Here is a 53,556-nt window from a genome sequence, read left to right as displayed (position 1 = left end):
ATGCCGAGCCGGTCGGCGATCCCCGCGCCCGAGAACCGCTTCGTGCTCTGGCTGCGCGGCCTCGACCTGCCCCGCCGTCCCGGCTGGATCGGCGGCGTCTGCGCGGGGATCGCCGACCGGCTCGGCATCGACCCGCTGATCGTGCGCGGGATCGTGCTCGTCGTCGCGGTGCTGGGCGGGCCCGCGCTCCTCCTCTACGCCGCGGCCTGGCTGCTGCTGCCCGACCAGGACGGCGCCCTGCCGGTGGAGCGGCTGCTCCGCGGCTCGCTCGACCGGGTGCACGCCGGGATCGGCGTCCTCGTGCTCGCCTCGATGCTGCCGGTGGCGCAGGGCTTCTGGTCGCTCGGCGGCGCGTACACCGGGGCGATGCCCTGGGCGCCCGCGACCGGGCGGACGCTGTGGTCGCTCGTGGTGCTCGGGCTGATCGTGGCCTTCGTGGTCTGGATCGTGCGGCGGAGCCGGCGATCGGACGACGCGGCCGCTCACCCGGCCCCGGGCTCCCCATCCGCACACCCCTCCGCGACGCTCCCCTACCCCGCGCCCTCCGCTCCCGCCTACCCCGCACCCGACCCCGGGCTGCAGGACGAGCGCCCCTCGTCCCCCGAGGCCGTCGCCGAGTGGCGCGAGCGCCAGGAGGCCTGGCGGGCCGAGCGGGAGGCCTTCCGCGCCCAGCAGAGCGCGTCGGCCCGCGAGACGGCCCGCGCCCGGGCGGAGGAGGCGCGAGTCGCCGCCGCCGCCGTCACCGCCGCGCGCCTGCAGCGCCAGCGCCTCCGACGCGCCGCGAACCCCCGGCTGCGGGCGAGCCTCACGCTGCTCGCCCTGGGCGCCGCCGCACTGACCGGCGCACTGGTCTCGCTCACCGCCTCCGGGCCGACGGCCCTCGTCGTCGGAGCCGCCTCGGCCGCGCTCGTGCTCGCCGTGGTGATCGTGCTCGCCGGCCTGTTCCGGAGGCGCGCGATCGCGCTGATCGCCCTCGCGACGGTCGCGCTGGTCACGGCCGCCTGCGCCGCCGTGCTGCCGACCGACCGCGAGCTGCTCCCCGTGCTGGGCACCTACGGCTTCTCGAGCGCCGCTCCCGGCCGCTACGCGACGCTCGCGGCGAGCGACCTGCGCGTCACGGTCGCACCCGGCTACGAGACCTCCGGCGAGCCGCTGGACCTCTGGATCGGCTACGGGCACGTGTCCGTCGCCACGACGGCGGGAACGGCGGTCCGCCTCGAGGCGACCACGGAGGACACCGAGCTCCTCGTTCTGGACGCCGACGGAGGCGCGATCGACGCGCCCCGCGAGGTCCGCACCGCCGACGGCCGTCAGCTGTGGACGCAGACCTTCGGCGATCCCGAGGCCGAGCCGTTCGTGGTCCGCATCGCCCAGGAGGGCGGGTCGATCCGCGTCCAGGACTCCACACCGGGCGCCGACTCCGGCACCACCGCGCCGGACGCCGACGCCACCCCGACACCCACCCCGAGCCCCACCCCCGAGACCGGAGCCGCACGATGACCACCACGCCCACCCCCGCCACCGCCCGCCCGCGGATCCGCGTCGGCGCCGTCCTCTACGGACTCGTCCTCGCCGCCGCCTCGATCGGCCTGCTCGTCGTCTCGGCCGACCCGGTGCTGCGCGCGCAGGTCGTCGAGCGCGGGATCACGCTCGAGCCCGGCGCCGCGCTCGCCCTGGCCGTCGCGGCGCTCGGCGCCATGGCGCTCCTCCTCGCGCTCGCCCGCCTGCTCGACCGCCGCGCCGCTCGCGACGACGGCTGACCCCGGCGCGGGACGCCGGGTGCTCGCAACCCCCTGCCCCGCATCCGCCGAGAGGCGCAGACTCGTCCCGGGCGATCGCCCGCCACCCCCTGGAGACGAGACCATGCCCTTCTGCGCCCTCGAGAGCCTCCGCTGATGGAGCTGGGCATCGCCGCGATCGTCGGCGTCTCGGTCCTCGTCGCGGTCGCCGTCTTCTCGCGGCGCCTCGGCGTCGCCGCCCCGATCGTCCTCGTGCTCGCCGGCGTCGGACTCTCGTACATCCCCGGGGTGCCGGAGGTGGTCGTCCCGCACGAGTGGGTGCTCGACGGCGTGCTGCCGCCGCTGCTCTACGCGGCGGCGCTCAGCGTCCCGTTCATCGACTTCCGCCGGAATCTGACCACCATCACCGGCCTGTCGGTCGTGCTGGTGCTGATCTCGGCGGCCGGCGTCGGCGCGCTCCTCTTCCTCCTCCTCCCCGAGCTCGGGCTGGGCCTGGCGATCGCCGTGGGCGCGATCATCAGCCCGCCCGACGCCGTCGCCGCGACCTCGGTCGGCCGGCGGCTCGGCCTCCCGCCGCGTCTGCTCACCCTGCTCGAGGGCGAGGGGCTGATCAACGACGCGACCGCGCTGGTGCTCCTCCGCTCGGCCCTCGCCGCCGCCGCCGGGACGCTCGCGACGCCGTGGGCCGCGATCGGCGACTTCCTCTACGCGGTCGTCGTGGCCGTCGTGGTCGGGTTCGTGGCCAGCGTCGTCACCGTCTTCGTCCGCTCGCGGCTCGAGGACCCGGTGCTCAACACCGTCCTCTCCTTCATCGTCCCCTTCGTCGCGTTCATCCCCGCCGAGGGCCTGGGCGCCTCGGGCGTGCTCGCCGTGGTCGTCGCCGGCCTGCACACCGGGCACGCCTCCTCCCGCGCCTTCACCGCCCAGTCGCGGGTGAACGACCGGATCAACTGGCGGACCGTGCAGTTCCTGCTCGAGAACGGCGTGTTCCTGCTGATCGGTCTCGAGATCCGCTCGCTGATCCACGACGCCGACAGCGCGCGCCTCTCGGTGCCCGGAGCGGTCGGGATCGGGCTGATCGCGGTGGTCGGGCTGATCGTCGTGCGCTTCCTCTGGGTCGGCCCGGTCCTCCTCGGCGAGCGCTGGCAGACCCGCCGGGCCGAGCGCCGGGCTCGCGAGCAGAAGGAGCTGCTCGAGTCGCCCGAGGCGCAGGAGCTGCCGAAGGAGGAGCGCGGCCGGGCGAAGCGGCGCTACCTGCTGCGGCGCAGCGACTACCGGCACTTCAGCCGCAACGGCATCGGCTGGCGCGGCGGTCTGGTGCTCGGCTGGTCCGGGATGCGCGGAGTGGTGACCCTCGCGGCCGCGCAGTCGCTGCCCGAGGACATCCCCTACCGCCCGCAGCTCGTGCTGATCGCCTTCACCGTGGCCGTCGCGACCCTGCTGATCCAGGGCAGCACGCTGCCGCTGCTGATCCGGGCGCTGGGCATCCGCGGGATCGACGTGCCCGAGGACCAGCGCGCGCTCGCGGGCCTGCTCGACGAGATCACCGAGAAGGGCCTCTCGGTGCTCGAGCGCCCGGGCGACGCCGTCGAGGGCGCCGACGGCGTCGCTCCGGACGTCCTGGAGCGGGTGCGCCAGACGTCGTTCCTCCGCTCCGAGGCCGCCTGGGAGCGCTCGCGCGGCACGGAGCGGTCGGTCGCGGACACTCCGCACCGCCTCTACCGGGCGCTGCGCCTCGCCGTGGTCGCGGCCGAGCGGGAGGCGCTGCTGGACGCGCGCTCGCGCCGCGCCTACCCGCAGCGCATCCTCCGCGATGCCCAGTCGCTGCTCGACCTCGAGGAGACGCGGCTCCGCGTGCGGCGGGGCTCCGAGTCCTGAGGGCTCGGGATCGTGACGATCGTTCCCGGGGATGCCCGCGCTGATCCGCGCCCTGTGGAGGAGCGCCGAGCTCCTCGAGTGCGCCATCCGGATCGACCCCTCGGACCACGGCCGTCCGGCCTCCCCGGCAATAGCCCGCCGATGCGTCACCCCCCGTTAAGCCCGCGCGCCCCGCTTCCTCTGGCACTGCCGTCGCCCCGCCCGTAACCTGCGGATCGCCTGAGAACCGGAAGCTCGATTCGCCCGCACTCGAAGAGGGGTGGCGGGCCGGGGCGGATCCCCTCGGGGGATATCACGAGGGCCGATCCGCGCGCCAGCCCTCGCAGAGAGGGCAGACGGGGCGCTGAGAGGAACGCTATCCCGTGCGGCGCCGGAGCGCACGCCTCACTTCGTTCGAGTGCTCTCAGGTCCAGTCGAGAGCGGAGCGCTCGGCCCAGTAGCGGGCCGGATCCACGGCGAGCGCCGGGAGGTCCGGGAGCTCCCGGGGCTGCGCGCGCAGGTTGGCCCGCAGCTGCTCCGGAGTCGCCGCGCCGCTCAGCACGACGTCGGCCCAGGGCTGCGCGAGGACGGCCCCCAGGGCGACGGCGTCCGGCGCGGCGCCGGCGTGCTCGATCGGGTGCGCCACGAGCCTCCCGTTGGCGAGGGCCTCCTTGACCACCACCAGCCAGCCGTCGTCGTGCGCGGCGGCGAGCGCCCGGCCCGTGGACTGCTCGAGCGGGTTCCAGGTGCTCTGGACCGCGCTGAACGGCGACTCCGGGATCGCGCGGGCGAGCTCGATCACGCGCGCCTGCTCGGGTCCGCTGGTGGAGAGGCCGACGCGCACTCCGGAGCCGGCGAGGCCGCGCAGTCGGTCCAGCAGCGGGCGGTCGGTGAGGGCCGGGCTCTCGGGAGTGATCGAGTGGACGAGGTAGGAGTCGGGCGCCGAGCCGAGCGCGTCGAGCGTGAGCGGCCACTGGCGGTCGAGCATCGCGACCGAGTGCTCCTTGCGCTCGTGCACCGGCGCATCCATCGCCCACCCGCCGACGTACTCGTAGCCCCACTTCGACTCGATCGTGAGCGCCGCCCGCCGCTCCGGATGCCGGGCGAGCCAGCCGCCGAGGAACTCCTCCGCCCGCCCGTAGGAGCGCGCGGCGTCGAGGAAGCGGACGCCGGCGTCCCACGCCGCGTCGAGCAGCAGGTGCGTGCGCTCGCGCAGCGCGTCGACGCTCCGCTCGGCCGCGGGGCCGAGGTCGTCGTCGCGCCCTGCCGTGATGTACGCCGGCCGGCCCACGGCCGCCAGCCCGATCCCGAAGCGCTGCATCCCGCCCACGGTACGCCCGTCCCGGAGCTGCGGCAGCCGCTAGCGTCGAGCGGTGACCTCCGCCCTCGACCGCAGCATCCTCCGGCTCGCCGTCCCGGCGCTGGGCTCGCTGGTCGCCGAGCCGCTGTTCCTGCTCACCGACTCCGCCCTGGTCGGCCATCTCGGCGCCGTCCCGCTCGCCGGGCTCGCGCTGGGCGGCACGGTGCTGCAGACGATCGTCGGCCTGATGGTCTTCCTCGCGTACAGCACCACTCCGCGGGTCGGCCGGGCCCTCGGCGAGGGCGACGAGCGGAGGGCCGTGGCGGCCGGGATCGACGGCGGCTGGCTGGCCCTGCTCCTCGGCGCCGGCATCGCCGTGGTGGGCGCGCTCACCGCTCCGGCCGTCGTGGCGCTCTTCGGCGCGGAACCGGCGGTGGCGGAGGCGGGCGTGCGGTACCTCGCGGTGAGCATGGCCGGGATCCCCGCCATGCTCGGCGTCTTCGCGCTCACCGGGCTCCTCCGCGGCTTCCAGGACACCCGCACTCCGCTGGTGATCGCCGCCGGCGGATTCGCCCTCAACGCCGCTCTCAACGCCGTGCTGATCTACCCGGCCGGCCTGGGGATAACCGGCTCCGCACTGGGGACGGTGATCGCGCAGTGGGCCATGCTCGCGGCCTACGCGGGAGTCGCGCTGCGGCTCGCCCGGAGGGTCGGCGCGCCGCTGCGGCCGCACCTCGCGGGCCTGGCCTCCTCCGCGGGATCCGGCGGCTGGATGCTGCTGCGCACAGCGAGCCTCCGCGCGGCGATCCTGCTCGCGGTCGCGACCGCCACCTCGCTCGGGGCGGAGGAGCTGGGCGCCTTCCAGGTGGCGATGACGCTGTTCTCGACGGTCGCCTTCGCCCTCGACGCGGTGGCGATCGCCGCGCAGGCGCTGCTGGGCCGCCTCCTCGGCGCGGGCGACGCCGAGCAGGCCCGAGCCGTCACGAAACGCTGTGTGACCTGGGGAATCGGTGCAGGAGTAGTGCTCGGAGCGCTGGTCACCGGTCTGAGCGGTGTCCTGCCGTACGTCTTCTCGAGCGACCCGGAGGTGCTGCGGCTGCTGCCCGCGGCGATCGCCGTCGTGGGCCTCACCGCTCCGCTCGGCGGCTACGTCTTCGTGCTCGACGGCGTGCTGATCGGCGCCGGCGACGGCCGCTACCTGGCGCTCAGCGGCCTCGCGAACCTCGCCGTCTTCGTCCCGCTCGCCCTGCTCGCCCCCGCCGCGCCCGCCGAATGGCGCCTCCTCGCGCTCTGGCTCGCCTTCGCCGTCGGCTTCCTCGGCGCCCGCGCGGTCACCCTCGGGCTCCGGGTCCGCAGCGACGTCTGGCTCCGCTGATCGCGCTCCTCCCCTGTGGAGAAGCCTGTGGACAACTCCGGTCAGCGCGGCGGAGCGCTGGTGTTCCCGCGGTGGAAGACGGCGTGGAAGCAGACCGCCTCCGCCTCCTCGTCGGCCAGGAGCGCGACCGCGGCCCGTCCCGCCGCACGGCCCTTCTCGACCGCGGGCTGGGCCATCGTCGTGAGGTCGTACTCGGCCGCGAGACCGGGCACCTGCACGCCGTCGAAGCCGACCACCGAGAGGTCCTCGGGCACGCGCAGCCCGCGCTCCTCCGCCGCGAGGATCACGCCCGCGGCCAGCAGATCGCTCTGCGCGACGACCGCGGTCGGCGGCTCCGCCCCCTCGAGCAGCGTGCGGCCCGCGGCGACGCCCTCGTCGACGGAGCTCGCCGCGGCGGCGACGACCGACGCCTCCGGGAAGACGTCCTGCACGCCGAGGAGGCGGTCGACCGGAGTGATGCTGGGGCTCGAGCGCCAGCCGGCCGGGATCGCGCCGCGGCGGCGGTCCTTCGCGAACGGGAGCGCGACCACCGCGACCCGCTCGTGGCCGAGCTCGCGCAGGTGCTCCGCGAGGGTCCGGCTGGCCTCGCGGTTGTCGAGCGAGATCACGGCGCCGCCCAGCTCCGAGAGGCCCTCGACCACGACGACCGGCACCCCCCGGCGGCGCAGCACGGCGACGGAGTCGTCGACCGACGGGCTGCAGCCGACCAGGATCATCGCGTCGACCGGGGCCGTCGCCAGCAGGCCCGCGCCGTCGCCGGTCTCGGTGAGCAGCAGGATCCCGGCGTCGACCCCGCCGAGCACGTCGGCGATCCCGTCGAGCATGGCGATCTTGATCGGGTCGCGGAACGCGTGCAGCATCCGCTCGTCCACGACGACCCCCACGATCCCCGAGCGGCCGCGGCGGAGCGAGCGCGCCCGCGGGTCGGGGCCGGCGTAGTCGAGCTCGGACGCCGCGCGCAGCACCCGCTCCTTCGTGGCCTCCGAGACGGGGCCGGAGCCGCTGAAGACCAGCGAGGCGGTGGAGGGGGACACTCCGGCCCGGCTCGCGACGCGGGCGAGCGTCGGCCGGGGGCTCTTGCGGGGTTCCACGTTCCTCCTCGTGGGGGCGGCGCACTCGTCGTCGGTTGACCGGCCCTGGGGTTCCGGATAGCTTAGACCGGCTCGCTTCGAATCGATTCGACCGTGCCTCTCGATCCGGTGTCCGGATCCCGCCCGCACCAGGAGAACCGCGATGACCTCGACGTCCGCGCTCACGCGCCCGCAGCTGGTCGCCTGGCGCAACGCCGTCTTCACGATCTTCGTCCTCAGCGGGATCTCGATCGCCACCTGGGTCTCGCGCACCCCCGCCATCCGCGACGAGCTCCAGCTCTCGACCGCCGGAGTGGGCCTGCTGATCCTCTCGATGTCGATCGGCGCGATCGTCGGACTCGCGTTCTCGACGCCGGTCATGGGCGCGATCGGCGCCCGGCGCGGCATGGCGCTCGGCCTCACCGTCTCGGCGGCGGGCCTCGCGGTGCTGGGCGTCTCGGCCGACGTCATCGGCGTCCTCCCCGCGGCCTTCGCCGGCATGGCGATGCTCGGCTTCGGCAACGGAGCGGTCGACGTGATGATGAACGTCGAGGGAGCGGCCAACGAGAAGGCCTTCGGCAAGACGCTCCTGCCGCTGTTCCACGCCTTCTTCAGCCTCGGCACCGTGGCCGGCGCGCTGATCGGCGCGGGCGCCTCCGCTCTGGCCGTGCCCGTCGCCGTCCACCTCGGCGCGATCGCCGTGGTGATCGTTGTGACCGCGGTGATCGCGATCCGCTTCGTCCCGGTCCGCGAGGAGCTCGACACCTCCGGCGCGGCGACCACGGTGAAGCCGCCGGTCCGCGAGCGCGTCGCCGCCTCCGTCGGCGTCTGGCGCGACGGCCGCCTCGTCCTCATCGGCCTGATCATGCTGGGCATGGCCTTCGCCGAGGGCTCCGCGAACGACTGGCTGACCCTGGCGATGGTCGACGGCCACGGCACCGACAAGACGACCGCCGCCGTCGTGTTCGGCGTGTTCGTCGCCGCCATGACGGTCGGACGCGTGATCGGCGGACCCGTGCTCGACCGCTTCGGCCGCGTCCCGGTGCTGCGCGCCTCCGCCGGGCTCGCGATCGTCGGCATCCTGCTGTTCATCCTCGCTCCGGTCGACGCGCTCGTCGTCGTCGGCGCGGTCGCCTGGGGTCTGGGCTGCTCGCTCGGCTTCCCGGTGGGCATGTCGGCCGCGGCGGAGGGGCCGCACTCGGCCGCCCGCGTCAGCGCGGTGGCGATGCTCGGCTACGTCGCGTTCCTGGTCGGACCGCCGGCGATCGGCTTCCTCGGCGAGCACTACGGCCTGCTGAACGCCCTCTTCCTGGTTCTGGCCCTGGTGGTCGTGGCGGGGCTCGCCTCCCCCGCCGCCCGCAGCCGGCGGAGCTGACCGCCGCCGCCGCAAGCCCCCGTGGGGCCCGGGCGCCCCGGCGCGCCTCCCCCTAGGCTTCCCAGGACGGCGGTGGAGGGGGAGCGGATGCGGTACCGAGCGCGCGACGGCGCCCTGCTCCACGTCGACGAGCACGGAGCCGGTCAGGGGCGGCCCCTGGTCGTCGTCCCCGGTGAGCCGGAGCGCCACCCCTCCTACCTCGGCTCGTTCGCCTCGATCGCCTGCACGCGCCGCGTCCTCGTGCTGCACCCGCGCGGAGTGGGCGGCTCCGCGGAGCTGCCTCCCGCTCCCCCGGCCACGACGGCCGCCGACGTGGAGGACCTGCGCCGCCATCTCGGCGTCGACGAGCTCGATCTCGCCGCGCACGACTCCGGCTGCCGCGCCGTCCTGCTCGCCGCCGTGGACGCGCCCGAGCGCGTCGCCCACCTGCTCCTGATCGCCCCCGGCACCGCCTGGCTCGGGATCGACGACCGGGCTGCCGGTCACACGACTCCCGCCGGCTCCGACGACACCGCGGCGATCCGCGACGCTCTGCAGCGCCTCGACTGCCCCGCGGTCGTCCTCGGCGGCGAGGACGATCCGGTGACGGGCGTCGCCGCTCTGGAGGCGCTCACCGCGCTGCTGCCGCAGGCGAGCCTGGCCGTCATCGAGTCGAGCGGCCACCACCCGTGGGCGGAGGCGCCGGCCGAGTTCGCGGTCGCGCTGCGCGCCTCGCTCTCGGTGCCGCCGCCCGCTCCTCCGCTCGGCCGCCGGCCTCCCGTCGCCGCGCGCTGAGCCGGGAGCCCGCCGGAGCCGCGCCGTCTATCCTCGACGGGTGCGTCTCGTCATCGCGCGCTGCTCCGTCGACTACACCGGCCGTCTCAGCGCCCACCTCCCGCTCGCCACCCGCCTCCTGCTCGTCAAGGCCGACGGGAGCGTCCTCATCCACTCCGACGGCGGCTCCTACAAGCCGCTGAACTGGATGAGCCCGCCCTGCACGCTGATCACGGGCGAGCCCGACGGGGAGGCGCGCGCCGCGGGAGTGACGCAGCAGTGGACCGTCGCGCACCGCAAGACCGGCGACGCTCTCGTCGTCTCGATCCACGAGGTGCTGCACGATTCGGCGCACGAGCTCGGCGTCGATCCGGGACTCGTCAAGGACGGAGTGGAGTCGCATCTCCAGCGCCTTCTCGCCGAGCAGATCGGCCTCCTCGGAGAGGGGCACACTCTCGTCCGGCGCGAGTACATGACCGCGATCGGCCCGGTCGACATCCTCGCCCGCGATTCCTCGGGAGCCGCCGTCGCCGTCGAGATCAAGCGCCGCGGCGAGATCGACGGAGTCGAGCAGCTCACCCGCTATCTCGAGCTGATGAATCGCGATCCGCACCTCTTCCCGGTGACGGGAGTCTTCGCCGCTCAGGAGATCAAGCCGCAGGCGCGGACTCTCGCCGAGGACCGCGGAATCCGCTGCGTGGTGCTCGACTACGAGGCCATGCGCGGCACCGACGACTCCCACACGCGCCTGTTCTGACAGGCACGGCGACAGGCACAGCGAAGACGCGGCGACAGGCACGGCGAAGGCCCCCGCGATCGGATCACGGGGGCCTTCCGCTCACCGGGCGCGAGGCCCGGGAATGCTGCGTCTCACCGCGCGCGAGACCCGGGAATGCTGCGTCTCACCGGGCCGAGAGCCCGGCGGCCGCTACTTGTGGGCGGCCTGGTAGGCGGCCTGGACCTCGGAGGGGATGCGTCCGCGGTCGGAGACGGGGTGGCCGTTGGCGTTCGCCCACTCGCGGATGGCCTTGAGCTGCTTGGGGTCGCTCTTGGAGGCGGTCGCGACGCTCGTGGCGGCCGCGGGGCGCGAGCCGACGCGGCGGGCGCTCGAGACGAACTTCTCGAGCGCCGAGTGGAGCTCGGCGATGTTGTCGGGGCCGAGATCGATCTCGTAGTTGGCGCCCTCGATGCTGAAGCGGACGGTACCGCCGTCACCGGAATCGATAAGGGTTCCGTCGATATCGTCGACAAGCGTGATCTTCTGGGCCACTTTTCCTCCTGGAGTTCGCGGGACCGGACTGTCTCGACCCGGACCGGGAGAGACATTACCCCCTTTCACAATCGAGTGCGCCATGAATGGCGCCATTCGTCCCTTTCTCGCGCCATGTCGAGGGGAATGTTCAGGATAAGCGGAGGAAATCAGGGCGGAATCGAGCTGTTCGCCACCAGCCGTCGAATGGAGGACACCGTGTCCGCAGACGGCCGTAACGATTCCGGACACCGATCGCGCGCATTCCCGGGAACCGGTCCCGGCGATTCCGATCACGCCCCGGTCTTCGTTAGCGTGGAGTCATGGCACGACGAGGCGGACCCCCTGCACGCCCGGCGCGACCCGGTCGGTACCGCAATGCGGAGGCTCGGGAAGCACTGGAGGCGCTCGTCGCCGCTCCCACCGCCGAGGCCGTCGACCGGCTGCTCGAGGCCTGCCTCGACGGCTCCCTCGTGGTCGACGTCACGGGCTCCCAGCCCGGAGGCGTGCCGCACGTCCGCACCGTCGCGACGACCACCGGGGAGCAGGTCCTGCCGCTGTTCACCTCCACGGACGAGGTGCGCACCGCGGTCCCCCGGCAGCAGCATCCGCGGGTGCAGATGCTGGTCCTCCCCGGACGCGAGGCCTTCGCGCTGATCCGCACCGCCGACTTCGTCGCCGTGCAGCTCGACCCCGGCTCGATCGCCCAGGTCGTCACCCGTTCGTTCGTCGAACGGGCTCTGGACGCCGAACGGCCGTAGAGTGTGGCCCCCGGCGGGGCAGCGCCGGCGTCACCCCGTCCTCCGAGGTCAGGAGCCCGCCATGTCCGACACGACCCTCGCCGCCACCGGCCTCGACGCGCGAGCCGGCACCTGGTCCTGCATCCTGTTCGACCTCGACGGCACGATCACCGACTCCGCCCCCGGCATCACCGGCACCCTCGTCGAGACCTTCGTCGAGCTGGGCCGCCCCGTGCCCGCTCCGGCCGAGCTGCTGGCCTACGTCGGCCCTCCGCTGCTCGAGGCGTTCCGCGAGCTCGGCGGGATGACCGTCGAGGAGGCGCAGGCCGCGCTCGTGGTCTACCGCCGCCGCTACAACGCGGGCGGGCTGTTCGACTCCTCGGTCTACCCGGGGCTGCCCGAGGTGCTGGCGCGCATCGCCGAGGCCGGCGTGCCGCTCTCGCTCGCGACCTCCAAGCCGGAGTCGGCGGCCACGCGCATCCTCGAGCACTACGGACTGGCGCAGTACTTCACGGTGATCTGCGGCGCCTCCGAGGACGAGGTCCGCAGCGCCAAGGCCGACGTCGTGGAGGAGGCGCTGCGCCGGCTCCGCGAGCTCGGCGTCGACCTCTCGGCGCCGGTGATGGTGGGCGACCGCGAGCACGACGTGCAGGGCGCCGCCGCCCACGGCGTGCCGACGATCATGGTCGAGTGGGGCTACGGATCGCCGCTCGAGGCGGTCGGGACGATCGCGCTGGTGTCCGGCGCCGAGGAGCTCGCGGACCTCCTGCTCCCGTGACCTGCGTACGATGAGGGCATGACTGGTCTGGGCGTCGTCCTCTCGTTCGTGCTGTTCCTCGGCGGGATCCTCGTTCTCGGCAACTCGTTCCTGCTGCCCGACATCGCCGGATTCCTCTTCGTCGGCGGAATCCTGATGATCTCGGGATCGCTCGCCGTCGCGTTCCACGTCCTGCCGAAGTCGCAGTAGCCGGGTCGCTCCGGGCGACCGCCTCCGCGGCTCGCCGCTCCGCTCAGCCCAGCGTGCTCGCGTCGAGGTTGATGACTGCATTGATGTAGACCGCCTCGCCGGCTCCGGCGATCGTCGGGTTCATCCGGAGCAGCTGCTGCACCGGGATCCCGAAGCGCTGCGCGATGTCGAAGAACGTGTCGCCCTGCACCACGGTGTAGCTCACGATGTCCCCCTCCCCATCGCGGGTCGGCTCGCCGTTCGCCCCGGGAACCGCGCCGTTGTCGACCGCGAAGGCGGTCTCGGGGATGTCCGGCGTCGCGTTCGGCGTGAACGTGACCGTCGCCTCGGGGACCGGTGCGAAGACCGTGGCCGTCGCCTGCGGGAGCGCCGCCGTGACGGTCGGGTCCGGCACCGGAGTCGGCGTCGCCGTGGCGAACACGGTGACCGTGACCGTGGGAGCCGGAGCGGGCGCCGAGCACCCCGCAAGCGCGAGCACCCCGGCCAGTGCCGTCGCTCCGATGACCGTCCTGCGCATGTCCCCCGCCCTCCGCGCGCCCCGCGGCGCCCGCTCCACCCTAGGAGACGGGGCGGCCGGGGGCACGTGCGCTGTCGCAGGAGGCCGGTGCTGCGGATCCACCGTCGTGCAGGGAGCTCCGCGGTCGTCCGGGCCGGGTCGGCCTCGCCGGGACCGGGTCAGGACGGGGGCTCGGGGAGCAGCCGCAGCCCGCCGCCGCTGTTCGCCGCGTCCATCAGGAGCTCGACCCAGGTCGGGTTGATCGTCGGCTGCCGGCTCCCCGCGAAGTGGAACTGCAGGGCGATGTTCGGGTTCATCCAGAAGGAGTGGCGGCCGCGCGCGCCCTCGGGCATCGAGTCGAGGGTGAGGCTGAAGCGCTCGTCGCGGCGGAACTTCGCGTAGATCACGATCTGGAGGTGGGCCAGGGTCCGGTCCTCGATCTCGATGACGGCGGGAGGAGTGCCGTAGAGGAATTGACCCATGCCGCCAGACTATAGGCCCCTCGGCTTATTACTAGTCCGTCTAGCTATTTGGCTGCGGAGGGTTCCGCGCCGTCCACTTCGTCCGTATCGTGCCCGTCGCCGTGCTCCGCGTCGATCTCGTCGACGGCCGCGCTCATCCGGCGGAGGAAGTTGACGACGACCTCGGCCTCGGGGGCGTCCAGGTCCTCGGCGATCTCGAGCATCCGGCGGTGCATCTCCTGGAGCGTGGCGCGCACCTCGTCGTCGCTGTCGACGGTCGCCTCCACGACGATCCCGCGCCGGTCGGTCGGGTTGGGCTTGCGCACGAGGTGGCCGCTGCGGACCAGGCGGTCGATGAGGACCGTGGTCGACGCGGACGAGATGGAGAGGTGCGAGGCCAGATCCTTGCCGGTCACCAGCTCGCCCTTGCGCTGCTGGCGGAGCAGGTACTGGATGGCGATCAGGTCCGTCTCGCCCATCGCCATCCGCTCGCGCGTGCGGCGGCGCATCGAGACCTCGGAGACGCGGTACGTGCGCATGGCGCTCAGCACCTCGACCGCACGGCGGGTGGACGACTCGTCCGGGTACCAGTACCCGGCGCCGCTCCGCAGGCTCGTGTCGCTCATCCGCACATCCTAGACCGGCTGATCACCAGGCCGTCTAGCGAGTCGCCCGCGCCTACGCTGGACCGGTGACCGCCACCCTCGTCGCCAAGGGCCTCTCCGGAGGCTATGCGCACCGCACCCTGTTCGACGGACTCGACCTGACGGTCGCCCCCGGGGACGTGGTGGGCGTCGTCGGGGCGAACGGAGCCGGCAAGTCGACGCTCCTGCGCATCCTCGCGGGCGAGACGGCTCCGCTCGAGGGCTCCGTCGTGCTCTCGCCGGGCGACGCCTTCGTCGGCTGGCTGCCGCAGGAGCACGAGCGCCGCGAGGGCGAGACCGTCGCCGGCTACATCGCGCGCCGCACCGGCTGCGCCGAGGCCTCCGCCGAGCTCGACGCCGCCGCCGCCGCCCTGGCCGACCCCGATCCCGACGGCTCGATCGCGGACCGGTACGCCCTCGCTCTCGATCGCTGGCTCGCGAGCGGCGCGGCCGACCTCGACGAGCGCACCCCGGTCGTCCTGGCCGACCTGGGCCTGTCGCTCGGCGCCGCGGCCGCCTCCTCGACGATGACCTCCCTCTCCGGCGGGCAGGCGGCGCGGGTCGGCCTCGCGGCACTGCTGCTCTCGCGCTTCGACGTGGTGCTGCTCGACGAGCCGACCAACGACCTCGACCTCGACGGCCTCGAGCGCCTGGAGGCCTTCGTCCGCGGGCTCCGCGGCGGCGCGGTCCTCGTGAGCCACGATCGCGAGTTCCTCGCCCGCAGCGTCACCCGCGTGCTGGAGCTCGATCTCGCGCAGGGCACCAACCGGGTCTACGGAGGCGGCTACGACGCGTTCCTGGAGGAGCGCGAGACCGCGCGCCGCCAGCGCCGCGAGAAGTACGAGGACTTCGCCGAGCAGAAGGCAGACCTGGTCTCCCGCGCCCGCACCCAGCGGGAGTGGTCGAGCCAGGGCGTGCGCAACGCGATGAAGAAGGCCCCCGACAACGACAAGATCCGTCGCAAGGCCTCGGCGGAGTCGAGCGAGAAGCAGGCGCAGAAGGTGCGCCAGATGGAGAGCCGGATCGCGCGGCTCGAGGAGGTCGAGGAGCCGCGCAAGGAGTGGCAGCTCGCCTTCACGATCGGCAGCGCCCCGCGCTCGAGCTCGGTCGTCTCGACGCTGAACGGCGCGGTCGCCCGCCGCGGCGCCTTCACGCTCGGGCCGGTGTCGCTCCAGGTCGACGCGGGCGACCGGATCGGCATCACCGGGCCCAACGGCGCCGGCAAGTCGACGCTGCTGTCGCTCCTCCTCGGCCGGGCCGAGCCGGAGGAGGGCGGCGCCTCCCTCGGAGCGAGCGTGGCGATCGGCGAGATCGATCAGGCCCGCGGGATGCTCGCCGCCGAGGTGCCGCTCGCGGACGCGTTCGAGGCGCTGGTGCCCGAGTGGCCGACCGCCGAGGTCCGCACGCTGCTGGCGAAGTTCGGGCTGAAGGCCGACCACGTCGGCCGCCGCGTCGGCGAGCTCTCGCCGGGCGAGCGGACGCGGGCCGCCCTGGCGCTCCTCCAGGCCCGCGGCACGAATCTCCTGGTGCTCGACGAGCCGACCAACCACCTCGACCTCGTCGCCATCGAGCAGCTGGAGGAGGCGCTCGAGGCGTACGAGGGCACCCTGCTGCTGGTCACCCACGACCGGCGGATGCTCGAGACGGTGCAGCTGACGCGGCACTGGCACGTCGAGGCGGGCGTCGTCACGGAGGCGTGACGCCCGCCGCCGCGTCAGTCCCCGGAGGCGCGCGCCGCCTCGTCCTCGCGCCAGCCGGCCTCCTTCTGCACGTACTCGTTGTCGGCGAACTCCGCGAAGTCGCTCTCGTCGGTGATCCGGCGCACCTCGAGGCGGTTGCCGGGCACCAGCGGGCAGCGCAGCGCCCACTCGCGGGCCTGCTCCTTCGAGTCGACCCCGATGATCCAGAAGCCGTTGAAGAGCCACTCGGTCGGGCCGTAGGCGCCGTCGACGACGGTCGGCGGCTCGGAGGAGAAGTCGACCACGAAGCCGGAGGAGGCGACGTCGTCGGCCAGGCCGTCGCCCGAGAGCAGCACGCCCGCCTCGATCATCGCCTCGTTGTACTGCCCCATCCGGGTGATGATCTCGTCGAACGGGATGGAGGCGTAGGCCTCCTTCGCCGCATCGGTCGCGCGCATGATCAGCATGTACTTCATCGGGTCTCCCTGGGGTCGGTGCGCGGGGGCGCAGGGCCTACTCTGGCCCATCCGGGGTGCCGGCGGAACGGTGGGTCCCGAGCGTCTGCGCCACGGGGGCGAGCGCGGAGCGACGGACCTTGCCCGCGTCGCTCCGAACGGGCTCGTGCACGATCCGGAGGGCCCGGAGGCGCCGCTCAGCGCCCAGCTCGGCGTTCGCCCGAGCGAGCAGACCGGCCGGGTCCACGCCCGCGTCGCCCACGTCGACGACCGCCTCCACCGCCTGCCCCAGCTCCGTGTCCGGCACGCCGAAGGCGACCGCCCCGCGGACTCCGGGCAGGGCCTCCAGCACCCGCTCGACCTCGGCCGGCCAGACGTTCACTCCGCCCCGGAGGATCAGATCGTCGGCGCGGTCGACCACCCAGAGCCACCCGTCCCCGTCGACGCGGCCGACGTCGCCGAGGGTGTCCCAGCCCTCCTCCGTCCGCCGCGAGCCCGCGCCGAGGTAGCGGTAGGCGGGGGCCTCGCCGCGGTGCAGCCAGATGCGGCCGAGCTCGCCGGTCGGAGCCTCCGTGCCGTCCTCCCGCAGGATGCGCAGGGTCGTCCCGCTGATCGGCCGTCCGACACTGCCCGGGTGCTCCAGCCACTCCCGGCCCGTGATCATCGTCAGTCCGTTCGACTCGCTGCCCGCATAGACCTCGACCACCCGCTCCGGGCCGAGCCAGCCGATCAGCGCCCGCTTGTCGGCGGGCGCGCAGGGCGCTCCGAGGTGCAGCACCGTCGCGAGCGAGGACACGTCCGCCCCCGACCGCTCGGGCGCAGCCAGCAGGCGGCGGATCGTGGTCGGGACGAGCAGGGTCCAGGTGACGCGGTGCTCCTCGATCGCCGCGAGGACCCGGGCGGCGTCGAACCGCGGCAGCAGCACCAGGCGCTGCCCGGTCATCAGCCCGCGGAAGGCGTAGGTGAAGGTCGCCGAGTGCATCAGCGGGCCGCTCACCAGCTGCACGCCCTCGCGCGGCAGGAACGGCGCGACCGGCGCGTCCGGATCCAGCAGCGCCGGGCCCGCGGCCAGCACCACCTTCGGCCGCCCCGTGCTGCCGGAGGAGGTGGGCGCCTTCCAGGACGAGGCCCACCGGTCCTCGAGCGAGCCGGCCGGCACCTCCGGCCCGGGCCGCCAGTCGCCCGCGCGCCACGGGACAGCGGAGGAGGAGGGCGCGCCGATGACGAGCGCCGGCCGCGCGATCCGCTCCACCTCGGCGCGCTCCGCCGCCGACAGCCCGGTCGAGACCGGCTGCGGCACGGCGCCCGCCTTCCAGACCGCCGCGCAGACGACGAGCGCGTCCAGCGAGTTCGAGAGCGAGACGGTGACGAGGTCGTCGGTCCGGACGCCGAGATCGCGGTAGGCGCGGGCGAGGCGGGTGCTCTCGCGGTCGAGCTCCCCCGCCGTCAGCGCGCCCTCGTCGGCCACGGCGACGATCCGGTCGGGATCGGCGTCGGCGAGACCGGTGACGATGCGCGAGATCGACCGGCGGGTCACCGGCGGCGCCCGATCGTGTCCAGGCGGCAGGACGGAGTCATCCGGGCACGCCTGCTCGCGCGGATCCCGGCCCGTCGGGAGGAGCTCCTCCTGAGCTCTGAACCGAGCCGTCGAGCACCCGCTCGTAGAACCGCAGATGCGCGGCCGCGACGTCGTCCCAGGAGTGCGAGGCGGCCAGGGCCCGGCCGTCCGGCGAGGGCAGCGTCAGGGCCTCCTCCAGCGCGTCGGCGAAGGAGGCGGGGTCCCGCCCGTAGCGGACCGCGTCCCCGAACACCTCGTGGATCACCGGCAGCTCCCGCGCCACGACCGGCACCCCCGCGGCGAGCGCCTCCATCGCCGCCAGCCCGAACCCCTCCTTCACCGAGACGAAGCCCAGCGCGGAGGCGCCGGCGACGAGCGGAGCGAGCCTCTCCTCCGGAACGGTGCCGAGGATCACCGGAGCGATCCCGAGCTCGGCCGCCCTCCGGTCGAAGGCGGTCCGGTACTCGCGGTAGTCGAACAGGGTCTCGCCGCCGCCGAACACCAGCGCGACGTCGTGGCCGCGCTCGCGCAGCAGAGCCCACGCCTCGAGCAGCTCGATGCTGCCCTTCCGCGGCTCGATGCCGCCGAGGGCGAGGAGGTACGGGCCGAGCTCGGCCCGCCACCCCCCGGTCAGCGGATCGTCGACGGCGGCCGCGAACCGCGCCGCGTCGACACCGTTCGGGATCACGTCGGGCAGCAGCCCCCAGCCGGCGCGCACCTCCTCGGCGACCGCAGCGGACACGCACAGCCGGGTCAGGGGGAGCCGGACGGCGCGGTCGTGGCAGGCGCGCAGCTCCGGGGTGGTGAAGTCGTCCAGGTGGTGGATCGTGCGGATCGGCGCGAGTCCGGCGGCGAGCGCCGCGTTGGCCGAGATGCAGTCCTGCGCGTGGACGACCGGGGCGTCCTCGCCCCGCAGGGCCTCGGCCATCGCGGCGATGGACCGGACGATGCGGGCGCCGACCGGCTCGCCCTCGCGGTGCGGAAAGGGCACCACCCGCACGGTCACGCACGGATCGACGGGGCGGAAGAAGGAGTCGTCGCCGCCCCGGGCGAGCGTGCGCACCGTGACGTCGTGTCCGGCGCGCGCGAGCGCCTCGGCGAGGGCGAGGGTGTGCACCACCCCGCCGCGCGGCCGGGTGGAGTAGGTCAGCAGGCAGATCCGCATCTCAGCTCCGGTAGGCGTGCTCCGCGCGGTCGCGGAGGTGGTGCATCGTGCGGCGGGCGCGGGCGACGGAGCCGGCGACGTCGGCGGAGGCGAGCGCGAGCCCGCCCTTCGCCCAGGTCTTCGCGATGATCTCTCCCGCCGGATCCACGACCTTCGCCTGCCCGAGGAACCGCAGGCCGCCGAGCACGCCGGTCTGGTTCGAGGAGACGAGGTAGACCTGGTTCTCGGCGGCGCGGGCGCAGTCGTAGAGATCGAACAGGTGGGCCTGGCGGTCGTTGCGGATCCGATCGGAGCGGTCGGTCACGCTCGCGGGCCACGCGCTGAGGCAGGCCAGCACCTCCGCGCCGTCCAGGGCCAGCGAGCGCGAGGACTCCGGGAAGGTCTTGTCGAAGTCGATCAGCATCCCCATCCTCCCGATCGGCGAGTCGAAGGCGGCGAAGCTGCTGCCCGGCAGGTACGCCTCGGACTCGCCCAGCGGCAGGTGGACCTTGCGGTGCGTGCCGATCACGCGCCCGCCGTGCACGCACACCGCGGTGTCGTAGCGGAGCTCGCGCCCGCCCTCGAGCGCCCGCTCCGCGATCCCGAAGCACACAGTGAGATCGCCCGCCAGCTCGGCCACCCGGGCGACCTCCGGCCCGTCGAGCTCGAGGCTCGGCGGCAGGTCCGGCCCGGGGTGCTGGAGGTCGAGCAGGTAGCCGCCGAGGGTCGCGTCCGGGAGCACCAGCAGGTCGACCGAGCGCTCGCGGGCGTGAGCGATGATGCCGGCGAGCTTGGCGAGGGTGCGGTCGATGTCGCGACCGAAGTGCGCTGCGACCGCACCCATCACCGTCTCCGTCATGCGAGGAGGCTATCCGGCGAGATCCGGCTGGCGCTCCCGCGTGAAGCGCCCCGCCTCGCGGACGCGCCGGACCTCCTCCGCCAGGTGCGCCGCATCGCGGGCGATCGCCTCGAAGCGGCCGGACCCCCAGGTGTGCAGCCACGGCAGCCCGAGGAACGACAGGCCCGGCACGCTCGTGACTCCGCGCTGGTGGGTGGGGTGGCCGGCGCCGTCGAACACGCCGATCTCGACCCAGCGGTAGTCGGAGCGGAACCCGACCGCCCAGACGACGCTGCCGATGCCCGCGAGGTCGAGCTCTGTCGCCTCGGACTCCGGCCGCCAGACCGGACGGCAGCGGGCCTCCTCGGGAGCGTCGATGCCGTGCGCCGCGATGTAGCGGTCGATGTCGTCCTTGATCGACTCCGCGACCGAGTCCGCGTAGTCGAGCGCCGCCTCCGCCGTGGGGGCGAAGCGCAGCCGCGACCCCTCCACCTCGGCCAGTCGGCCGTAGAGGTGCATCCCGTCGCGGGCGAAGGCGCGCAGGTCGATGTCCCGCCCGCCCCCGCGCCCCGTCACGTAGTGGTTGGTCGACTCCCGCTTGGTGAGCCCGCCGACCTGCGCGTGGACGGGCACGTCGTACACGCCCATGTCCTGGAGCCAGGCGACGCAGTCGCGGCCCCGGTAGAAGCGCGCCACCCGCGGCGCGCTGCCGAGGGCGAGGTGGACCTCGCGCCCGGCGAGGAAGAGGTCCTCGGCGATCTGCGCGCCCGACTGCCCGGAGCCGACGACGAGCACGCCGCCGGGCGGGAGCGCCTGCGGCGAGCGGTAGTCGGCGGAGTGGAGCTGCAGCACGTCCGCCGGCAGCCGCGCGGCGACGGCGGGGAGGACCGGGCGGTGGTAGCCGCCGGTCGCCACGACGACCTGGTCGGCCGTGATCGCGCCCGCGCTCGTGATCAGCTCGAACCCTCCCCCGGCGCGCTCGCGGAGCCGGCTCACCTCCACGCCCTCGACCACGGGGGCGTCGAAGCTCTGCGCGTAGCGGCGCACCCACGCGTGCACCTCGTCGCGCGTCATGAATCCGTCCGGGTCCGGCCCGTCGTAGGGGTACCCGGGGAGGCGGCACTGCCAGTTCGGCGTGACGAGGGTGAAGGCGTCCCAGCGGCGGTCGATCCAGTCGTGGCCGATGGTCGCGCGCTCGAGCACGACGTGCTCGATGCCGTCGTCGACCAGGTGCCGGCTGATCGAGAGCCCGGCCTGCCCGCCTCCGACCACCGCGACCTCGACGTGGCGCCCGGGCTCGATAGCGGCGCTCACGGCCGCACCCGCTGCCCGGCCGGAGCGGGCGGCTCCATCGCGAGCACCCTGACCGTGCCGCCCTCGAAGCGCTGCGCCGTGCGGAGGATGTCGGACTCCTGCTGCATCGCGGAGGTGCAGGCGAACCCGAACCGCTCCCGCACCCGGTCCGACGCGATGCGCAGCGCCTCACTCGAACGGGCGACGAAGTCCTCGAGCGAGTAGGCGGTCCCGGTCCCGAGGAACTCGTGCACGACCAGGCTCGGCGAGTAGCAGCGCTCCTCCGAGCCGTCCGGCCAGCGGACGTGGAAGGTCATCTCAGGCATGGACGAGTCCTCCGTTCCAGACCCGGTCGATGTCGTAGGCGTCGGGCCGCCGGTCGCGCAGGTGGAACATCCCGCCGCGCATCGCCTCGAAGGCGCCGCGCACGTCGATGTCGGCGACGGCCATGCCTGCTCCGAGCAGCGTCGTCGCGAGCACGTTGCCGCCGGGATCGACGACCTTCGCGTTCCCGACGTAGCGGAGCGAGCCGAAGGTCCCCGACTGGTTCGAGGCGAGCCAGAACACCTGGTTGTCGAGGGCGCGGGCGATGTCGAACTGATTGAACCGGTACGTCCAGCGGTCCTCCTGCAGGTTCTCGGCCGTCGCCGTCCGAGCGGCCGGCCACGCCGAGAGCGAGGCGATGATCTCGGCGCCGTCCAGCGCCATCGACCGCGCCGCCTCGGGGAACGCCTTGTCGTAGCAGATCTGCAGGCCCACCCGGCCGACCGGCGTCTCGAAGGTGCCGTAGCCCGGGCCCGGCGAGTACGAGAGGTGCTCGCCCAGCGGCTGGTGCACCTTCCGGTAGCTGCCGTAGACCTGCCCGCCGTCCAGGAGCGCGGCCGCGTTGTAGCGGGTCTCGCCGTCGTCGTCGAGCTCGCAGAAGCCGATCGCCACCACCAGGTCGCCGACGATCTCCTGCACCCGCCGCAGCTCCGGCCCGTCCAGGCGCACCGCCGGCGGGAGGGAGCGGCGGGTGGTGGCGACCGTGTCGCCGTGGTTGCCGAGCGAGGAGAGGTAGCCGCCGATCGCGGCCTCGGGGAGCACCAGGAAGCGCACTCCCCTCTCGCGGGCCTCCTCGGCCAGGGAGGCGATGAGCGCGTAGTTCTGATCCAGGTCGCGGGTGAAGTTCGCCGCGACCGATCCGACGAGGGTCATCGCGATCGCCTACAGGTTGTAGGTGGAGTTGATGATCGCGCCCTTGCGGGCGTAGTGGATGAGCGCGTCCTGCACGTCGAGCGGGTGGCAGGGGATGCAGCCCTCGATCAGGTCCTCCTCGCGGAGGCCGTGGAGCGCCATGCCGAACCGGCAGACGAAGACGCGGTTCCCCTCCTGGATGAAGGTCTCGATGGCGTTGTTGAGGTTCTGCTCGCCGGGGAATCCGGAGTCGCCGACCGTCGGGAAGCCGCGGGTGGCCATCGCGTTGATGGTGCCGGGCCCGTAGAAGTAGAGCGCGGACTCGTAGCCCTTCCGCGCCGCGCGGGTGGCCTGGAGCACTGCGACGAAGCTGACCGAGGACTCGTGGGCGATGCCGTGCACGAGGGTCAGGTACGACTCCCCGGGCTCGGCCTGGTAGTCGGGGAAGACCTTGGTGGAGCCGTAGAGGTTGCTGCCCTTCGGGAGCGCCGGGTGGGCGATCTCGGAGCGCGACATCTCGATGTTGGCGCTGACCTGGTCTTCGATCTCCTGGGAGACGGACATGGTTCCTCCTGGTGTCGGTCCGCCGAAGCGGCGTGCGAGTGCATGGCTCCGGCGGGATGCGCTGAGACGACGCGGGACGACGTCCGCCGGGGTGGAGCAGTGGTGCGGAGTGGAACGCGTCCAGTCAACGGCCGGGATGTTTCGGAGTGGTTTCCACCGGAAGAAGCTCCCGTGACGGCGGATCCGTAACGAGACCGCGTTCCTCCCGTCACGAGGGCGAAACACGAGGCGCCTTGACTGGGGGGTGAGACGACCGCACCGACATCCCGGCCGCCGCTGTGCGCGGCCCGTCCGGCCCGCTCCGCGGTGCCACGAAGGAGTCCTCGTGACCGATCTCCGCAGTCCCTCCCCCGCGTCCTCGCCGCCGGCAACCGGTGCGGCGCACCCGGCCGCCGGCCCGCACCCGGTCGGCGGGGCGCACTCCCCGGGCGGGGCGCACTCGACCGGGATCCGCCGCACCGGCCCCTCCGCCCTCCGCACCCGCGTCGACATCGCCCTGCAGGGCATCCGCGTCGAGGCACCGGTGCACCGCGAGGCCGGCGCCGGCCCGAGCGACGACGGGCACGTGATGCTCGGCGGCCTGGGCGCCGCGATCCCGGTGAACCCCGACAGCCCCTACGTGGTGAGCGGGAACCGCCTCCTGCTCGAGGGCGCCGACATCGGCCTGGACGTGACTCCCGTCCGCCGCCCGCGCTTCTACGATCTCGACACCGCCGACGGCGTCTCCTACGAGAAGATCGCCCGGCTGCACGGCCGTGACATCCTCGCGACCACCGTCGTCCAGACCTGCATGCGCTACGACGAGGCGGAGCGCTGCCGCTTCTGCGCGATCGAGGCCTCGCTCGAAGCCGGTGCGACCATCGCGGTCAAGACCCCGGCCCAGCTCGCCGAGGTCGCGGAGGCGGCGGTCCGCCTCGACGGCGTGCGCCAGATGGTGATGACCACCGGCACCTCCAAGGGCCGCGACCGCGGAGCGGCCCACCTCGCGCGCTGCGTCCGCGCGGTGCTCGCGGCGGTCCCCGGGCTGCCGATCCAGGTCCAGTGCGAGCCCCCCTCCGACGTCTCGGCGCTGCAGGCGCTGAAGGACGCGGGCGCCGTCTCGATCGGCATCCACGTGGAGTCGATGGACGACGCGGTGCGGCAGCGCTGGACCCCGGGCAAGGCGCGGGTCAGCCTGGACGAGTACCGCTGGGCGTGGCGCGAGGCGGTGCGGATCTTCGGCCGCAACCAGGTCTCGACCTACCTCCTGGTGGGCCTCGGCGAGGACCCGGACGAGCTGGTCACGAGCGCCCGCGAGCTGATCGGGATGGGGGTCTACCCCTTCGTGGTGCCCTTCCGTCCGCTGCGCGGGACCCTGGCGACCGAGGTCGACCACGTGCTCCCGCCGGCCGGGTCACTGCTGGAGCGGGTCAGCGCCGAGGTCGCCGCGCTCCTGATCGAGGCCGGGATGCTGAGCAGCGGCCAGAGTGCGGGCTGCGCGGCGTGCGGGGCCTGCGGCGTCCTGAAGACGGCCGGCGCCTGATGGTGGAGCTCTCGATCCTCGAGGGTGTTCGGGTCGCGCCTGCGTTCACGGTGGTGCGGGCGGAGGAGCGCGAGCTCGCCGCGCACCGGGCCCTGCGGCGCGAGGTCTTCGTCGCCGAGCAGGGGCTGTTCGCGGGCGACGACCACGACGACGCCGACGACGATCCGCGCTCGGTGGTGCTCGTCGCGGTGGCTCCGGACGGCGCGGTGCTCGGCGGGGTCCGGATCGCGCCTGTCGGCGGCGGACGCGATCTGGGCTGGTGGACCGGCAGCCGCCTGGTGGTGGCGCGCGAGGCGCGGGGCGGCTCCGGGATCGGTGCCGCCCTCGTGCGCGCGGCCTGCGCGGAGGCGGAGGCGCGCGGGGTGCTCCGCTTCGAGGCCTCGGTGCAGCTGCGCAACGAGGTGCTGTTCCGGCGGCTCGGCTGGCGGAGGATCGGCACGAGCACCGTCGCCGGAGTCGAGCACGCCCGGATGCGCTGGCCGGTCGACCGGCTCGACCGGGCGGCCACCGCGGCCAAGGCGGCCCTCGGCGCCCTTCTGGCTCCGCTGGCGGCCGAGGGGGGCCTCGGTGGGGCCGGCTTCGTCGGCGACGACGGAGCACCGGTCCCGGGCAGCGACCTGATCGCCGTCTGCGACGCGATCGTCCCGTCCATGGTGGAGCGCCACCCGGAGTGGGCGGGGTGGTGCTCGGTGCTGGTCAACGTCAACGACCTCACCGCGATGGGCGCGACCGGCATCGGGCTGATGGACGCGATCGGCGCTCGCGACGCGGCCGCCGCCGCGCGCATCGTGAGCGGTCTGCGGGCCGCCTCCGCCGCCTGGGGCGTCCCCGTGCTCGGCGGGCACACCCAGCTCGGAGTGCCGGCGGCCCTGAGCGTCACCGGTCTCGGCCGTACCGCGGCGCCGGTGCCGGGCGCCGCCGCTCCGGGCGACGAGCTCTCGCTGACGGCCGACCTCGGCGGCGGCTGGCGGCCCGGCTTCGCGGGCGCCCAGTGGGACTCGACGTCGTCCCGGCGCGCGGAGGAGCTCCGGGCGATGGCCGCCTCCGTCGGACTCGCGCGGCCGAGGGCGGCGAAGGACGTGAGCATGGCCGGGCTGGTGGGGACGGTCGGCATGCTCGCCGAGGCCAGCGGAGGAGGAGCGGTGATCGACCTCGCGGCGGTCCCCGTCCCCGAGGCGGCCGGCACCGCCGACTGGCTCGGCTGCTTCCCCGGCTTCGCGATGATCACCGCCGACCGGCGGGGGGAGTCGAGGATGGGCACACCCTGGACCGCGACGGCCGCGGTGGGGAGCGTCGTCACGGAGCCGGGCGTGCGGCTGCGCTGGCCGGACGGCGAGGAGACGACGGCGATCGCCGGTGCGGTGACGGGGCTCGGCGCAGCGGGCTGACGGGCCGGGCCGGAGGTGCATCGTCCTCGGCGCGGCCGTGAGACGCAACCCCGCGCAGATCCTCGCCAAGCGGCGGAGACTGGCGGCGGCCCGTTGCTCGACGGGCGCTCATCGACGGAAGGAACGACCCCATGGTGGATCTCGGAGGACTCGCGGACAAGGCGAAGAACGCCGTGAACAGCGACAAGGGCGAGGAGCTGACCGACAAGGGACTCGACAAGGCGGGCGACGCCGCCGACTCCGCGACCGGCGGGAAGTTCGCCGGCCAGGTCGACAAGGCCCAGGAGGCCGGCGACCAGCACGTCGGCAACGACTGACCGCCGGGCGGCCCTTCCGCGCTGTCGCGGAGGGCCGCCCGTCCATCAGTCCCGGTCGCCGAGCCCGCGCAGCAGCGCCTGCACCACGGCGACGGAGCGATCGGCCGCGTCGTCGACGTGCGCCTCGAACTCGCCGGGGGCGCAGAGGTCCGAGATCCCGCGGACCGAGACGAACGGCAGCCCGTGCACGTGCGCCGTCTGCGCGAGGGCGACGGACTCCATGTCGGTGGCGAGCGCGCCGGGGAAGTCGTTCCGCACGCGGTCCACGTGGGCGCTCGAGACGAAGACGTCGCTCGAGACGATCAGGCCGCGGCGCACCGGCGGCCCCTCCAGCAGCTCGAGCTCCGCGGCGAGCGCCGCGTCGTCCCCGGAGTAGCGGGCGGGCATCCCCGGGACCTGCCCGAGCGCGTAGCCGAACGCCCGCGCATCGGCGTCGGTCTGCACGTACTCGGCGCCGATCACGACCTCGCCCACGCGGACGTCGGCGCCCAGGCCGCCGGCGGTCCCCGCGCTCACCACGAGCGGCCGGGAGCCGCCCTCCCGCAGGATCGCTGCGGTGAGACCGCCGGCCGCGTTGACGAGGCCGATGCCGGTGCGGACGAGCAGCACCGCGCGGGAGTCGAGCTCGAGCTCCCACTGCAGCGCGTTGCCGACGGCGCGCGGCTCGGAGGCGCTGGACGCGGCGGCGAGGAACGGCGCGGCCTCCTCGTCCATCGCGACCAGGACGATCGCCGTGCTCACGCGGTGACCGTCTCCCACTCCGAGCGGTGCGCGAGGAACGTGCGCGCCGCCTCCTGCGCCCCCTCGAGGGAGTGGTTGGCGCCCCAGCCGCACTGGGTCTCGTTGGCGGCCGGGACCTCGTCGGCCTCGGTGATGTCCTGGAGCGTCGCCTCGACCAGGCCGAGCACCTCGGAGAGCTCGGGCTCGCCCGAGAGGAGCAGGTAGAAGCCGGTCTGGCAGCCCATCGGCGAGAAGTCGATCACGCGGTCGGAGTGGTTGCGGGACTTCTCGGCGAACAGGTGCTCGAGCGAGTGCACGGTGGGCATCTCGAGGTGCCCGCGGTTGGGCTGGGTGAAGCGCACGTCGTACTTGACGAGGTGGTCGCCTCCGGGCAGCGTCTTCGCGTCGGCGAGGCGCACGTACGGCGCTGCGACGGTGCGGTGGTCGAGGTTGAACGACTCGACGTTCATGCGCGGCTGATCCACGGTGGTCTCCTTCGCTGGGGGTCCCTCCATTGTCCTCCGCTCCGCGGAGCGGAGGCGGACCCCGGCGGATCCGGCTGCTTCTTCTCCGGGGCTGCGCCCGGATGCGAAGAGCTCCTCGCCGGCCACGACGAGGTACGCCGTGTCGAGCGCGATGATCACCAGGACCGCCCTGAACAGGCGCGCGGAGACCGTGCGGTCGTCCAGCGGGACCCCGCCGCCCAGACCCGCACGGAGGCGTGGAGCACCCCGGACAGCACCAGCGCGACGAGCGCCGTCACGCCGAGCACACTGTCCGGAACGACCACCGCCACCACCTCCTCCGTCGACGGGTCGAGCATGCCGTCGCGCCCGGCGCGGCGGGGACCCGTGCCCCTGAGCAGTGGAGAACGGGCCGCTCCGATCCCTGGGGAGGAGCCTCGGCCGCTCCTCAGAACAGGTCCGCGAAACCCATCGCGACGAGGTTGTCGTGCGAGATCCGCAGGCAGTCGAGCGCGCTCCGCCCGTAGCGCTCGTCCTGCTCGACGAGGAGGTGGTCGACGCCGAGCGCGAGGCTCGTCCCGATGATCCCCGGGAAGTCGAGGTTGCCCTCCCCCACCTCGGCGAACTGCACGTTCGAGGTGAAGGCGTGCACGGACCACCCGCCGGACGCATCGGCGGGCGGCCCGACCCGGTAGTCCTTCAGGTGCACCAGGGCGACGCGCTCCCCGTACCGGCGCAGCGTCGTCACGGGATCGAGCCCGCCCCGCTGCACCCAGTGCACGTCGAGCTCGAGCCCCAGCAGCGGAGCCCGGTCGGCGACGACGTCGAGCAGGAGGCGGCCGTCGTGCCGCGCGAACTCGTGGTGGTGGTTGTGGAGCAGCAGCCGCAGCCCGTCGTCGCGGAGCCTCGCCGCGGCGGCCTGGCAGCGGTCGGCGAAGTCGAGCAGAGCGGCCGGCGAGGCCGCCGCGGAGGCGGGCAGCATGCCGATCCGGACCGTGCGCGTGCCGAGCGCACGGGCGTCGGCGACGATCCCGGCGAGCCCGCCCTCGAGCGCGGCGCCCGGGGAGTCCCCCGGTGCCAGGCCCGCCGAGATCGCCGCGATCTCCACGCCGAGCTCGTCCCGCGCCCGCTGCAGCTCGGCCACGGTGGCCGCCGTCAGCGGGATCTGCGAGATCTCCACCGACCGGTAACCGATCGCTCGGACCTCCCGGAGCGTCGCGAAGGCGCCCGCCGAGGCGAACGCGTCCTTCAGCATCATCGCCTGCACGCCGATCCTGGTCACGGCAGTCCTCCCGGTCGCGGTGGGGGCCGGCGTCTCCGCGGCCCGGAACGCCCCCGACGGTAGAGGCGCGCCTCCGATCTTGTCAATCGGTTGCCAATACGCGTATGGTCGTGGCACGGCGGCGCTCCTGCCCGCCGGTTCCCGACGACGAGAACGAGGCACGCACCGTGACCACCGCACCCGCGACGACCGCACCCGCGAACCCCGCACCCTGGACCCTCTCCGGCTTCGGCGACGAGATCGACCCCGACCCGGTCGTCCAGGTCGCCGTCCTCCGAGCGCTCGGCGCGCACAGCATCGAGGTGCGAAGCGCCTGGGGCCGGAATGTCGTCGACCTCGACGACGAGCGCCTCGCCCGCCTCGCCGCCGTGCTCGAGCGCGGCGGCCAGTCCGTCTCGGCCGTCGCCTCGCCCATCGGCAAGGTCGACGTCGCCCTCGACCCCGAGCTCGAGGTGGCGCGCCTCGACCGCGTCATCCGCGTCGCGCACACCCTCGGCACACCGAGCATCCGCGTCTTCTCGTTCTACCGGGGCGAGGGAGTGCCGGTCGAGAGCATCCGCGACGACGTCCTGCTGCGCATGCGCAGGCTCGCCGATCGCGCCGAGCGCGAGGGCGTGGTGCTGCTGCACGAGAACGAGAAGGACATCTACGGCGACGTCCCCGAGCGGATCCTCGACCTGGTCGAGTCCGTCGGCTCGCCCGCCCTGCGCCTCGCCTGGGACAACGCGAACTTCGTGCAGTGCGGGGTGCGGCCCTTCGACGACGGCTGGACGGCGCTGCGGCCCTACGTCGACTACCTGCAGGTGAAGGACGCGGTGGCCGCGACCGGCACCGTGGTGCCCGCCGGCGAGGGCGACGGCCAGCTGCGCGAGACGCTCACCGCCCTGCGCGACGACGGCTGGACGGGCGTCGCCTCGCTGGAGCCGCACCTCGCGATCACGGACGCCCTCGGCGGATTCTCCGGCCCCGAGTCGTTCGGAGTGGCCGCTCGGGCCTTCCGGGGGCTCGCCTCCTCGCTCGGGATCGACCTGCGATGACCGTCCGCGCGGCGGTGATCGGCTGCGGCGACATCTCCTCCGTCCACCTCGCGGCGATCGGCACCGCACCCGGCGCGGAGCTGGTGGCGGTCTGCGACACCGACCCGGGCCGGCTCGCCGCGGCCGCCGAGAGGCACGCGGTGCCGGGCTTCCCCGAGGCGGTCCGGATGCTCGACTCCGTCCGCCCCGACGTCGTGCACGTCTGCACTCCGCACAGCACGCACGCCGCGCTGGCGGTCGCGGCCCTGGACCGCGGCGTCGCGGTGCTCCTCGAGAAGCCGCTCGCCTCCTCCGTCGCCGAGGGCGAGCAGGTGATCGCCGCGGCCGAGCGGGGCGGGGCGCGCATCGGCGTCTGCTTCCAGAACCGCTACAACCCGCCCGTGCAGCGCCTCCGCGAGCTGCTGGCGTCCGGCTCCCTGGGTGCCGTGACAGGTGCGGCCGCGACCGTGCTCTGGCACCGCGCTCCCGGCTACTACCTCGACCGCCCCTGGCGCGGGATGCGGGCCGAGGGCGGCGGCGGGATGCTGATGAACCAGGCGATCCACACCGTCGACCTCCTGCAGTGGCTCCTCGGCGAGGTGGTCGCGGTGAGCGGCTCCGCCTCCACGCGCCTGCTGCCGATCGAGGTCGAGGACACCGCCGACCTGGTGCTCACCCACGCCTCCGGCGCGCGCAGCGTCCTCTACGCGACCGTGGCGAACGCGTGGGACGAGCCGGTCGAGCTCCGCCTGCGCACCGAGCGTGCCATCGTCTCGCTGCGCGGTGCCCTCACCGTGCGGCGCGACGACGGATCCGTCGAGGTCGTCCCGGACACGGAGCGCCGATCCGGCGGGCGCTCGTACTGGGGCGCCTCGCACGAGCTGCTCGTGCACGACTTCTACGCCCGCCTCGGCGAGGACGAGCCCTTCTGGATCTCGCCCCGCGAGGCGGCGAGGTCGCTCGCGATCGTCCAGGCCGCCTACGCCCCGAGCGCGCCCGCGCGGATCCCCCACTCCACCCCGAACGAAGGACTCCTTCCATGACCACCGTCCGCCTCGGCATCATCGGATTCGGCGCCCAAGGCTCCTCCTACGCCCGCTTCCTCGCCGACGGCAGGGTGCGCGACCTCGTCGTCACCGCCGTCGCCGACGTCGACCCCGCCCGGGAGGCGGCGGCCGCCGCGCTCGCGCCCGGAGCGTCCTTCCACGCCGACCACCGCTCCCTCCTCGCGAGCGGGGAGGTCGACGCCGTCGTCGTCTGCACTCCGCACTACCTCCACCCCGGGATCGGCATCGACGCTCTCGAGCACGGGCTGCACGTCCTGGTCGACAAGCCGGCGGGCGTCTACGCCGCGCAGGTGGCGGAGCTGAACGAGGCCGCCGCCGCCCGTCCCGGTCAGCGCTTCGCGATCATGTTCAACCAGCGGGCGAACCCGCTCTACCGCCGGCTCAAGGAGGTCGTCGACGAGGGCGGGATCGGCCGGATCCTGCGCTCGAACTGGATCATCACGACCTGGTGGCGGCCGCAGGCCTACTTCGACCAGAGCGCGTGGCGCGCGACCTGGGGAGGCGAGGGCGGAGGCGTCCTGGTCAACCAGGCGCCCCACCAGCTCGACCTGTGGCAGTGGCTGTGCGGAGTGCCGGAGTCGGTGGTCGCGAAGGCCGGCTACGGGCGGTGCCGCGACATCGCGGTGGAGGACGAGGTGACGGTGCTCGCCGACTTCGGCGGGGGCACGACCGGCGTGCTGGTCACCACGACGCACGACCCGATCGGCACCGACCGCCTCGAGATCATCGGCGACCGCGGCCGGATCGTCGTCGACGACTCCCGGGTCGCGACGATCACCCGGCTGAACGCCCCCGAGCGCGAGGTCAGCGCCGCCCTCAGCGCCGAGGACGTGGGCCTCCTGCTCAGCGGTCGCTACGACACCGCGGGCCTCTCCACGACGGAGCGGATCGAGTCGGCGTCGGTCTGGGGCGAGCAGCACACGGCCGTCCTGCAGGACTTCGCGGACAGCATCCTGCACGGCACGCCGCTGCTCGCACCCGGGGCGGAGGGGATCCTCGGGGTCCGGCTCGCCAACGCCATCCACTACTCGAGCTGGACGGGACGCGAGGTACCGCTCGACCTCGACGAGGGCGTGTTCCTGGCGGCGCTCAACGAGCGCATCCGCGAGGAGGGGGCGTTCCCGGAGCGGAGCTGACGGGGCGGAGCCGCGCGGAGCCGCGCTGGACGGGACCGGAGCGGTGGGCGGCCGGCCGGCGACGGCGGCCTCCCGGAGCGCGGGCTCCCCGATCCGGCGCGACCCGGACGCGAGCGACGGGCCGGGCGGGCTTCTCGGCCCTGTGGCAGCATGGGCGGCGGACGGCGCCCCGTCCGCCGCCGTGCCCCTCGAGAGAAGACCGCGATCGTGCCCAGCGAAGACGCGCCCACCGGCCCCTCCGCCGGGAGACGCCGCGGCCGCTCCGCGACGACGATCTACGACGTCGCCCGACTCGCCGGCGTCGCCCCCTCCACCGTCTCCCGCGGGCTGAGCACGCCCGGACGGCTGAACGCCGCGACCGAGCAGCGGATCCGCGCCGCCGCGAAGGAGCTGGGCTACCGGCTCAACCCGATGGCGCGCGCGCTGCCGACGGGCCGCACCTCGACCCTCGGGCTGCTGGTGGCCGACATCACCAACCCGGCCTTCTTCCCCGCCGTGCGCGGAGCGGAGCGGGCGGCGTCGCTCCGCGGCTTCACGATGATCCTCGCCGAGTCGCAGGAGTCCGGGGAGCGCGAGGCCGAGGCGGCCGACCGCATCGCCGCCTCCACCGACGGGCTCGTCCTCGTCAGCACCCGCCTCAGCGACGAGGAGATCATCGCGCTGGCCGGGCGCATCCCGGTCGTCGTCCTCAACCGCGTGGTCCCCGGCGTCGCGGGGATCGTGCCCGATCTCGCCCCCGGGATCGACGCCGCGCTCGACCACCTCGCGGCCCTCGGCCACCGCTCCCTCGCCTTCATCGCCGGTCCGCCCGACTCGTGGATGAGCGCCGCGCGATGGGAGCTCCTCCTCGACCGCGCTCCGCAGCGGGGCATGACGGTCGTCGAGATCGGGCCGGGCGTCTCGACCCTCGAGGGCGGGAGGAGCGCGCTCGCGAGGGTGACCGCCTCCGGCGTCGGCGCGGTGATCGCCTACAACGACCTGGTCGCCATCGGACTGATGCGCGCGGCTCAGGAGTCGGGCGTCGCGATCCCGGAGCAGCTCAGCATCATCGGCTTCGACGACATCTTCGGCAGCGACTTCACCTCGCCGCCGCTGTCGACCATCAGCGCACCGCTGGGCCGGATGGGCGAGCGGGCGGTCCGCCGGGTGCTCGGCGACGAGGAGCCTCCGGAGCGGGCCGACGACCTGCCGACGGAGTTCGTCCCGCGCGCCTCGACGGGACCCCGCCGCGACTCCTGACCCCGGTCCGCGCCCCGGCGCGCCAACCGGTGCGACAGCCTTGGCAATCGGTTGACACTCCTCCGCACCCATACTTGGATGGCCCCGTGCCGACGAAGCTGCTGAACGATCCCGACCGACTCCTGCCGATCGACCCGACGACCCGGGCGATCGCCCGCGATCTCCACGCGAGCGTCGCCGACCTGCCGATCCTCTCCCCGCACGGGCACGTGGATCCGCGCCTCCTGCTCGAGGACCGCCCCTTCGCCGACGCATCCGAGCTCTTCCTCCGGCACGACCACTACGTCACCCGGCTGCTCCACTCCGCCGGGATCGACCTCGGCGATCTCGGCATCCCCGGAGGCGAGCGCCTCGCCGGCCCGGAGGAGGTGTGGCGCACGTTCTGCGCGCACTGGCGGATCTTCGCGGGAACCGCCTCGGGCTACTGGCTCCAGTCGATCCTCGCCGAGCAGTTCGGCATCACCGAGCAGCCCGACGCCTCCACCGCCGACGCCCTCTTCGCGGCGATCGGGGCCCGGCTGTCGTCCGCCGCCTTCCGCCCGCGGGCGCTCTTCGAGCGGTTCGGGATCGAGGTGCTGGCGACGACCGACGATCCGCTGGACGACCTGGCCGTCCACCGGGCTCTGGCGGAGGATCCGGCGTTCCCGGGCCGCGTGCTGCCGACCTTCCGCCCCGACGCCTACCTCGATCCCTCCGCCCCCGGCTGGCCCGAGCGCGTCGCCGCCCTGGCCGCCGCCACCGGAACGAAGGAGTCCAGCTTCCCCGGATTCCTCGAGGCCCTCCGCGCCCGGCGCCGGCACTTCCTCGACCACGGCGCCGTCTCCGCCGACCACGGAGTGCTGGAGCCGCTGACCGTCGACCTCGACCCCGCCGAGGCGCAGTCCCTCTTCGCCCGCGCCCGCGCCGGCACGATCGACGCCGAGAGCAGCCGCGTCCTCGCCGCGCACCTGCTGCTGCAGTCCGCCCGCATGAGCGTCGACGACGGCCTGGTGATGACCGTCCACGCCGGCGTGCTGCGCAACCACGATCGGCCGACCTTCGAGCGCTTCGGTCCCGACACCGGCCACGACATCCCCGTCGCGACCCGGTTCGCCGAGCCCCTCCGCCCGCTGCTGCAGGAGCTCGGCAACGCACCGGGCTTCCACCTCGTCCTCTTCGGGATCGACGAGAGCACTCACTCGCGCGAGCTCGCTCCCCTGGCCGGCTACTACCCGTCGGTGTTCCTCGGAGCGCCGTGGTGGTTCCTCGACGCGCCCGACGCGGTGCTGCGCTTCCGCGCCGCCGTGACGGAGACCGCCGGCTTCTCGCGGAGCTCCGGCTTCATCGACGACACCCGCGCGTTCCTCTCCATCCCGGCCCGTCACGACATGGCGCGAAGGCTGGACGCCGCGTTCCTCGCGCGCCTGGTCGCCGAGGGGCGCATCGACTCCGAGACGGCGAGCGCCGTCATCCTGGACCTCGTCGACGCCCAGCCGCGGAAGGTCTTCAAGCTGTGAGCGGGCACGGCGGAGGAGGCGGTCTCGATCGCGCGTCCTCGGGCCTGCCGGCGGCTCCCGTCCGCATCGTCCACCTCGGCCTCGGCGCCTTCCACCGAGCGCATCAGGCCTGGTACACGCACGCCGTCGACGACGACCACGAGTGGGGCATCGCCGCATTCACCGGCCGGAGCCCCCGCGCGGCCGAGGAGCTCGCCGCGCAGGACGGCCTGTTCACGCTGATCGAGCGCGGACCGGAGGGCGACTCGGCGACGGTCGTGGGCAGCATCGTCGAGGCGATCGACGGCGCGGACGTCGCGCGTCTCGTCGAGCTCGTCGCGGCTCCTGCGACGGCGATCGTCACGCTGACGATCACGGAGGCCGGGTACCGTCTCGCCGCGGACGGCGGCCTCGACCTGGACGACCCCGCCGTCCGGAGCGACCTCGCCGCCCTCCGATCGGGAGGAGCGCCGACGACCGCGCTCGGCCGCCTCCTCCTCGGCCTCACCGCCCGGCGCGACGCCGGCTCCGGCCCGCTCGCCGTCGTCCCCTGCGACAACCTCTCCGGCAACGGCCCTCTCGTGCGCCGTGGACTGCTCCTGCTCGCCGAGCGGCTCGACCCGTCGCTCGCCGACTGGATCGACCGCACCGTCTCGTTCGTGTCGACCTCCGTCGACCGGATCACCCCGGCCGCCACGGCGGCGGACCGGGAGTCGGCGGCCGAGCTCACCGGCATCAGCGATGCCGCGTCCGTCGTGACCGAGCCGTTCCGCGACTGGGTCCTCTGCGGCGGGTTCCCCGCCGGCCGACCCGCCTGGGAGCGCGCCGGAGCCCGCTTCGTGGACGACATCGAGCCCTTCGAGCGGCGCAAGCTGCGACTCCTCAACGGCGCGCACACGCTCCTCGCCGCCACCGGCCGCCGGCGCGGCCTCGCCACCGTCGCGGAGGCGATCGCCGACCCCGCCTGCCGGAGCGCCGTCGAGGCGTTCTGGGCGGAGGCGGCGGCCGGCCTCCCCGCCGGTCTCGACGCGGACGCCTACTGCGCCGCCCTCCTCGGGCGCTTCGGCAACCCCCGGATCGAGCACCGCCTCGAGCAGATCGGCGCCGACGCGACCGCCAAGCTCCGCATCCGGATCGCGCCCGTGCTCCTCGCGGAGCGCGCGGGCGGACACGACGGAGCCGCCTCCCTCCGTGCCGTCGCCGACTGGATCGCACTGCTGCTCCAGGGCGACCGCCTGCCCGACGCGCAGCGCCCCGCCCTCGACCGCGCCCTCGGCTCCGCCCGACCCGTCGAGGCGCTGCTGCGGCTCGTCGATACGCGCCTCGCCGACGACCCGGCCCTCGTCGCCGCGGTCGCCGCTCAGGCGGCCTAGACCTCCACCCCGCCCCTCCGCGCGGCGCCTTCCGGCGCCGTCGGCAACCGATTGCCACCCTCGCACCGTCTCGATGCGGCGCGGATCCCCGACGGGTCCGCGCCCGGGTAAAGGAGCCCGCATGACCCCCCGCACCACCGCGCCCGGAGCGCCCGCCGCTGAGAAGCTCTCGAAGCTGAGCATCGTGGGCTACGGCGCCGGCGACACGGCGAACAACCTCGCCTTCACCACCGCCACGATGTTCCTGCTCGTCTACTACACCGACGTCGCCGGGATCTCCGCGGCCGCGGCGGGCACGCTGCTGCTCGTCGTGCGGATCTTCGACGCGTTCGCCGACGTCTTCGCCGGCCGGGTCGTGGACCGCACCTACAGCAGGCGCTTCGGCAAGTTCCGGCCCTTCCTGATGTTCGGGTCGGTCCCGCTCCTGCTGCTCTCGGCCGCGACCTTCTCCGTCCCGCAGATCGGCGAGAGCGGAACCCTGCTCTACGCCTACCTGAGCTATGCCGCGCTCGGCCTCGCCTACAGCCTCGTCAACATCCCCTACGGCTCGCTCGCCGGAGCGATGACGCAGGTCGGCACCGAGCGCGCGAAGCTCGCCAGCGCCCGCGCCATCGGCGGCGCGATCGTGGGGGCCGGGCTCGGCACCTTCATGGCCCCGCTGGTCGTCCCCGGCGCCCATCTGCAGTCGCTCTTCTCGATCGTCACGCTGAGCTTCGTCGTCGTCGGCTCCGCGCTCTACCTCTTCACGATCCTGACCGCGAAGGAGCGGGTCCAGCGCGACGTCGCGCACGTCACGTTCCGTCAGAGCATGACGACCCTCCGCTCCAACCGGCCGCTGCTCTTCCTCTGCCTCAGCTCGTTCCTGTTCCTCACCGGGACGCTCGCGCTCCAGACCGTGCAGCTCTACTACCTGCGCGACGTGCTCGGATCGGTCCAGCTCTACGCCGCGATGTCGCTGATCCAGCTCGCCCTGACCTTCGGCCTGGCCGCCCTCGTCCCGACGATCGTGCGGCGGTTCGGCAAGCGCAACGCCTACATGGCCGGAGTCGGGGTCCTGATCAGCGGCGGAACGGTCGTCTTCCTCGCCCCGGGCGACGCGGTGGCGGTCGGCTTCGGCGGACTGGTCCTCGCCTACGTCGGCATTCAGCTCGTCAACATGCTCGTCTGGGCGATCGAGGCGGACACCGTTGAGTACGGGGAGTGGAAGACCGGCATCCGCTCCGAGGGCACGATCTACGCCCTGTTCTCCTTCACCCGCAAGACCGGCCAGGCGGTCGGAGGCGCCCTCGCCGCGTACGCGCTGGCCTGGGGCGGCTACGTGGCCGGGGCCGCGGAGCAGAGCGAGCACGCCGAGTGGGGCATCCGCGCCGCCGCCGGCCTCATCCCGGCCGTCGCGGCCCTGCTCGCGGTGCTGATCATGGCGTTCTACCCGCTGACCGACCGCCGGCACGCGCAGATCGTCGCCGAAATAGCCGAGCGCCGCGAGAGCACGGGACAGGCCGCGCCCGTGGCGCCCGGCCTCTCGACCGCCGCGTTCTCGATGGACCGCGCTCCCGGCCGGAACCCCTGACCCGATCCCCCACCACGAAAGGCATCCCATGAAGATCGACAAGGCCGAGGTCGTCGTCACCAGTCCCGACCGCAACTTCGTCACCCTCAAGCTCACGACCGACGACGGGCTGACCGGCCTCGGCGACGCGACCCTCAACGGCCGCGAGCTCGCCGTGGTCTCCTATCTCGCCGACCACGTCGTGCCGCTGCTCCTCGGTCGCGACGCCTCGCGCATCGAGGACACCTGGCAGTTCCTCTACCGGTCGTCCTACTGGCGCCGCGGGCCGGTCACGATGGCGGCGATCGCGGCGGTCGACACCGCCCTCTGGGACATCAAGGGCAAGGCCGCCGGCATGCCGCTCTACCAGCTGCTCGGAGGCGCGTCCCGTACCGGCCTGCTCGCCTACGGCCACGCGTCCGGGCGGACGGACGCGGAGCTGTTCGACAGCATCCGCGAGCACCAGGAGCAGGGGTACCGCGCGATCCGCGTGCAGACCGCGGTGCCGGGGCTGACCTCGATCTACGGCATCGCCTCCAACGCCGTCCTCGAGGGCAACGCCGGTGTGCGCTACGACCACGAACCGGCGCAGCGCGGCGGCCTGCCGACCGAGGAGGACTGGGACACCCGCGCCTACCTGCGCCACGTCCCCCGCGTCTTCGAGGCCGTCCGCAACGAGTTCGGGCCGGGGCTCCCCCTCCTCCACGACGGCCACCACCGGATGACACCGATCCAGGCCGCGGCCCTCGGCAAGTCCCTCGAGCCGTACGACCTCTTCTGGCTCGAGGACTGCACGCCCGCCGAGAACCAGGAGGCCCTCCGCCTCGTCCGGCAGCACACCACCACACCCCTGGCGATCGGCGAGGTCTTCAACACCGTCTGGGACTACCAGCTCCTGATCCGCGAGCAGCTGATCGACTACATCCGCAGCGCGGTCACGCACACCGGAGGCGTCTCCCACCTCCGGAGGATCCTCGACCACGCCGCGCAGTACCAGATCAAGTCCGGGATGCACGGACCCACCGACGTCTCCCCGGTGGGAATGGCGGCCGCGATGCACCTGGGCCTGGCGATCCACAACTTCGGGATCCAGGAGTACATGAAGCACGGCGAGCGGACCGACAGCGTCTTCCAGCAGTCGTTCACCTGGAGCGAGGGACGGCTGCACCCGGGCGACGCCCCCGGTCTGGGCGTGGAGCTCGACGTCGACGCCGCCGGGAAGTACCCCTACGTGCGCGCGTACCTGCCCTTCAACCGACTCGCCGACGGCACCGTCCACGACTGGTGACCTGCCCCCCTCCGCCGAGGCGATCCCGGACCGTCGCGGGAGCCACGACCAGCGGGCCCCCTCGACGGTCCGGGGTTCCCCCGCTGAGCAGAGGCCGGTCAGGGCACGAAGCGGTAGCCCATGCCCGCCTCGGTCAGCAGGTGGCGCGGATGCGCGGGGTCGGGCTCGAGCTTCTTGCGCAGCTGCGCGAGGTAGAGGCGCAGGTAGCCGGTGTCGGTGACGTGCGCGGGGCCCCAGATCTCGGCCAGCAGCGAGCGGCGGGTGACCAGCTTGCCCGCGTTGCGGATGAGGATCTCGAGCACCTGCCACTCGGTCGGGGTGAGCCGCACGGAGACGCCGTCCCGCGTCGCGCTCTTGGCCACCAGGTCCACGGTCACCTCGCCGATCACGACCAGCGGCTCGCCGTCGGCCGGCTGCACCCGCCGCGAGAGGGCCCGGATACGCGCGAGCACCTCGTCCATCGAGAACGGCTTGGTGACGTAGTCGTCCGCGCCGGCGTCGAGCGCGCCCACCTTGTCGGCCGCGCCCGTCCGTCCCGACACCACCAGGATCGGCGCGCTCGTCCAGCCGCGCAGTCCGTGGATGACCTCGACCCCGTCGAGCCGTGGCATGCCGAGGTCGATCATGTAGAGGTCCGGATGCTCGTCCACCGCGCGGTTGATCGCCTCGGTGCCGTCGCCGGCCGTCACCACGTCGTATCCGCGGGCGGTGAGCGTGATGCGCAGGGCGCGCAGGATCTGCGGGTCGTCGTCGGCGATCAGGATCTTCATGCGGCTCCTCCGGAGTCCTCGTGCGGAGCGGTGCCCGACCCGCCGTCGTGCGGGGCGGGAGGAGCGACGTGAGCCGCAGGAGCAGCGGCAGCAGTCTCCTTCGCCAGCGGCAGCGTCACCACCATCGTCAGTCCGCCCCCCGGAGTGTCCTCCGTCTCGAGCGTGCCGCCCATCCCCTCCGTGAACCCCTTCGAGAGCGCGAGGCCGAGGCCCAGGCCCGTGAGGTTGTCGTCGTCGCCGAGCCGCTGGAACGGCACGAAGATCTCGGCGCGCCGCTCCTCGGGCACCCCGGGGCCGTGGTCGACGATCCGCAGCTGCGCGCTCCCGCCGAAGGCGCTGGCGGCCACGCGCACCCGGGTGCCGGACGGCGCGTAGCGGACGGCGTTCGCGAGCAGGTTGACCACGACGCGCTGCAGCAGAACCGCGTCGGCGAGCAGCGCCGGGCCCTCCGGATCGAGGTCGAGGTCGACCTCGCCGGGACCGAGCCCGAGCTCGTCGAGCGCGGGGAGCACCACGTCGGCGGCGTCGAGCGGGGCGAGCGCCACGGCGAGCGCCCCCGCCTCCAGCCGCGTCACGTCGAGCAGGTCGGTGACCAGCGCGGCGAGCACGGTGAGGCTCTCGTCGGCGGTGGCGAGCAGCTCCTCCCGGTCGCGCTCGCTCCAGACCACCTCGGGCGAGCGCAGCCCGCTGACCGCCGCGGTGGCCGCGGCGAGGGGCCGGCGCAGGTCGTGGCTGACGGCCGAGAGCAGGGCGCTGCGCACCCGATCGGTCTCGGCCAGCGGAGCGAGGGAGCTGGCCGTCTCGCTGAGGGCCGCGTTCTCGAGCACCGAGTCCAGCTGGGCGGCGACGACCTGGAGCAGTCGCCGCTCGCTCCCCTCCAGCTCGCGGCCGTGCAGCTCGAGCACCGCGCCCTCGCCCACCGCGATGCGCGCGGGATCGCCCTCCGGCTGCGGCTCGCCGTCGGCCGCGACGAGCTCGCCGCCGCGCAGCAGCCGCACGCCGGTCAGCCCGAACGCCTCGCGCGAGCGCTCGAGGATCGCCTGCAGCGCCCCCTGCCCGCGGATCACGCCGCCCGCGATCGTCGCCAGCAGCTCCGACTCCGCCCCCGACCGCTTGGCGGCCCGCGCCCGCCGGGCCGCGCGGTCGACCACGGCGCTGACGAGCGCCGCATTCAGCACGTAGAGCACCAGCGCCAGCGCGTGCAGAGGCTCGTCGACGGTGATCGTGTAGAGCGGATCGACGAAGAAGAAGTCGAGGGTCAGCCCCGAGAGCACGGCCGCGAAGAGGGCCGGCCAGAGCCCGCCGACCAGCGCGACCACCACCACCAGCAGCTGGTACGAGAGCACGTCGCTCGTGATCGACTCGTCGCTGCGGAGGCTCGAGAGCAGCCAGGTCACCAGCGGGCCGCCCACGAGGGCGAGGGCCAGTCCCAGGAGGCGGCGCCGCAGCGTCAGGGCCCCGTCGAGCCTCGGCAGCACCGCGGTGCGCCCGGCGGCGGAGTGGCTGACGATGTGCACGTCGATGTTGCCGGACTCGCGGATCACCGTCGACGCGGTGCCGGGCGTCAGCGCCGAGGCGAGGCGGCTCCGCCTGCTCACGCCGATCACCAGCTGCGTCGCGTTGACCGAGCGGGCGAACTCGACCAGCGTGCGCGGCACGTCCTCGCCGACCACCTGGTGGTAGCTGCCGCCGAGCTTCTCGACCAGCACCCGCTGCGCCTCGAGCACGTGCGGGCGCGGGGTGCGGAGGCCGTCGGGGGTCACCACGTGCACGGCGAGCAGGTCGCCCCCGGAGGCGCGGGCCGCGATCCGCGCGCCGCGCCGCAGCAGGGTCTCCCCCTCCGGCCCGCCGGTGAGGGTCACGACCACGCGCTCGCGCGCCTCCCAGGTGCTGTCGATGCCGTGCTCGACGCGGTAGTCGCGCAGCGCGCTGTCGACCTCGTCGGCGAGCCAGAGCAGCGCGAGCTCGCGCAGGGCGGTCAGGTTGCCGAGCCGGAAGTAGTTGGACAGCGCCGCGTCGATGCGCTCGGGCGGGTAGACCCGGCCGTCGGCGAGGCGGTCGCGCAGCGCCTGGGGCGCCAGGTCGACGACCTCGATCTGATCGGCGGCGCGGAGGACCGCGTCCGGGATCGTCTCGCGCTGCGGCGCTCCGGTGATCGCGTGCACGACGTCGTTGAGCGACTCGATGTGCTGGATGTTCACGGTCGAGAAGACGGTGATGCCGGCGTCGAGGAGCGTCCGCACGTCCTCCCAGCGCTTCTCGTGCCGGGAGCCGGGGGCGTTGGTGTGCGCGAGCTCGTCGACCAGCGCGACGTCGGGCCGGCGGGCCAGCACCGCGTCGAGGTCCATCTCATCGAGCAGCACACCGCGGTGCTCGACGGCCCTCCTCGGCACGACCTCCAGCCCCTCGACCATCGCGGCGGTGGCGGAGCGGCCGTGCGTCTCGACCACGGCCACCACGATGTCGCGGCCCTCGGCGGCGAGCCGGCGGCCCTCCTCGAGCATCGTGTAGGTCTTGCCCACTCCGGGCGCGGCTCCGAGGAGCACGCGCAGGCGGCCCTTCGTCATGCTCCCGGCCTCCCCTCGTGCTCGCGGCTCCGGGGCGCCCCGGGCTCGCGGGACCGGCGTCGATCCGCTCGATCGGACGGTCGCGACGAGCCGATCGCGATTCTACGAGCCGGAGGCGCCACCGGAGCGGTCACAGCTGCGCGATAACGGCGTTGAGCTCGAGCACGTCCACCGTCGGCTCGCCGAGGTACCCGAGCTCGCGGCCGGCGGTATGCTCCTCGACCAGCGCGCGCACGGCGCTCACGTCGAGCCCGCGGGCGGCGGCGACGCGGGGCGCCTGCAGCTGCGCGTAGGCGGGGCTGATCGCGGGGTCGAGCCCCGAGGCGGAGGCGGTCAGCGCATCGGCCGGCACCGCGGCCGGGTCGACGCCCTCGAAGGCCGCGATCGCGGCCCGGCGCTCCTCGACGGACGCGACCAGGTCGGCGTTCTCGGGGCCGAGGTTGCTGCCGGTCGAGGCCGCGGCGTCGTAGCCCGCGGCGGAGGGACGCGACTGGAACCACTCCGGCAGGGGCGCTCCGTCGGCGTCCGTGAACGACTGGCCGATCAGCGACGAGCCGATCACCGCGCCGTCCTGGCGCAGCAGCGAGCCGTTCGCCTGGGCGGGCAGGGCGAGCTGCCCGATCCCGAGCACCGCGAGCGGGTACGCCGCTCCCAGCAGCACGGTGAGCACGATCATCGCGCGCAGCGCGACACCGTAGGGACGGAACATGGTCTCTTCTCTCTGTCTTCAGTGGTCGGGACGGGCGGGTCAGAAGCCGGGGATCGCGGCGACGATCAGGTCGACGAGCTTGATCCCGAGGAACGGAGCGATCACTCCGCCCAGCCCGTAGACCAGGAGGTTGCGGCTGAGGATGCGCGAGGCGGCGACCGGGCGGTACGCCACTCCGCGCAGCGCGAGCGGGATCAGCACGACGATCACCAGCGCGTTGAACACGATCGCCGAGAGGATCGCCGAGGCCGGCGAGTGCAGCTGCATCACGTTCAGCACCGCGAGCCCGGGGAAGACCCCCGCGAACATCGCCGGGATGATCGCGAAGTACTTCGCCACGTCGTTCGCGATCGAGAACGTGGTGAGCGCGCCGCGGGTGATCAGCAGCTGCTTGCCGATCCGCACGATGTCGATGAGCTTGGTGGGGTCGGAGTCGAGGTCGACCATGTTGCCCGCCTCCTTCGCCGCCGAGGTGCCGGTGTTCATCGCCACGCCCACGTCGGCCTGCGCGAGGGCCGGGGCGTCGTTGGTGCCGTCGCCGGTCATCGCGACCAGCGCGCCGCCCTCCTGCTCGCGCCGGATCAGGGCGAGCTTGTCCTCGGGGGTCGCCTCGGCGAGGTAGTCGTCGACTCCCGCCTCCGCCGCGATCGCCTTCGCGGTCAGCGGGTTGTCACCCGTGATCATCACGGTGCGGATGCCCATCGCGCGCAGCTCCGAGAAGCGCTCGGCGAGCCCGTCCTTCACCACGTCCTTCAGGTGCACGACGCCGAGCAGGCGGGCGCCGTGGGCGTCCTTCACCGCGACGACCAGGGGCGTGCCGCCGCTCTCCGAGACACCGTCGACGAGCACCGTGAGGCGCGCCGCGACCGCGGACGGCAGCGGCCCCTCCTCCTCCACCCAGGCGCGCACGGCCGAGCCGGCGCCCTTGCGGATGGAGGAGCCGTCGGGGAGGTCGAGCCCGCTCATCCGGGTCTGCGCGGTGAACGGCACCACGGCGGCCTGAGCGGGCTCGACGGCGGGGCGGCCCGAGTCGCCCGCGAGGTCGACGATCGACTTCCCCTCGGGCGTCGGGTCGCTGAGCGAGGAGGAGGCGGCCGCGTCGACGAGGGCGGCCTGCGCCACTCCGTCGAGGGGGAGGAACGCCACAGCGCGGCGGTTGCCGTAGGTGATGGTCCCCGTCTTGTCGAGCAGGAGCGTCGTGACGTCGCCCGCCGCCTCCACCGCCCGGCCGGACATCGCGAGCACGTTGCGCTGCACGAGCCGGTCCATGCCGGCGATGCCGATGGCCGAGAGGAGGGCGCCGATGGTGGTCGGGATGAGGCAGACGAGCAGGGCGACCAGCACCGGGACGCTCACGGAGGCTCCCGCGAACGAGGCGATCGGGTTCAGGGTCAGCACGACCACGACGAACACGATCGAGAGGCTCGCCAGGAGGATGTCGAGCGCGATCTCGTTCGGCGTCTTCTGCCGCGACGCGCCCTCGACCAGGCCGATCATCCGGTCGACGAAGGTCTCGCCCGGCCGCGAGGTGATGCGCACCACGATCCGGTCCGAGAGCACTCGCGTGCCGCCCGTCACCGCGCTGCGGTCGCCCCCGCTCTCGCGGACGACCGGCGCCGACTCGCCCGTGATCGCCGACTCGTCGATGGAGGCGATGCCCCAGACGATGTCGCCGTCGCCGGGGACGAGGTCGCCCGCCTCCGCCACGACCACGTCGCCCAGCTGCAGCTCGGCCGAGGAGACCTCGACCAGGCGGGCCGATAGGGCGGAGGGGTCCGCGGGGTCGTAGTCCGTCACGCGCCGGGCCGGAGTGCTGGTGCGGGTGGCGCGCAGGCTCTCGGCCTGCGCCTTGCCGCGGCCCTCGGCCACCGACTCCGCGAGGTTCGCGAACACCACGGTGAGCCAGAGCCAGATCGCGATGCCGGCCGTGAAGGTGCCGGGCACCGTCGATCCGCCCGACTCCTCCGGCCCGCCGAGGAACGGCTCGGCGATCGCCAGCACCGTGGTCAGCGCGGCGCCGACCTCGACGATGAACATCACGGGGTTGCGCCACATCAGGCGCGGATCGAGCTTGCGCAGCGCTCCGGGGAGGGCGGAGGCGAGCTGGCGCGGCCCGAGGGCGGCGCGGGTGGGGCGCGCGGGTTCCGCGGGGGCCTCGGTGAGTGCAGTGGTCATCGGAGTCGCAGTCCTTCCGCCAGGGGGCCCAGCGCGAGTACGGGGAAGTAGGTGAGCGCGGTCACGACGACCGTGACGCCCACGAGGAGGCCGACGAACTGCGGCCGGTGGGTGGGCAGCGTGCCGGCGCTGGAGGGCACCGGCGACTGCGCCGCGAGCGAGCCGGCCAGGGCGAGCACCAGCAGGATCGGGAGGAAGCGGCCGAGGAGCATCGCGACGCCGAGCGCCGTGTTGAGCCAGGGCGTGTTCGCCGTCAGCCCCGCGAACGCCGAGCCGTTGTTGTTGGACGCGGAGGTGAAGGCGTAGAGCACCTCCGAGAGCCCGTGCAGCCCGCGGTTCAGGATCGACGTGCTCTCCACGTCCTCCCGTACCGCCGGGATCGCGAAGCTCAGGGCCGTGCCGGCCAGCACGAGCGTCGGCGTCACGAGGATGTAGAGGCTCGCGAGCTTGATCTCGCGCGGGCCGAGCTTCTTTCCCAGGTACTCGGGCGTCCGGCCGACCAGCAGCCCGCCGACGAACACGGCCAGCACCGCGAGCACGAGCATCCCGTAGAGGCCCGAGCCGGCGCCGCCGGGGGCGACCTCGCCGAGCATCATGTTGAGCATCGGCAGCATGCCGCCGAGCGCGGTGAAGGAGTCGTGCATCGCGTTGACGGCGCCGGTCGAGGTGAGCGTCGAGGCGGTCGCGTAGAGGGCGGAACCGGCGATGCCGAAGCGCGTCTCCTTGCCCTCCATCGCGGCTCCGGCGGCCTGCGCCGCGGATCCGCCGCCCGCCGCCTCCAGCGCGGTGAGGGCCGCGAGCGACACGACGAAGATCGTCGCCATCGCCGCGAGGATCGCGCGGCCCTGCCGCACGTCGCCGACCATCCGGCCGAAGGTGCGCGGCAGCGAGAACGGGATCGCGAGGATCAGCACGATCTGCAGCAGCGACACCCACGCCGAGGGGTTCTCGAACGGGTGCGCGGAGTTGGCGTTGAAGTAGCCGCCGCCATTGGTGCCGAGCAGCTTGATCGCCTCCTGCGAGGCCACCGCGCCGCCCGGGATGCTCTGCTCGCCGCCGGTGAGCGTGGTCACCGTCAGCGGGCCGTTCAGGTTCTGGATCACGCCGCCCGCGATCATCACGACCGCCGCCACCACCGCGAGGGGCAGCAGGAGGCGCAGCGTGCCGCGCACGAGGTCGACCCAGAAGTTGCCGAGCGTTCCGGAGGAGCGGCGCGCGAATCCGCGGATCAGCGCCACCGCCACGGCCAGGCCCACGGCCGCCGAGACGAAGTTCTGCACGGCGAGGCCGCCGAGCTGCACCGCGAAGCCGAGGGTCGCCTCCGGGGAGTAGGACTGCCAGTTGGTGTTGGTGACGAACGAGACGGCGGTGTTGAACGCCAGCCCCTCCGGCACCGCGGGCAGGCCGAGGGAGCCGGGCAGGACCGCCTGGAGGCGCTGCATCCCGTAGAGCAGGAGCACGCCGACGAGAGAGAAGGCCAGCACGGCCCGGAGGTAGGCGCGCCAGCTCTGCTCGCCCGCGGAGTCGACGCCGATGAGGCGGTAGACGCCGCGCTCGAGGGCGAGGTCGCGCGTCGAGGTGTAGACGCGGAACATGTGGTCGCCGAGGGGGCGGTGGAGGAGGGCGACGGCCAGGCCGACGGTCGCGACCTGGAGGACGGCGAGGAGCGGATCCATCAGAAGCGCTCCGGTCGGATCAGGGCCGCGACGAGGTAGACGACGGCGGCGAGCGCCAGCACGGCCGCGAGGGCGTCGAAGACGATCACCGGCCCGCCTCCTTCTCGCGGGTCCCGCGGGTCGCCGAGGGGGGCGGTCCGCCCAGCCGCTCGACCCCCTTCGCGGCGAGAGCGATGAGCGAGAAGAGGGCGAGCACGCCGAGGAGGTAGGCGAGGTCGAGCACGGAGGACTCCATCCGGGGAGCGGACGACGCCCGGGACCGGACGCCTGCCGGGAAGCGGCACAGGAAGCGATGCAACACCTCGCGGGGGCCCGTCGGAGCGGTCCTCACGGTTCCCCTACGGCCCGGCCCGGAGTCCTCGCGTTTCCCTCACGCGGACGGCGGCGGGCGCCCGGCGGAGGGGCGCGAGCCGGGCGGGAGCCGAGCGGTGAGAGCGTTCTCTCCCAGCAACGACGGGGGTCGACGTCCCGAAGATCACATTTCGGCATCGCCTGGACAAATTCGCCGCCCGCGCTTTACTCCCCCCGATCGAAAGAATATGTTCTCTCCGTGGACAAAGCCCCTCGGGGCTCTCCCGCCCTCCCGGGCGACGACACGACGACGTGCGCCACACGTGCACGCCTCTTGTCGTCCTCTCCCTCGGACACTGCTTTCAGAGAGGAATGCACTCCATGAAGTTCTCCCGCGGCATCACCACGCTGGCCGCCGCCGGCATCATCTCCCTCGGCCTCGCGGCCTGTTCCGCGAGCCCCGCCAACTCCGGAGGCGCCGCTGCCGGCGCCGGCGCGGAAGGCGACTGCACCGTCGGCATCTCGATGCCCACGCGCAGCCTCGAGCGCTGGATCAACGACGGCGAAGGCCTCCAGTCGCAGCTCGAGGGCGACGGCTGCACCGTCGACCTCCAGTACGCGGACAACAAGACCGATCAGCAGATCTCGCAGATCCAGAACCAGATCGCCGGCGGCTCCAAGATCCTGGTCATCGCCGCGATCGACGGCGAGGCCCTCGCGCCCGTCCTCGCCGAGGCGAAGAAGCAGAACGCCACCGTCATCGCCTACGACCGTCTCATCAACGGCACCGCGGACGTCGACTACTACGCGACCTTCGACAACTACAAGGTCGGCCAGCTCCAGGGCCAGTACATCGAGTCGACCCTCGACCTGAAGAACGCCGCGGGTCCCTTCACCCTCGAGCCCTTCGCCGGCAGCCCCGACGACAACAACGCGAAGTTCTTCTTCTCCGGCGCGTGGGACGTCCTGCAGCCCTACATCGAGAGCGGCAAGCTCACCGTCCCCTCGGGCAAGTCGCCCGCGTCGGACGACGACTGGGCCTCGATCGGCATCCAGGGCTGGGCCTCCGACAAGGCGCAGTCCGAGATGGACAACCGCCTCTCGTCCTTCTACACCGGCGGCCAGAAGGTCGACGTCGTGCTCTCCCCCAACGACAGCCTGGCCATCGGCATCGAGGCCTCGCTGAAGTCGGCCGGCTACACCCCCGGCGCCGACTACCCGGTCATCACCGGCCAGGACGCCGACAAGGCCAACGTCAAGGCGATCCTCGCCGACGAGCAGTCCATGACGGTCTGGAAGGACACCCGCACCCTCGGCGACCGCGTCTTCCAGATGGTGCAGTCGATCGTCGCGGGCGAGGAGCCCGAGGTCAACGACACCGAGACCTACGACAACGGCGAGAAGGTCGTCCCGTCCTACCTGCTGGAGCCGCAGGTCGTCACGAAGGACGACGTGCAGTCGGTCCTCGTCGACTCCGGCTTCCTCAAGGCCGGCGACGTCGGACTCTGATCCGTCGGGCGGGGGCGGGGAGGAGCGATCCTCCCCGCCCCCGCCTCCCCGTCCGCACACCACTCCCCCCCCCAACGAAGTGAGGCCCTGTTGGCCAGTCCCATCCTCATCATGCGCGACATCGTCAAGGAGTTCGGCGGCGGCGTCCGCGCCCTCGACGGCGTCTCGCTCTCGGTCCAGCCCGGCGAGGTCCACGCCATCTGCGGCGAGAACGGCGCCGGCAAGTCGACCCTGATGAAAGTCCTCTCCGGCGTGTACCCGTACGGCAGCTTCGAGGGCACCATCGAGTTCGAGGGCGAGGAGGCGCAGTACCGGGCGATCAACGACAGCGAGGCCGACGGCATCGTGATCATCCACCAGGAGCTCGCCCTCAGCCCCTACCTCTCCATCGCCGAGAACATCTTCCTCGGCAACGAGAAGTCGACCCGCGGCGTCATCAACTGGAACGCGACCAACGCGGAGGCGGCCAAGCTGCTCGCCCGCGTCGGCCTCGCCGAGAGCCCCGCGACCAAGATCCTCGAGCTGGGCGTCGGCAAGCAGCAGCTCGTCGAGATCGCCAAGGCCCTCGCCAAGGAGGTGAAGCTCCTCATCCTCGACGAGCCCACCGCCGCCCTCAACGACGAGGACAGCGACCACCTGCTCGGCCTGATCGACCAGCTCCGCAAGCAGGGCATCACCTGCATCATCATCAGCCACAAGCTGAAGGAGATCCGCGCCATCGCGGACACCGTCACGATCATCCGCGACGGTCGCACCATCGAGAGCTTCCCGATGGCCGGCGAGGAGGCGTCCGAGAGCCGGATCATCCGCGCGATGGTCGGCCGCGACCTCAACAGCATGTTCCCGCCGCGCGACCCGCAGATCGGCGAGGAGAAGCTGCGCGTCGAGAACTGGACGGTCCACCACCCCGTCGACATCAATCGCGTGGTCGTCGACGACGCCTCCTTCACCGTCCGCGCCGGCGAGATCGTCGGCTTCGCGGGCCTGATGGGCGCCGGACGCACCGAGCTCGCGATGAGCATCTTCGGGAGGAGCTACGGCACCGGCATCTCCGGCCGCGTCTACAAGGACGGCAAGGAGATCCAGACCCGCACCGTCGACGAGGCGATCCGCAACGGCCTCGCCTACGCGACCGAGGACCGCAAGCGCTACGGGCTCAACCTCATCGGCGACATCACCGTCAACGTCTCGGCCGCCGCGCTCTCGCGCCTGGCCCGGCTCGGCGTGATCGACAAGCACCGCGAGTACAAGGTCGCCGACTCGTACCGATCGAAGATGAACATCAAGGCGCCGACCGTCTCGGCCGTCACGGGGAAGCTCTCCGGCGGCAACCAGCAGAAGGTCGTCCTCTCGAAGTGGATCTTCTCCGGTCCCGACGTGCTGATCCTCGACGAGCCCACCCGCGGCATCGACGTGGGAGCCAAGTACGAGATCTACGGGATCATCAACGAACTCGCGGCCCAGGGCAAGGCGGTCGTCGTCATCTCGTCCGAGCTGCCCGAGCTGATCGGCCTCGCCGACCGCATCTACACCATCTCCGAGGGACGGATCACGGGCGAGATCGATCGCGCCGATGCCACCCAGGAGCACCTCATGCACTACATGACCGCCGGAAAGGAACAGGCCCGATGAGCGCCACGACCACCACAGCGCCGGCGGACACGCCCGCCAACACGCCCTCCACCCCGCCCAAGCGCTCGCGCCGGCTGAACATCAACCTCCGGCAGTACGGCATCCTCGCCGCGCTGGCCATCATCATCCTGCTCTTCCAGGTGCTGACCGGCGGGCGCCTGCTCCTGCCCGGCAACGTCAACAACCTGATCCAGCAGAACGCCTATGTGCTGATCCTCGCGATCGGCATGGTGATGGTCATCATCGCCGGCCACATCGACCTCTCGGTCGGCTCGGTCGTGGCGATGGTCGGCGCCATCTCGGCGATCGCGATGAACAACTGGGGCCTGCCCTGGTGGGCGGCCGTCGTCGTCGCCCTCGTCACCGGCGCCGCCGTCGGAGCATGGCAGGGCTTCTGGGTCGCCTTCGTCGGCATACCGGCATTCATCGTGACCCTCGCTGGCATGCTGATCTTCCGCGGCTTCACCCTCGTCCTCCTCACCGGCGGAACGATCAACGGCCTCCCCACCGAGTTCACCGCGATCGGCGCCGGCTGGCTGCCGGGCGTCCTCGGCGGCATCGCCGGCCGCGACGCGCTCACCCTGGTCCTCGGCCTGATCGTCTGCGTCGTCCTCGTGGCCCAGCAGCTCCGCAGCCGCGCGACCCTCCGCCGTCTCGAGCTGCCCCGCGAGCCCATCGGCTCGCTGGTCGCGAAGTCGGCCATCGCCGTCATCGCGATCATGGCCCTCTCCTGGCTGCTCGCCGGCTACAGCGGAACCCCGATCATCCTGATCGTGCTCGCCGTGCTGATCCTCGCCTACAGCTTCGTGCTCGGCCGGACGGTCTTCGGCCGCCACATCTACGCGATGGGCGGCAACCTGTTCGCCGCGATGATGTCCGGCGTCAAGACGAAGTGGGTCAACTTCTTCATCTTCGTCAACATGGGCGCACTGGCCGGAGTCGCGGGCATCGTCAGCACCGCCCGCGCCGGCGGTGCGGTCGCCTCGGCCGGACAGAACTACGAGCTGGACGCGATCGCCGCGGTCTTCATCGGCGGCGCCGCCGTCCAGGGAGGCGTGGGCACCGTCGTCGGAGCCGTCATCGGCGGACTCGTGATGGGCGTGCTCAACATGGGCCTCTCCATCCTCTCGGTCGACGCGGCCTGGCAGATGGCGATCAAGGGCTTCGTGCTCCTGCTCGCGGTGGCGTTCGACATCTTCAACAAGCGCCGCGCCGGCGGCCGCTAGGCGAACGCCGGGCGCCGCCCAGCGGCGCTCCTCGTCCTTCTCTTCTACAATTCTCGGGCGCGGCTTCTCCTCGGGGGAGCCGCGCCCGAGTGCATCCGAGACCCGTCGGGGTCCAGCGACAGGCAGGCGATCATGGCAGGAGCAGTCGGAGCCTCCAGCAACGCGCTGCTGCGCCGCACGAACCTCGCGAGCCTCGCGACCCTGGTGCACCGCTCCGGTCCCACCAGCCGCGCCGAGCTCGGCCGCCTCACCGGGCTCAACCGCTCCGCCGTCGCGAACCTCGTCGGCGAGCTGAGCGAGCTCGGCTGGGTCGCGGAGGAGACCACCGCGCCCGACGGCCGCATCGGCCGCCCCAGCGCCACCGTCGTCCCCGGCGACCGGTTCGCGGCCGTGGGCGTCCACCTCGACACCGATGCGATCATCGTCGGCCTGGTCGGGCTGCACGGCGAGCTGCTGCGCCGCGTCCGCTTCGACACCCCCAAGCCCGCGAGCCCGGCCACGGTGGTCCGCGTCGTCACCGGCATCGTCGAGGGCTTCCGCTCCGAGCGGGAGTCGCTGCGCACGCTGGTCGGCGCGGGCGTCGCCGTCCCCGGCCTCGTCCAGGCCGACTCCGGCTTCGTCCACCGCGCCCCGCACCTGGGCTGGCGCGACGTCGACCTCGCCACCCAGCTCAGCCGCGCCCTCGACCTCCCGGTCGCCGTCGGCAACGACGCGACCCTCGGCGCCATCGGCGAGTCCCTCTTCGGAGCCGCGCACGGCGTGGCCGACGTGGTCTACGTCACCGGCGGCGCGGGCGGCATCGGCGGAGGAGTCATCATCGGCGGCGTCCCGCTCCAGGGCTCCTCGGGGTTCGCGGCCGAGCTGGGCCACACCCTCGTCGCCACGAACGGCCGCCTCTGCGGCTGCGGCCGGCGCGGCTGCCTGGAGGCCGAGGTCCGGATGCGCTCCCTCCTCGACGTCCTCGGCGCCCGCGTCCTCGACCAGGACGAGCTCGACATCGCCCTGGGCACCTCCCGCGACCCCGCCGTCCTGGGCGAGGTCGCCCGCCAGGTCGACCTGCTCTCGGAGGGCCTGTCCACCTACATCAACCTCTTCAACCCCACCGCGGTCGTGCTCGGCGGCTTCCTCGGCTCGCTGCTCACCGTCGACCGCGAGCGCCTCGCCGCCCGCGTCTCGGCCCGCGCCCTGAGCGACCTCGCGCGCGGCGTGCGGATCGAGCGCGCGGCCCTGCGCTCGAGGCTGGAACTCGTCGGCGCCGCGGAGCTACCCTGGCGGCGGGCGCTGGCGGATCCTGCCGCCGTCACCGGGGGCGCGCAGCCGCCGGGTGGGAGCAGCAGCCGCGAGGACGCCCTGGGCGCCCGCGCCTGACCCCGGCACTCGAGTGCCGGCACCGCGTCGAGGAGGACGAGCATGGCCGACTGGAACGACACCATCATCGAGGAGTTCCGCGCGAACGGCGGGACCGTGACCACGGGCGGCTTCGGGAGGAGCCTCGTGCTGGTGCACCACCGCGGCGCCCGCTCCGGTCAGGAGCGCGTGACTCCGCTGATGGCGCTGCACCCCTCCGACGACGTCTGGCTGCTCGCCGCGTCCGCCGCCGGTGCGCCGAAGCACCCCGCCTGGTTCCACAACATGATCGCCCACCCGGACCTGGCGATCGAGACCCCCGACGACGGCACCGTCGACGTCCGGGCCCGCGTCCTCGCCAGGGAGGAGCGCGACGCCGGCTGGGCACGCTTCACCACCGCCTCCGCCGGCTTCCTCGACTACGAGAAGCGCACCACCCGCACCATCCCCGTCGTGGAGCTCACCCGCCGCTGACCGCGGCTCGTCAGCGCAGCGGCACGGGCACCGTGTCCGGCGTGCTCCAGCGCAGCGCGATCCGCTCGCGGAAGCCGCCGCTGCGCAGCTCCGCCTCGAGCGCGTCGATCACCACGGGGAGCAGCGCGCGCCGCTCGATCAGCAGCTCGAGCACGAGCCGGTCGCCGGAGGTCAGCAGCACCGGGCCCGATCCGGGCAGCACCGCGATCCACTGGCGCTCCCCCACCTGCACGCTCCGGTGCCGGCGGAGGCGTCGGAGCAGCTCGGGCAGCGCCCGCGGATCGAGGGCGGACACGTCGGCACGGAGGGCGATCACTCCGCGAGCGTGCCCGCGCCGGACGACCTCCCGCCGACCTCCCGGTGAACACCGCGCCTCCGCGGGACGCCGTCCGCGAGAACGACACGACAGGAGCCCGCCCCGCGGCGCACCGCACACGGGAACGGGAGAAGCCCCCGACCGGACATCCGATCGGGGGCTTCTCCTCTGGTTCTCTCGAACCCGGTTCTCTCGAACTCCGGTTCTCGTGAACTCTGGTGCGCGAGGGGGGAGTTGAACCCCCACGCCCTTTCGGGCACACGGACCTGAACCGTGCGCGTCTGCCTATTCCGCC

Annotated in this window: 52 protein-coding genes and 1 tRNA gene (1 of these 53 cut by a window edge); 27 read left to right on the top strand and 26 right to left on the bottom strand. The window is 73.4% G+C overall.

Going from position 1 to position 53,556, the window contains the following annotated elements; all coding sequences use genetic code 11:
* The 3 genes from C5C44_RS05015 to C5C44_RS05005 all read left to right on the top strand — a co-directional run.
* Positions 1 to 1,500: PspC domain-containing protein (locus tag C5C44_RS05015; protein WP_104335427.1), on the top strand; the 1,500-nt coding region annotated here is incomplete at its 5' end.
* On the top strand, positions 1,497 to 1,760 hold the full coding sequence (locus tag C5C44_RS05010; RefSeq protein WP_104225751.1) for a hypothetical protein: 264 nt from the start codon (positions 1,497 to 1,499) through the stop codon (positions 1,758 to 1,760). The genes C5C44_RS05015 and C5C44_RS05010, both read left to right, overlap by 4 nt.
* 135 nt (positions 1,761 to 1,895) lie before the next feature.
* Entirely contained in the window at positions 1,896 to 3,617 is a 1,722-nt protein-coding gene (locus C5C44_RS05005) for a sodium:proton antiporter (protein WP_104225752.1), read from the top strand.
* Between the two features lie 403 nt (positions 3,618 to 4,020).
* Here the strand turns inward: C5C44_RS05005 and C5C44_RS05000 are convergent, their stop codons facing one another.
* The gene (locus C5C44_RS05000; RefSeq protein ID WP_104335439.1) at positions 4,021 to 4,917 is read right to left on the bottom strand and encodes an aldo/keto reductase; all 897 of its coding nucleotides are present in this window, start codon (positions 4,915 to 4,917) and stop codon (positions 4,021 to 4,023) included.
* 52 nt (positions 4,918 to 4,969) lie between these two features.
* Here C5C44_RS05000 and C5C44_RS04995 point away from each other — a divergent pair, with 52 nt between their 5' ends.
* Entirely contained in the window at positions 4,970 to 6,271 is a 1,302-nt protein-coding gene (locus tag C5C44_RS04995) for an MATE family efflux transporter (protein WP_104222620.1), read from the top strand.
* Positions 6,272 to 6,312: 41 nt separating this feature from the next.
* Here the strand turns inward: C5C44_RS04995 and C5C44_RS04990 are convergent, their stop codons facing one another.
* Positions 6,313 to 7,362: a LacI family DNA-binding transcriptional regulator gene (locus C5C44_RS04990; RefSeq protein ID WP_104335426.1), complete on the bottom strand. Its 1,050-nt coding sequence runs from the start codon at positions 7,360 to 7,362 to the stop codon at positions 6,313 to 6,315.
* Positions 7,363 to 7,504: 142 nt separating this feature from the next.
* On the opposite strand from C5C44_RS04990, the gene C5C44_RS04985 reads away from it, so the two are divergent.
* The 3 genes from C5C44_RS04985 to nucS all read left to right on the top strand — a co-directional run bounded on the left by C5C44_RS04985 (position 7,505) and on the right by nucS (position 10,226).
* Positions 7,505 to 8,716 carry a sugar MFS transporter gene (locus C5C44_RS04985; protein WP_104335425.1) on the top strand — a complete coding sequence of 404 codons (1,212 nt, stop codon included), beginning with the start codon at positions 7,505 to 7,507 and terminating at the stop codon, positions 8,714 to 8,716.
* A gap of 87 nt (positions 8,717 to 8,803) precedes the next feature.
* Complete coding sequence (locus C5C44_RS04980) at positions 8,804 to 9,490, top strand: alpha/beta fold hydrolase (RefSeq protein WP_104308166.1); 687 nt, start codon at positions 8,804 to 8,806, stop codon at positions 9,488 to 9,490.
* Positions 9,491 to 9,530: 40 nt separating this feature from the next.
* Positions 9,531 to 10,226: an endonuclease NucS gene (nucS, locus tag C5C44_RS04975; protein WP_104225757.1), complete on the top strand. Its 696-nt coding sequence runs from the start codon at positions 9,531 to 9,533 to the stop codon at positions 10,224 to 10,226.
* Positions 10,227 to 10,397: 171 nt separating this feature from the next.
* On the opposite strand, the gene C5C44_RS04970 is transcribed toward nucS, so the two are convergent.
* A complete protein-coding gene (locus tag C5C44_RS04970; RefSeq protein ID WP_104222624.1) occupies positions 10,398 to 10,739 on the bottom strand; it encodes an Lsr2 family protein in 342 nt (113 codons plus the stop codon).
* Between the two features lie 302 nt (positions 10,740 to 11,041).
* Between C5C44_RS04970 and C5C44_RS04965 the strand changes: the two genes are divergently transcribed.
* The 3 genes from C5C44_RS04965 to C5C44_RS16955 all read left to right on the top strand — a co-directional run bounded on the left by C5C44_RS04965 (position 11,042) and on the right by C5C44_RS16955 (position 12,425).
* Complete coding sequence (locus C5C44_RS04965) at positions 11,042 to 11,479, top strand: SseB family protein (RefSeq protein WP_104335424.1); 438 nt, start codon at positions 11,042 to 11,044, stop codon at positions 11,477 to 11,479.
* Positions 11,480 to 11,540: 61 nt separating this feature from the next.
* The gene (locus C5C44_RS04960) at positions 11,541 to 12,236 is read left to right on the top strand and encodes an HAD hydrolase-like protein (RefSeq protein WP_104222626.1); all 696 of its coding nucleotides are present in this window, start codon (positions 11,541 to 11,543) and stop codon (positions 12,234 to 12,236) included.
* A gap of 18 nt (positions 12,237 to 12,254) precedes the next feature.
* Positions 12,255 to 12,425 (top strand): hypothetical protein, encoded by a 171-nt coding sequence (locus tag C5C44_RS16955; RefSeq protein WP_159911733.1) that lies wholly within the window; start codon positions 12,255 to 12,257, stop codon positions 12,423 to 12,425.
* A gap of 43 nt (positions 12,426 to 12,468) precedes the next feature.
* On the opposite strand, the gene C5C44_RS04955 is transcribed toward C5C44_RS16955, so the two are convergent.
* The 3 genes from C5C44_RS04955 to C5C44_RS04945 all read right to left on the bottom strand — a co-directional run bounded on the left by C5C44_RS04955 (position 12,469) and on the right by C5C44_RS04945 (position 14,008).
* The gene (locus tag C5C44_RS04955; protein ID WP_104222627.1) at positions 12,469 to 12,942 is read right to left on the bottom strand and encodes a LysM domain-containing protein; all 474 of its coding nucleotides are present in this window, start codon (positions 12,940 to 12,942) and stop codon (positions 12,469 to 12,471) included.
* A 158-nt stretch (positions 12,943 to 13,100) separates the two neighbouring features.
* Positions 13,101 to 13,403 (bottom strand): ATP-dependent DNA ligase, encoded by a 303-nt coding sequence (locus C5C44_RS04950; protein ID WP_104225758.1) that lies wholly within the window; start codon positions 13,401 to 13,403, stop codon positions 13,101 to 13,103.
* Positions 13,404 to 13,447: 44 nt separating this feature from the next.
* Positions 13,448 to 14,008 (bottom strand): MarR family winged helix-turn-helix transcriptional regulator, encoded by a 561-nt coding sequence (locus C5C44_RS04945; protein WP_104222628.1) that lies wholly within the window; start codon positions 14,006 to 14,008, stop codon positions 13,448 to 13,450.
* 65 nt (positions 14,009 to 14,073) lie between these two features.
* Between C5C44_RS04945 and C5C44_RS04940 the strand changes: the two genes are divergently transcribed.
* Complete coding sequence (locus C5C44_RS04940; protein ID WP_104308167.1) at positions 14,074 to 15,726, top strand: ABC-F family ATP-binding cassette domain-containing protein; 1,653 nt, start codon at positions 14,074 to 14,076, stop codon at positions 15,724 to 15,726.
* A gap of 14 nt (positions 15,727 to 15,740) precedes the next feature.
* Here C5C44_RS04940 and C5C44_RS04935 read toward each other — a convergent pair whose 3' ends face one another.
* The 8 genes from C5C44_RS04935 to C5C44_RS04900 are packed head-to-tail and all read right to left on the bottom strand — an operon-like array spanning position 15,741 to position 22,733.
* Positions 15,741 to 16,181, bottom strand: coding sequence for a YciI family protein (locus C5C44_RS04935; protein ID WP_104335423.1), 441 nt, complete (start codon positions 16,179 to 16,181; stop codon positions 15,741 to 15,743).
* A 37-nt stretch (positions 16,182 to 16,218) separates the two neighbouring features.
* On the bottom strand, positions 16,219 to 17,697 hold the full coding sequence (locus C5C44_RS04930; protein ID WP_104335422.1) for an AMP-binding protein: 1,479 nt from the start codon (positions 17,695 to 17,697) through the stop codon (positions 16,219 to 16,221).
* A gap of 37 nt (positions 17,698 to 17,734) precedes the next feature.
* Positions 17,735 to 18,883, bottom strand: coding sequence for an MSMEG_0565 family glycosyltransferase (locus C5C44_RS04925; RefSeq protein WP_104335421.1), 1,149 nt, complete (start codon positions 18,881 to 18,883; stop codon positions 17,735 to 17,737).
* Position 18,884: 1 nt separating this feature from the next.
* Entirely contained in the window at positions 18,885 to 19,721 is an 837-nt protein-coding gene (locus tag C5C44_RS04920) for a carbon-nitrogen hydrolase family protein (protein ID WP_104335420.1), read from the bottom strand.
* Between the two features lie 9 nt (positions 19,722 to 19,730).
* Positions 19,731 to 21,014 carry an MSMEG_0569 family flavin-dependent oxidoreductase gene (locus C5C44_RS04915; RefSeq protein ID WP_219827830.1) on the bottom strand — a complete coding sequence of 428 codons (1,284 nt, stop codon included), beginning with the start codon at positions 21,012 to 21,014 and terminating at the stop codon, positions 19,731 to 19,733.
* Positions 21,011 to 21,319, bottom strand: coding sequence for an MSMEG_0570 family nitrogen starvation response protein (locus C5C44_RS04910; protein ID WP_104222634.1), 309 nt, complete (start codon positions 21,317 to 21,319; stop codon positions 21,011 to 21,013). The genes C5C44_RS04915 and C5C44_RS04910 overlap by 4 nt, the downstream gene beginning before the upstream one ends.
* The gene (locus C5C44_RS04905; RefSeq protein WP_104222635.1) at positions 21,312 to 22,190 is read right to left on the bottom strand and encodes a carbon-nitrogen hydrolase family protein; all 879 of its coding nucleotides are present in this window, start codon (positions 22,188 to 22,190) and stop codon (positions 21,312 to 21,314) included. Before C5C44_RS04905 ends, C5C44_RS04910 begins: the two co-directional genes overlap by 8 nt.
* A 9-nt stretch (positions 22,191 to 22,199) precedes the next feature.
* Positions 22,200 to 22,733 carry an MSMEG_0572/Sll0783 family nitrogen starvation response protein gene (locus C5C44_RS04900; RefSeq protein ID WP_104222636.1) on the bottom strand — a complete coding sequence of 178 codons (534 nt, stop codon included), beginning with the start codon at positions 22,731 to 22,733 and terminating at the stop codon, positions 22,200 to 22,202.
* 325 nt (positions 22,734 to 23,058) lie between these two features.
* On the opposite strand from C5C44_RS04900, the gene C5C44_RS04895 reads away from it, so the two are divergent.
* The 3 genes from C5C44_RS04895 to C5C44_RS04885 all read left to right on the top strand — a co-directional run bounded on the left by C5C44_RS04895 (position 23,059) and on the right by C5C44_RS04885 (position 25,960).
* Positions 23,059 to 24,255: an MSMEG_0568 family radical SAM protein gene (locus tag C5C44_RS04895; protein ID WP_258059779.1), complete on the top strand. Its 1,197-nt coding sequence runs from the start codon at positions 23,059 to 23,061 to the stop codon at positions 24,253 to 24,255.
* Positions 24,255 to 25,643, top strand: a complete 1,389-nt coding sequence (locus C5C44_RS04890) for an MSMEG_0567/sll0787 family protein (protein ID WP_104222637.1) — start codon at positions 24,255 to 24,257, stop codon at positions 25,641 to 25,643. The genes C5C44_RS04895 and C5C44_RS04890 overlap by 1 nt, the downstream gene beginning before the upstream one ends.
* Before the next feature lie 131 nt (positions 25,644 to 25,774).
* Complete coding sequence (locus C5C44_RS04885; RefSeq protein ID WP_104222638.1) at positions 25,775 to 25,960, top strand: antitoxin; 186 nt, start codon at positions 25,775 to 25,777, stop codon at positions 25,958 to 25,960.
* Between the two features lie 45 nt (positions 25,961 to 26,005).
* Here C5C44_RS04885 and mtnN read toward each other — a convergent pair whose 3' ends face one another.
* The 3 genes from mtnN to C5C44_RS04865 all read right to left on the bottom strand — a co-directional run bounded on the left by mtnN (position 26,006) and on the right by C5C44_RS04865 (position 28,426).
* On the bottom strand, positions 26,006 to 26,701 hold the full coding sequence (gene mtnN, locus C5C44_RS04880) for a 5'-methylthioadenosine/S-adenosylhomocysteine nucleosidase (protein WP_258062178.1): 696 nt from the start codon (positions 26,699 to 26,701) through the stop codon (positions 26,006 to 26,008).
* Entirely contained in the window at positions 26,698 to 27,195 is a 498-nt protein-coding gene (locus C5C44_RS04875) for an S-ribosylhomocysteine lyase (RefSeq protein ID WP_308470742.1), read from the bottom strand. Before C5C44_RS04875 ends, mtnN begins: the two co-directional genes overlap by 4 nt.
* 397 nt (positions 27,196 to 27,592) lie before the next feature.
* Positions 27,593 to 28,426, bottom strand: coding sequence for a sugar phosphate isomerase/epimerase (locus C5C44_RS04865; RefSeq protein ID WP_258066667.1), 834 nt, complete (start codon positions 28,424 to 28,426; stop codon positions 27,593 to 27,595).
* A 167-nt stretch (positions 28,427 to 28,593) separates the two neighbouring features.
* On the opposite strand from C5C44_RS04865, the gene C5C44_RS04860 reads away from it, so the two are divergent.
* The 8 genes from C5C44_RS04860 to manD all read left to right on the top strand — a co-directional run bounded on the left by C5C44_RS04860 (position 28,594) and on the right by manD (position 38,569).
* Entirely contained in the window at positions 28,594 to 29,463 is an 870-nt protein-coding gene (locus tag C5C44_RS04860) for a sugar phosphate isomerase/epimerase (RefSeq protein WP_258066666.1), read from the top strand.
* On the top strand, positions 29,460 to 30,485 hold the full coding sequence (locus C5C44_RS04855) for a Gfo/Idh/MocA family protein (protein WP_104262590.1): 1,026 nt from the start codon (positions 29,460 to 29,462) through the stop codon (positions 30,483 to 30,485). Before C5C44_RS04860 ends, C5C44_RS04855 begins: the two co-directional genes overlap by 4 nt.
* Entirely contained in the window at positions 30,482 to 31,645 is a 1,164-nt protein-coding gene (locus C5C44_RS04850; protein WP_104261422.1) for a Gfo/Idh/MocA family protein, read from the top strand. The genes C5C44_RS04855 and C5C44_RS04850 overlap by 4 nt, the downstream gene beginning before the upstream one ends.
* A gap of 207 nt (positions 31,646 to 31,852) precedes the next feature.
* Positions 31,853 to 32,884: a LacI family DNA-binding transcriptional regulator gene (locus C5C44_RS04845; protein ID WP_181065528.1), complete on the top strand. Its 1,032-nt coding sequence runs from the start codon at positions 31,853 to 31,855 to the stop codon at positions 32,882 to 32,884.
* A gap of 86 nt (positions 32,885 to 32,970) precedes the next feature.
* The gene (uxaC, locus tag C5C44_RS04840) at positions 32,971 to 34,380 is read left to right on the top strand and encodes a glucuronate isomerase (protein WP_104335418.1); all 1,410 of its coding nucleotides are present in this window, start codon (positions 32,971 to 32,973) and stop codon (positions 34,378 to 34,380) included.
* On the top strand, positions 34,377 to 35,732 hold the full coding sequence (locus C5C44_RS04835; RefSeq protein WP_258066664.1) for a mannitol dehydrogenase family protein: 1,356 nt from the start codon (positions 34,377 to 34,379) through the stop codon (positions 35,730 to 35,732). Before uxaC ends, C5C44_RS04835 begins: the two co-directional genes overlap by 4 nt.
* 121 nt (positions 35,733 to 35,853) lie before the next feature.
* Positions 35,854 to 37,302: a glucuronide transporter gene (gene uidB / locus C5C44_RS04830; RefSeq protein ID WP_104222645.1), complete on the top strand. Its 1,449-nt coding sequence runs from the start codon at positions 35,854 to 35,856 to the stop codon at positions 37,300 to 37,302.
* A 28-nt stretch (positions 37,303 to 37,330) separates the two neighbouring features.
* On the top strand, positions 37,331 to 38,569 hold the full coding sequence (manD, locus tag C5C44_RS04825; protein ID WP_104222646.1) for a D-mannonate dehydratase ManD: 1,239 nt from the start codon (positions 37,331 to 37,333) through the stop codon (positions 38,567 to 38,569).
* A gap of 98 nt (positions 38,570 to 38,667) precedes the next feature.
* Here manD and C5C44_RS04820 read toward each other — a convergent pair whose 3' ends face one another.
* The 7 genes from C5C44_RS04820 to C5C44_RS16950 all read right to left on the bottom strand — a co-directional run bounded on the left by C5C44_RS04820 (position 38,668) and on the right by C5C44_RS16950 (position 46,701).
* Positions 38,668 to 39,339, bottom strand: a complete 672-nt coding sequence (locus C5C44_RS04820; protein WP_104222647.1) for a response regulator — start codon at positions 39,337 to 39,339, stop codon at positions 38,668 to 38,670.
* Complete coding sequence (locus C5C44_RS04815) at positions 39,336 to 41,906, bottom strand: ATP-binding protein (protein ID WP_104335417.1); 2,571 nt, start codon at positions 41,904 to 41,906, stop codon at positions 39,336 to 39,338. Before C5C44_RS04815 ends, C5C44_RS04820 begins: the two co-directional genes overlap by 4 nt.
* Before the next feature lie 130 nt (positions 41,907 to 42,036).
* Positions 42,037 to 42,615 (bottom strand): K(+)-transporting ATPase subunit C, encoded by a 579-nt coding sequence (gene kdpC / locus C5C44_RS04810; RefSeq protein WP_104335416.1) that lies wholly within the window; start codon positions 42,613 to 42,615, stop codon positions 42,037 to 42,039.
* 39 nt (positions 42,616 to 42,654) lie between these two features.
* Positions 42,655 to 44,790 carry a potassium-transporting ATPase subunit KdpB gene (gene kdpB / locus C5C44_RS04805; RefSeq protein ID WP_104225771.1) on the bottom strand — a complete coding sequence of 712 codons (2,136 nt, stop codon included), beginning with the start codon at positions 44,788 to 44,790 and terminating at the stop codon, positions 42,655 to 42,657.
* On the bottom strand, positions 44,787 to 46,466 hold the full coding sequence (gene kdpA, locus C5C44_RS04800; protein WP_104335415.1) for a potassium-transporting ATPase subunit KdpA: 1,680 nt from the start codon (positions 46,464 to 46,466) through the stop codon (positions 44,787 to 44,789). The genes kdpB and kdpA overlap by 4 nt, the downstream gene beginning before the upstream one ends.
* The gene (gene kdpF / locus C5C44_RS04795) at positions 46,466 to 46,555 is read right to left on the bottom strand and encodes a K(+)-transporting ATPase subunit F (RefSeq protein WP_068209492.1); all 90 of its coding nucleotides are present in this window, start codon (positions 46,553 to 46,555) and stop codon (positions 46,466 to 46,468) included. The genes kdpA and kdpF overlap by 1 nt, the downstream gene beginning before the upstream one ends.
* Entirely contained in the window at positions 46,552 to 46,701 is a 150-nt protein-coding gene (locus C5C44_RS16950) for a hypothetical protein (RefSeq protein WP_167299012.1), read from the bottom strand. Before C5C44_RS16950 ends, kdpF begins: the two co-directional genes overlap by 4 nt.
* Positions 46,702 to 47,138: 437 nt before the next feature.
* Between C5C44_RS16950 and chvE the strand changes: the two genes are divergently transcribed.
* From chvE to C5C44_RS04770, 5 genes are all read left to right on the top strand, one after another.
* Positions 47,139 to 48,266: a multiple monosaccharide ABC transporter substrate-binding protein gene (gene chvE, locus C5C44_RS04790; RefSeq protein ID WP_374952918.1), complete on the top strand. Its 1,128-nt coding sequence runs from the start codon at positions 47,139 to 47,141 to the stop codon at positions 48,264 to 48,266.
* A 111-nt stretch (positions 48,267 to 48,377) separates the two neighbouring features.
* Entirely contained in the window at positions 48,378 to 49,898 is a 1,521-nt protein-coding gene (gene mmsA / locus C5C44_RS04785; RefSeq protein ID WP_104335414.1) for a multiple monosaccharide ABC transporter ATP-binding protein, read from the top strand.
* Complete coding sequence (mmsB, locus tag C5C44_RS04780; RefSeq protein ID WP_104222654.1) at positions 49,895 to 51,124, top strand: multiple monosaccharide ABC transporter permease; 1,230 nt, start codon at positions 49,895 to 49,897, stop codon at positions 51,122 to 51,124. The genes mmsA and mmsB overlap by 4 nt, the downstream gene beginning before the upstream one ends.
* A 132-nt stretch (positions 51,125 to 51,256) precedes the next feature.
* Positions 51,257 to 52,492: an ROK family transcriptional regulator gene (locus C5C44_RS04775; RefSeq protein WP_104222655.1), complete on the top strand. Its 1,236-nt coding sequence runs from the start codon at positions 51,257 to 51,259 to the stop codon at positions 52,490 to 52,492.
* 42 nt (positions 52,493 to 52,534) lie between these two features.
* Positions 52,535 to 52,945, top strand: a complete 411-nt coding sequence (locus C5C44_RS04770) for a nitroreductase/quinone reductase family protein (protein WP_104225773.1) — start codon at positions 52,535 to 52,537, stop codon at positions 52,943 to 52,945.
* Positions 52,946 to 52,955: 10 nt separating this feature from the next.
* Here C5C44_RS04770 and C5C44_RS04765 read toward each other — a convergent pair whose 3' ends face one another.
* Both C5C44_RS04765 and C5C44_RS04760 read right to left on the bottom strand, forming a co-directional pair.
* Complete coding sequence (locus tag C5C44_RS04765; RefSeq protein ID WP_104222657.1) at positions 52,956 to 53,261, bottom strand: hypothetical protein; 306 nt, start codon at positions 53,259 to 53,261, stop codon at positions 52,956 to 52,958.
* Between the two features lie 216 nt (positions 53,262 to 53,477).
* A tRNA-Leu gene (locus C5C44_RS04760) sits at positions 53,478 to 53,556 on the bottom strand (it continues 8 nt past the right edge of the window).

It is taken from the genome of Rathayibacter sp. AY1F6 (assembly GCF_002932035.1).
Taxonomy (GTDB): domain Bacteria; phylum Actinomycetota; class Actinomycetes; order Actinomycetales; family Microbacteriaceae; genus Rathayibacter.
This window is presented reverse-complemented; position numbering and strand designations above follow the sequence as displayed.

Excerpts from the sequence above, each read along its gene's own strand:
- mmsB (WP_104222654.1), top strand. The coding sequence starts at position 49,895 with ATGAGCGCCACGACCACCACAGCGCCGGCGGACACGCCCGCCAACACG.
- C5C44_RS04770 (WP_104225773.1), top strand. The coding sequence starts at position 52,535 with ATGGCCGACTGGAACGACACCATCATCGAGGAGTTCCGCGCGAACGGC.
- kdpB (WP_104225771.1), bottom strand. The coding sequence starts at position 44,790 with ATGACCACTGCACTCACCGAGGCCCCCGCGGAACCCGCGCGCCCCACC.
- chvE (WP_374952918.1), top strand. The coding sequence starts at position 47,139 with ATGAAGTTCTCCCGCGGCATCACCACGCTGGCCGCCGCCGGCATCATC.
- C5C44_RS04965 (WP_104335424.1), top strand. The coding sequence starts at position 11,042 with ATGGCACGACGAGGCGGACCCCCTGCACGCCCGGCGCGACCCGGTCGG.
- C5C44_RS04875 (WP_308470742.1), bottom strand. The coding sequence starts at position 27,195 with ATGGAGGGACCCCCAGCGAAGGAGACCACCGTGGATCAGCCGCGCATG.
- C5C44_RS04950 (WP_104225758.1), bottom strand. The coding sequence starts at position 13,403 with ATGGGTCAATTCCTCTACGGCACTCCTCCCGCCGTCATCGAGATCGAG.
- C5C44_RS16955 (WP_159911733.1), top strand. The coding sequence starts at position 12,255 with ATGACTGGTCTGGGCGTCGTCCTCTCGTTCGTGCTGTTCCTCGGCGGG.
- C5C44_RS04905 (WP_104222635.1), bottom strand. The coding sequence starts at position 22,190 with ATGACCCTCGTCGGATCGGTCGCGGCGAACTTCACCCGCGACCTGGAT.
- C5C44_RS04945 (WP_104222628.1), bottom strand. The coding sequence starts at position 14,008 with ATGAGCGACACGAGCCTGCGGAGCGGCGCCGGGTACTGGTACCCGGAC.
- C5C44_RS04960 (WP_104222626.1), top strand. The coding sequence starts at position 11,541 with ATGTCCGACACGACCCTCGCCGCCACCGGCCTCGACGCGCGAGCCGGC.
- C5C44_RS04925 (WP_104335421.1), bottom strand. The coding sequence starts at position 18,883 with ATGCGGATCTGCCTGCTGACCTACTCCACCCGGCCGCGCGGCGGGGTG.
- C5C44_RS05000 (WP_104335439.1), bottom strand. The coding sequence starts at position 4,917 with ATGCAGCGCTTCGGGATCGGGCTGGCGGCCGTGGGCCGGCCGGCGTAC.
- C5C44_RS04885 (WP_104222638.1), top strand. The coding sequence starts at position 25,775 with ATGGTGGATCTCGGAGGACTCGCGGACAAGGCGAAGAACGCCGTGAAC.
- C5C44_RS04815 (WP_104335417.1), bottom strand. The coding sequence starts at position 41,906 with ATGACGAAGGGCCGCCTGCGCGTGCTCCTCGGAGCCGCGCCCGGAGTG.
- C5C44_RS04900 (WP_104222636.1), bottom strand. The coding sequence starts at position 22,733 with ATGTCCGTCTCCCAGGAGATCGAAGACCAGGTCAGCGCCAACATCGAG.
- uidB (WP_104222645.1), top strand. The coding sequence starts at position 35,854 with ATGACCCCCCGCACCACCGCGCCCGGAGCGCCCGCCGCTGAGAAGCTC.
- C5C44_RS04855 (WP_104262590.1), top strand. The coding sequence starts at position 29,460 with ATGACCGTCCGCGCGGCGGTGATCGGCTGCGGCGACATCTCCTCCGTC.
- C5C44_RS05005 (WP_104225752.1), top strand. The coding sequence starts at position 1,896 with ATGGAGCTGGGCATCGCCGCGATCGTCGGCGTCTCGGTCCTCGTCGCG.
- C5C44_RS04910 (WP_104222634.1), bottom strand. The coding sequence starts at position 21,319 with ATGCCTGAGATGACCTTCCACGTCCGCTGGCCGGACGGCTCGGAGGAG.
- C5C44_RS05010 (WP_104225751.1), top strand. The coding sequence starts at position 1,497 with ATGACCACCACGCCCACCCCCGCCACCGCCCGCCCGCGGATCCGCGTC.
- kdpC (WP_104335416.1), bottom strand. The coding sequence starts at position 42,615 with ATGTTCCGTCCCTACGGTGTCGCGCTGCGCGCGATGATCGTGCTCACC.
- C5C44_RS04920 (WP_104335420.1), bottom strand. The coding sequence starts at position 19,721 with ATGACGGAGACGGTGATGGGTGCGGTCGCAGCGCACTTCGGTCGCGAC.
- C5C44_RS04955 (WP_104222627.1), bottom strand. The coding sequence starts at position 12,942 with ATGCGCAGGACGGTCATCGGAGCGACGGCACTGGCCGGGGTGCTCGCG.
- C5C44_RS04820 (WP_104222647.1), bottom strand. The coding sequence starts at position 39,339 with ATGAAGATCCTGATCGCCGACGACGACCCGCAGATCCTGCGCGCCCTG.
- C5C44_RS04890 (WP_104222637.1), top strand. The coding sequence starts at position 24,255 with ATGGTGGAGCTCTCGATCCTCGAGGGTGTTCGGGTCGCGCCTGCGTTC.
- C5C44_RS04985 (WP_104335425.1), top strand. The coding sequence starts at position 7,505 with ATGACCTCGACGTCCGCGCTCACGCGCCCGCAGCTGGTCGCCTGGCGC.
- kdpA (WP_104335415.1), bottom strand. The coding sequence starts at position 46,466 with ATGGATCCGCTCCTCGCCGTCCTCCAGGTCGCGACCGTCGGCCTGGCC.
- C5C44_RS04980 (WP_104308166.1), top strand. The coding sequence starts at position 8,804 with ATGCGGTACCGAGCGCGCGACGGCGCCCTGCTCCACGTCGACGAGCAC.
- mmsA (WP_104335414.1), top strand. The coding sequence starts at position 48,378 with ATGCGCGACATCGTCAAGGAGTTCGGCGGCGGCGTCCGCGCCCTCGAC.
- C5C44_RS04775 (WP_104222655.1), top strand. The coding sequence starts at position 51,257 with ATGGCAGGAGCAGTCGGAGCCTCCAGCAACGCGCTGCTGCGCCGCACG.
- C5C44_RS04935 (WP_104335423.1), bottom strand. The coding sequence starts at position 16,181 with ATGAAGTACATGCTGATCATGCGCGCGACCGATGCGGCGAAGGAGGCC.
- C5C44_RS16950 (WP_167299012.1), bottom strand. The coding sequence starts at position 46,701 with ATGGAGTCCTCCGTGCTCGACCTCGCCTACCTCCTCGGCGTGCTCGCC.
- manD (WP_104222646.1), top strand. The coding sequence starts at position 37,331 with ATGAAGATCGACAAGGCCGAGGTCGTCGTCACCAGTCCCGACCGCAAC.
- C5C44_RS04850 (WP_104261422.1), top strand. The coding sequence starts at position 30,482 with ATGACCACCGTCCGCCTCGGCATCATCGGATTCGGCGCCCAAGGCTCC.